This is a genomic window from Mesorhizobium sp. B2-7-1, from assembly GCF_006440735.1.
Lineage (GTDB): Bacteria > Pseudomonadota > Alphaproteobacteria > Rhizobiales > Rhizobiaceae > Mesorhizobium.
Map to the genome: position 1 here is coordinate 1 of NZ_VFUA01000033.1, position 56,117 is coordinate 56,117.

The following is a 56,117-nucleotide window of genomic DNA, read 5'->3' on the forward strand; positions in this document are numbered from 1 at the left end:
GGCTGGCTCCTGCCGCCTCCGAGTCGGCGTCCGGCCAGAAGGTCTCCATCGCCTGCTCGCGGTGCATGCGATGCGCTGGCTTCAGCGCCAGCAGCTTGACCAGCGCGGCGGCGCGGTCGCGTCGCCAGTCGGCCCCGGGTATCGCCCGGCCGTCGACACTGACGGCGAAGCGGCCGAGCAGATGGATCGAAACGCGCATTGAAGCACCATCAGCAAGATCCGTCTCCAGGCAGGGAACGCCGGGGAACGCTGGCGGAACATAGATTTCCTAATATGCCCTCGCAATCGAATTCCAACCGGAAAGGAACCTAACCATGTCACTCCGTATCGCAGACATCGCCCCCGATTTCACCGCCGACACGACCCAAGGTCCGATCTCCTTCCACGAATGGCTGGGCAAGGACTGGGGCATCCTCTTCTCGCATCCCAAGGACTACACGCCGGTCTGCACGACCGAGCTCGGCTATATGGCGCGTCTCAAGCCCGAGTTCGACAAGCGTGGCGTCAAGGTCATCGGCCTCTCCGTCGACCCGGTCGAGAAGCATGCGGGCTGGGCCAAGGACATCGCCGAGACCCAAGGCATGGCGCCGAACTTCCCGATGATCGGCGACCCGACGCTCGCCGTCTCGCAGCTCTACGACATGCTGCCGGCCTCGGCCGGCAACAGCGCCGACGGCCGCACCGCCGCCGACAACCAGACGGTGCGCAATGTCTACGTCATAGGTCCGGACAAGAAGATCAAGCTCGTCATTTCCTACCCGATGACGACGGGCCGCAACTTCGACGAGGTGCTGCGCGTGGTGGACTCCCTGCAGCTGATGGCCAAGCACCGTCTGGCGACACCGGTCAACTGGAAGCCCGGTGACGACGTCATCATCGCGGGTTCGGTGTCGAACGATGAAGCCACGCAGCTGTATCCGCAGGGCTGGAAGGAACCGAAGCCATACATCCGCATCGTGCCGCAGCCTGTCCTGACCTGATAGGCCGGACGACCTGCCTGGGGCGGGGCATCGGCGGCGAGGACGTGGGAGATAGGCGTTCTCGCCGCCACCGGAAGGCAACGAACGAGTTCAATCAGGCGCCACGGCATGGCGCCAAAATCTGGGGAACCGAGATGAGCACTGCAGGAAAACCACGCATCGTCGTTCTGGGAGCGGGCTTTGGCGGCCTGGAACTGACGACGCTGCTGTCCGAGGCAATGGGCGACGGCATCGAGGTCACGCTCATCGACAAGAGCGACGCCTTCATATTCGGTTTTTCGAAGCTCGACGTGATGTTCGGCCTGAAGGCGCCGGAGGCGGTGCGCTTGCCCTACAAGAGCTACGCCAAGCCCAGCGTGCGCCTGCTGAAGCGCACCGTCACCGCGATCGATCCGGAAAGGCGGCGTGTCACCACCGATGACGGCGTCTCCGATGCCGACTACCTGATCGTGGCGCTTGGCGCGGAATATGATTTCGATGCCACGCCAGGGCTGTCGGGGACCAACGAGTTCTATTCGGTTGCCGGCGCGGAGCGGCTGCGCGACGTGCTGCCCACCTTCAAGAAGGGCAGGGCGATGGTCGGCGTCTGCGGCGCGCCCTATAAATGCCCGCCGGCGCCGAGCGAATGCGTGCTGATGCTGCATGACTATCTGACGCGACAGGGCGTGCGCGAGGCTTGCGAGATATCGCTGGTGCTGCCGCTTGGCAGCCCGGTACCGCCGTCACCCGACACGTCGAGGGCGCTGCTTGCCGCCTTCGCCGAGCGCGGCATCGGGTTCATCCCCAGCCGTCGCGTCGCATCGGTCGACAACGCCCGCAACGTGGCTGTGCTCGACGACGGCACGGAAATGCCGTTCGATCTTTTTCTAGGCGTTCCCAAGCACCGCGTGCCGCCGGTCGTGCTGGAAAGCGGCATGTCGGAGAACGGCTGGATTCCGGTCAACCCGCGCACGCTCGAAACCAAATATGAGAATGTCTACGCGGTCGGTGACGGCGCCAACACCGGCACGCCCAAGGCCGGGGTGTTCGCCGAGGGCGCTTCGCGCGCTGTCGCCAGCGCACTCATCGCCAAGCTTCGCAGCAGCGGCAGCGGCGCCCTCTATGACGGCTTCGGCACCTGCTACATCGAATTCGGCGGCGGCCGCATCGGCAAGGTCGAGGTCGATTTCTTTTCAGGCCCGGCGCCGACCGGCAACTACTATGAGCCTTCGGTGGCGCTGCGTGCGGAAAAGGAAAAGTTCGGCTCGAGTCGTCGGTTGCGTTGGTTCGGCTCGTGAGCCGCCGACAAGCGGAACGACGGGCGTGACCGGGGCACGGCCGTCGGGAAGAGACCGCTCACCGACAATCCGAAGGCGGCCATGCGCCGCCTTCAGCCGTTGGCGGTCGGCGGCAGCTCGAACAAGGTGGCGCCGTTCTCTCGGCCCAAGTCGACATAGCCGATCACCTGGAACCATTTCGCGACATCGGGCCTGTCCAGCCAGCTGCGCGAATGGACAGGAAGGTTGCCGGCAAGTGCCTGAACGTGGCGGATGTGGCGCTTGCAGAAGCGGACCGTCGCGGCGTTGAAGAAATCCTCATGCGCGGCAAACAGCGTATCGGCGGCGTCCGCATGCTCATGCCAGGCGATGATCGCCACCGTCCTGTCGTCCTGCACGAGCGCATGCGCCCGACCTTCCTTCAAATTCATCATCAGATTGTCATAGGCGCTTTTGCTGTCCTTGCCGGCCGCCACATATTCGTCCGACATTCGCTTGGACAGGCCGCGGAAAACATCTTCCAGATCTCCGACCGTCGCAGCGCGTGCTCTCATTTCTCCTCCTGACAGCCCGTTAGCAGTTTGCCCCACCGAATGCGGTTCACCAAGAAAAGCAGATCCCCAATCGGGCCAATGCGCAAAATCTCATTCCGCGTTGGCCGATCCGCTCCCTGAGCGCGCTCGCATATGAGCATTGGCTTGAGATCGCATTTGCGCTGTCGGATACTGGTGGCCTCCTGGGCCTGCCCGGCCCGCATCCTTCCTAAAGGCCGCCATGATCGACCTGATTGAAACCATATACGAGGCGGCCTTCGTTCCGGAGCGGTGGAATTCGGTGCTTCGGAAGGCGAGCGACTTGTCGAATTCGGCCAGCGCCCAGGTCTTCTTCTTCAGCGACGACGGCCCGCCGCGCGGAACGACGCTCGACAATCTGCGGCCGCTGTTCGACGAGTTCGTCAAGGGCGATTTCTGGAAGTTCTGCGACAGTGTGCAGAAGATGTGCGGCCTGCAGCCGGCGAGCTTCGTGCGCGTCGACGACTTCATGAGCCCCGATGAGATCGAGCGCGATCCGGCCCGCATCATGCTGCGGCAATTCGGCATCGGCGCGCATCTGTGCACGGCGATCCCGATGCCGACCGGAGAGCTGGCGACCTTCGTCTTCCAGAAATGGATCCGGGATGGCGGCTTCGTGCAAGGCGAGGTCGACGGGCTCGATGTGCTGCGGCCGCATCTTGCCCGCGCCAGCCTTGTCGCCGGACGGCTGCGGGTGGAGCGCGCGGCCGCAGCCACCTCGGCCCTCGATCTGCTGGGGTTGCCGGCCGCCGTGCTGTCGGCCAACGGACGCGTCATGGCGACCAACACGCATCTGGACAGGCTCGACACGGCCTTCCTACCCGTGGCCTATGGCGGACTGGCGATCGCCGACCGCGACGCCAACCGGCTGTTCCAGCTGGCCGTGACCGGCATGAGCCGCGCCGACAATGCGGTCGGATCGATCCCCGTGCCTGGCATTGGCGGCGAGGCGCCGTTCGTCGTCCACCTGTTGCCGCTGCGGCGCTCGGCGCATGACATCTTCGGCAACGCCGATATCCTGGTGATGGCCACGCCCGTCAAGCCGAGCGCGCTTGTGCCTTCGGCGAGCCTGCTCAACGCCTTGTTCGATCTGACGCCGGCGGAGGCGCGGCTGGCAGCCGATCTTGCCGCAGGCCTCACTTTGGCGGAAACGGCCGCACGGGGCGGCATCACCGTCAAATCCGCCCGCACCTATCTCGAACGCGTCTTCCAGAAAACCGGCGCCCATCAGCAGAGCCAACTGGTCGCCATGTTGAAGACTCTGCAGCCTTTGGCCCCTCAGCCGCCCCGATGACCGGGCCCGCGTTGGAACGACGGAAGAAAGCATATCGTTGAATTCGTCGCCGGCCTGCCATAAAAGGCGCAAGTTTTCGAACGGCCTGAGGCTGCAGCGTTAGGGGTATGCATTGACGTCGAGCAGGCCGATCCTGATCACCGGCGCCGCCGGCTTCATAGGTTTTCACCTTTGCCACAGGCTGCTTGCCGAAGGCTGGCAGGTTGTCGGCCTCGATTCCATGAATGAGTATTACGACGTCGCGCTGAAGCAGGCGCGGCTCGAGCGGCTGAAGGCGTTCCCGAATTTTCGCTTCGAGCATGTCGATCTCGCCGACCGCGACCGCATCTCGGCGCTCTTTGCGTCGGTCGCGCCGGAGATCGTCGTCAACCTCGCCGCCCAGGCGGGCGTCCGCTATTCGCTGGTCAATCCGCACGTCTATGCGCAAAGCAATCTCAACGGCTTCCTTAACATCCTGGAAGGGTGCCGGCAGGCCTCGGTCGGCCATCTCGTCTATGCGTCGTCGAGCTCGATCTATGGCGGCAGCACGCGCATGCCGTTCTCGGTGCATGATTCCGCCGACCATCCCCTCAGCCTCTATGCCGCCAGCAAGAAGGCAAACGAGTTGATGGCCCACACCTACAGCCATCTGTTCGGGCTGCCGACGACGGGCTTGCGTTTCTTCACCGTCTACGGTCCGTGGGGACGGCCCGACATGGCTTTGTTCATCTTCACCAAGGCCATCCTCGCCGGCCAGCCGATCGACGTTTTCAACCACGGCAACATGCAGCGGGATTTCACCTATATCGACGACATCGTCGAGGGAGTGGTCCGCGTCATGCGGCACCCCGCGACGCCCAACCCCGATTGGACAAGCGCCGCGCCCGATCCCGCCACAAGCAATGCGCCGTTCAGGATCCACAACATCGGCGACAGCTCGCCCATCGAGTTGAACAGGCTGATCGACGTGCTGGAAGACGCGCTTGGGCGCAAGGCAATCCGCAACCTGATGCCGCTCCAGCCGGGCGACGTCCTGGCGACTTTCGCCGACGTGACCTCGCTCGAGGAGGTGATCGGCTTCAAGCCCAGGATTCCGATCGAGGTCGGCGTCCCGCGCTTCGTGGAATGGTATCGGGATTTCTACCAGGTCTGACGTCTGCGACAATCTGCTAGCGGTCGGTCGTGGACGCCTGCCTGTCTATCCAGAGCGCGATGAGCGTGCAGGCGGCGCCCGAGAGCAGATACGCGCCGGCGGCGATGAGGCCGAAATTACCGGCCAGAAGCAGCGCGGCAAGTGGCGCGAAGCCGGCGCCGAACATCCAGGCGAGATCCGACGTCACCGCCGATCCGGTATAGCGGTGCTGGCGCGAGAAGCTGGACGCCACGACGCCCGAGGATTGTCCGAAGCTTAATCCCAGCAGGATGAAGCCCAGCACCATGAACACCGTCTCGCCGAGGGTGCCGCCATTGAGAAGCTGCGGGGCAAAGCCGCTGAAGGCGGCGATGGCGACCGCGCCGCCGCCGAGCAGGGCGCGGCGTCCGACCCGGTCGGCGAGCGGGCCCGATGCGACGATCGCCGCGATGCCGAACAGCGCGCTCACCGCCTCGATCACCAGGAAACGCTCAGGACCTTCATTGGTGAACAGGAACACCCAGGACAGCGGAAACACCGTCACCATATGGAACAGGGCAAAGCTCGCCAGCGGCGCGAAGGCGCCGACCACGACGTTGCGGCCTTCCGTCCTGACCATGTCCCTGATGCGGGTCGGCTGCAGATCGCCGCTCTCGTAGAGTTTCGAGAATTCGGGCGTGACGACGATGCGCAGCCTGGCAAACAGCGCCACGACATTGATGGCGAAGGCGACGAAGAAGGGATAGCGCCAGCCCCAGCTGAAAAAGTCGTCCGCCGAGAGGTTCGCGACGAAGAAGGCAAACAGCGAGCTTGCCACGATGAGGCCGATCGGCGCGCCGAGCTGCGGGATCATCGCATAGATGCCGCGCCGGTTCTGCGGCGCATTCAGCGCCAGCAGGGAGGGCAGTCCGTCCCATGTCCCGCCGAGCGCAAGGCCCTGCAGGAACCGGGTAAGGCCCAGCAGCCAGGCGGCGACCGCGCCGACATCCTCATAGGAGGGCAGGAACGCCATGGCGACGGTCGAGGTGCCGAGCAAAAACAGTGCGATCGTCAGCTTGGCGCCGCGGCCATAGGCGCGGTCGAGCGCCATGAACAGCACGGTGCCGAACGGGCGAGCGACGAAGGCAAGCGCGAAGATGGCGAAGGAATAGAGCGTTCCGACCAGCGGGTCGTGCGTCGGAAACACAAGCTTTGGGAACACGATCACGGAGGCGATCGCATAGACGAAGAAATCGAAGAATTCCGACGTCCTGCCGATGATCACGCCGACCGCGATATCGCCGGCGCTGACCTGGCCGTGATGTGAGCCGATCAGCCTGCTGTCAGTTCCGGCAGTCGAAGTTTCAGCCATCTTGTCCGTCGCCACCGAGCTCGGTCCGGGACGCGCCCGGTCCGAGATGCGCTTGTCATCCATTATGCGTGCGCAGTTTCGCCAAAGCCACCCCGGCTGGGCATTGGACAAATTGTCCAATGTCGTTGCGCTGCCGGCGGCGGTAGCCGTTGATCATATCGCACCGCAACCTGCAGTGACTGCTGCAGGGCCATCGAGGGCAGCGTTTGATGAAACGATCCGGAGCCTTGCTTCTTTTTCCGCTGGCCTTGCTGCTCAGCGGCTGCGATCTGGTCGTGCTGGCGCCCGCGGGCGATGTGGCGGCGCAGCAGCGCGACCTGCTCGTCGTCTCGACACTGTTGATGCTGCTCATCATCGTGCCGGTCATGGCGCTGACCGTGCTGTTCGCCTGGCGCTACCGGCAATCCAGCACCACGGCGACCTATACGCCCGACTGGGACCACTCGACCAAGCTGGAGCTGGTGATTTGGGCCGCTCCCCTGCTCGTCATCATATGCCTTGGCGCGCTCACCTGGCTCGGCACCCATCTTCTCGATCCCTACCGGCGCATCGACCGGATCGAGCCGGGACAGCCTGTCACGCAGGCCCACAAGCCGCTCAGGATCGACGTCGTTGCGCTCGACTGGAAATGGCTCTTCATCTACCCGGATTACGGCATCGCCTCCGTCAACGAGCTGGCGGCGCCGGTCAACCAGCCGATCGACTTCCGCATCACCTCGTCCACGGTGATGAATTCCTTCTATATTCCGGCCCTTGCCGGGCAGATCTACGCCATGCCCGGCATGGAGACGAAGCTGCACGCCGTCATCAACCGTCCGGGCACCTATACCGGCTTCTCGGCCAACTACAGCGGCGCCGGCTTCTCCGGCATGCGCTTTGCGTTCCATGGCCTCTCGGACCAGGCGTTCGGCGAATGGGTGACGCAGACCAAGAGCGCGCAGGCCCCGCTCAACCGAGACAGCTATCTCGAACTCGAACGTCCGAGCGAGAACGAGCCGGTCCGCCACTATGCCTCCGTCGATCCGGACCTCTTCGGCGCCATCCTCAATTTGTGCGTCGAGCGCGGCAAGATGTGCATGAACGAGATGATGTCGATCGACGCCAAGGGCGGCCTGGGGCTGGCCGGCGTGCGCAACACCTTGCCGCTGCAATATGACAAGCTTGCCCGGCGCGGCGCGGTGTTCGGCAACGACCCGTCCTACGTCGCCAGCATCTGCACGGCGGAAGAGGCGGCCGCCGCCTCGCGCGCGGCCCGCGATGCCGATCAGAAATACTGGCCGGTCCGCGATCTTTCCCCGCTGCGCGGGGCGGGGTTGCTCAGTCCAGGCGCAGGCAGCCGTCGCGCCGACGCCAAGACGCCGTCGCTCGGTCTGCTGCGCTTCGAGTTGTGAGGAATGGCGGATGCCTGAGACGCTGACCAAATTCATCTTCGGCCGCCTCACTCTGGAGTCGCTGCCGCTGCACGAGCCGATCGTCGTCGTCACCTTCATCGTGGTGGCGCTCGGCGGTCTCGCGGTGCTCGGCGCCATCACTTACTTCAAGCTTTGGGGTTATCTGTGGCGCGAGTGGTTCACCAGCGTCGACCACAAGAAGATCGGCATCATGTACATGGCGCTCGGTCTCGTCATGCTGCTGCGCGGCTTCTCCGACGCCATCATGATGCGCCTGCAGCAGGCCATCGCCTTCAACGGTTCCGAGGGTTATCTCAACTCCCATCACTACGACCAGATCTTCACCGCCCATGGCGTGATCATGATCTTCTTCGTGGCGATGCCTTTCGTCACCGGTCTGATGAACTTCGTCGTGCCGCTGCAGATCGGCGCACGCGACGTTTCCTTTCCATTCCTCAACAATTTCAGCTTCTGGATGACGGTCGGCGGCGCCATACTGGTCATGGCCTCGCTGTTCGTCGGCGAATTCGCCCGCACCGGCTGGCTGGCTTATCCGCCGCTCTCGGGCATCAACTACAGTCCCGACGTCGGCGTCGATTATTACATATGGGCGCTGCAGGTTGCCGGCGTCGGCACGACCTTGTCCGGCATCAACCTGATCTGCACCATCATCAAGATGCGCGCGCCCGGCATGACGATGATGCGCATGCCCGTCTTCACCTGGACCTCGCTTTGCACCAACGTGCTGATCGTGGCGTCCTTCCCGGTGCTGACGGCGGTGCTGACGCTTCTGGCGCTCGACCGCTATGTCGGCACCAACTTCTTCACCAACGACTTCGGCGGCAACCCGATGATGTATGTGAACCTCATCTGGATATGGGGTCACCCGGAGGTCTACATCCTCATCCTGCCACTGTTCGGCGTCTTCTCCGAGGTCACCTCGACCTTCTCCGGCAAGCGCCTGTTCGGCTACACCTCGATGGTCTACGCCACGGTGGTCATCACCATCCTGTCCTATCTCGTCTGGCTGCACCACTTCTTCACCATGGGCTCCGGCGCCAGCGTCAATTCCTTCTTCGGCATCACCACGATGATCATCTCGATCCCGACGGGTGCGAAGATATTCAACTGGCTTTTCACCATGTATCGCGGTCGCATTCGCTTCGAACTGCCGATGATGTGGACGGTGGCCTTCATGCTCACCTTCACCGTCGGCGGCATGACCGGCGTGCTGCTTGCCGTGCCGCCGGCCGATTTCGTGCTGCACAACAGCCTGTTCCTGATCGCCCATTTCCATAACGTCATCATCGGCGGCGTGCTGTTCGGCCTGTTCGCCGGCATCGCCTACTGGTGGCCCAAGGCCTTCGGCTTCAAGCTCGATCCGTTCTGGGGCAAGGTCTCGTTCTGGTGCTGGGTGCTCGGCTTCTGGTTCGCCTTCATGCCGCTCTACATCCTCGGCCTGATGGGCGTGACGCGCCGCATGCGCGTCTTCGACGATCCTTCGCTGCAGATATGGTTCGTCATCGCCGCCTTCGGCGCGGTGCTGATCGCCTGCGGCATCGCCGCCTTCCTGGTCCAGATCTTCGTCTCCATCCGCAAGCGCGCGGAACTGGTCGATGTCACCGGAGATCCCTGGGACGGGCGCACGCTCGAATGGTCGACCTCCTCGCCGCCGCCGGCCTACAACTTCGCCTTCACGCCCATCATCCGCGACAACGACGCCTGGTGGGACATGAAGAAGGCCGGCTATCGGCGTCCCCTCTCCGGCTTCAAGCCGATCCATATGCCTGAAAACACAGGCACCGGCGTCATCCTGGCCGCCTTCAGCGTCGCGCTTGGCTTCGGCCTGATCTGGTACATGTGGTGGCTGGCGGCGCTGAGCTTCGTCTGCCTCATCGCCACCGCGATCGGCCACACCTTCAACTACCACCGCGACTTCGACATCCCGGCTGCCGAGGTCGAGCAAACGGAAGAGGCGAGGACGGTGCTCCTCACCGCTCGGGGGGCTAGGGCTTGAGCATGGCATCGACGGCGATCACGGCCGGCACCGAACCGGTCTTCCATCTGGAAGAAGAGCATGCGCATGCCGAAGGCGGCAGCACCATGCTCGGCTTCTGGCTCTATCTGATGAGCGACTGCCTGATCTTCGCCATGCTGTTTGCTGCCTATGGCGTGCTCGGCGGCAATTACGCGGCGGGTCCGGCGCCGAAGGACCTGTTCGATCTCGGCCTGGTGGCGGTCAACACCACAATGCTGCTGCTGTCCTCGATCACCTATGGCTTCGCCATGCTGACCATGGACAAGGGTCGCGTCGGCGCGACGCAAGCCTGGCTCGCCGTGACCATGCTGTTCGGCCTGGCGTTCCTCTCCATCGAGCTCTACGAGTTCGCGCATATGATCCATGAGGGCGCGACGCCGCAGCGCAGTGCCTTCCTGTCGTCCTTCTTCACGCTGGTCGGCACGCACGGCCTGCACGTCACCTTCGGCATCGTCTGGATGCTGACGCTGATGGTGCAGGTCGCGAGGCACGGCCTTATCGAGGCCAACCGCCGCCGGCTGATGTGCCTCTCGATGTTCTGGCACTTCCTCGACGTCGTCTGGATCGGCGTCTTCACCTTCGTCTATCTGATGGGGATGCTCAGATGAGCGCTCATGATCATGCCGGTCACGACCACACGCATGGCGGCGCCGCGCACGGGTCGCTGAAGGGTTACCTGATCGGCTTCGTCCTGTCGGTCATCCTGACCGCCATCCCGTTCTGGATGGTCATGACCGGCGCCATCGACAACAAGCAGGCGACGGCCATCATCATCATGGCCTTTGCGGTGGTGCAGATCGTGGTGCATATGGTTTTCTTCCTCCATATGAACCCCGCCTCGGAAGGCGGATGGTCGATGCTGGCTCTCATCTTCACGGTGATCCTCGTCGTCATCGTGCTGAGCGGCTCACTCTGGGTGATGTACCACCTCAACGCCAACATGATGCCCGGGCTCCACGAGATGCGGGAGATGCCATGAGCCCTGTTTTGGGCGCGGATGCGTCGGGCGTGGGGAGGGCCAAAGTCGAGGCGAAAGACATGATCGGCCGGGCAGCTATCGACACTGACGCCGCGCCCTCGAAGGGCTCCGCCTCGCGCTTCTTGCTCGCTTTGGCTGGGCTTCTCGGCGTCCTGGTGTTTCTCGGGCTCGGCATTTGGCAATTGGAAAGACGGGTCTGGAAGCTCGACCTGATCGTCCGCGTCGACCAGCGCATCCATGCTCCCGTCGTCGCTGCGCCTGGCCCTCAGAGCTGGAGCGGGTTCAAAGCGCCCGACTACGAATATCGCCATGTGCAGTTGAGCGGGCGCTTTCAGGGTGGCGCCAACACGCTGGTGCAGGCAGTGACCGAGCTTGGCGGCGGCTATTGGGTGCTGACGCCGATGCGCGACGATCGCGGTTTCACGGTCCTCGTCAACCGCGGCTTCGTTCCGCAGGAACGCAATGCGGAATTTCAACAACAGAGCGGCGGCCTGACATCGCCAACGGTGGTCGACGGATTGCTGCGCATCAGCGAGCCCGGCGGCGGGTTCCTGCGCAGCAACGATCTGGCGGCCAATCGCTGGTATTCGCGCGACGTCGCGGCAATCGCCAGGGCGCGCGGGCTGACCGATGTCGCGCCTTATTTCATCGATGCCGGGGCGTCCGGCGCGGACAGCTGGCCGCGCGGCGGGCTCACCGTCGTCACCTTCCGCAACAGCCATCTGGTCTATGCTTTGACCTGGTTTGCCCTGGCGGCGATGTTGGCGATCGCCCTCGCCAGGCCGATCCTCGCCGGACGTCGGAAGCGGGACGCGGCAAGATGAACATCTCGATCGCGCGGTTTCATCACGACAAGCCCATCCTGACGGTTCCGCCTGCCGGCCAGGGAGGCGCCGCCTCCAATTCCGATGTGACGAACAGGAAGAACCTGCTGCTCCTCATCCAGTTGCGCTGGCTGGCTGTGGCGGGGCAGGTGCTGACCATCCTGGTGACGCAATACTGGTTCGCCATTCCGCTGCCGCTGGCCGAGATGGCCGGCGTTGTGCTTTTCCTCGTCGGGCTCAACATCTTCAGCCTGCTGGCCCTGCGCGGCAATCGCCGCATCTCCAACGCGCAGCTCTTCGTCGCGCTGATCTTCGACATGGCGGCGCTGACGACGCAGCTCTACCTGAGCGGCGGCGCCTCCAACCCGTTCGTGTCGCTCTATCTGCTGCAGATCACGCTTGGCGCCGCGCTGCTGGCGCCATGGTCGACCTGGATCCTGGTGGCGGCTGCCTCGGCCTGCTTCGTCTTCCTCATCTTCGTCTTTCAGCCGATCGCGCTACCGCATCACGGCGGCAGGGATCTCCTGGCGCTGCATCTGCGCGGCATGTTCATCTGCTTCGTGTTGGCCGCCGGCCTGATCGTGATCTTCATGACGCGCATCAACCGCAACCTACGCGAGCGCGACGCCTATCTCGCCGACCTGCGCCAGCGCTCGGCCGAGGAAGACCACATCGTGCGCATGGGCCTGCTGGCCTCGGGTGCCGCGCATGAACTGGGCACGCCGCTTTCGACCATATCGGTCATCCTGTCCGACTGGCGCCAGATGCGCGGCGTCAAACGCAACCGCGAGCTTTCCGAGGACGTGGCCGAGATGCAGGCGCAGGTCGAGCGCTGCAAAAGCATCGTCACCGGCATCCTGATGTCATCCGGCCAGGCGCGAGGCGAGGGCACCATCCGCACCACGATCCGCCAATTCCTCGACGATCTCGTCCAGGAGTGGCGCGTCAGCCGCCAGCCTTTCAAACTCGACTACGGCAACGGTTTCGAGCCGGACGAGCAGATCGTGTCCGACACCGCGCTGAAACAAGTGATCTTCAATGTGCTCGACAATGCGCAGGAAGCATCGCACGATTGGGTCGGCATCACTGTCGAGCGGCAGGATGAGAAGCTGGTGCTCTCCGTCGAGGATCGCGGACCGGGTTTCGACAAGGATATTCTGGCCGCGCTCGGCCAGCCCTATATGTCGAGCAAGGGGCGGCCAGGCGGCGGCCTGGGCCTCTTCCTGGTGTTCAATGTGGTGCGCAAGCTCGGTGGCGACGTTTCGGCGCACAACCTGGCCGAGGGCGCCCGCGTTACCCTTTCGCTGCCGCTGGCGGCGCTGACCGATGGAGGCGATCGTGACATCTGATCGATCCTTGTTTGTCGTCGAGGACGACGCGACTTTCGCGCGGACGCTCAAACGTTCCTTCGAGAAGCGCGACTACGACGTCGTGGTCTCCCACGACCGCGACGCGCTGCTTGTCGCGCTGGAAAAGGCCGTTCCGGCTTACGCCGTCGTCGATCTGAAGCTCGGAGCCGGATCGGGTCTCGAATGCGTCAAACTGCTCAGCGCCCGCAATCCGTCGATGCGGATCGTGGTCCTGACCGGATTTGCCAGCATCGCCACGGCGGTCGAGGCGATCAAGCTCGGCGCGTGCCATTATCTGGCCAAGCCCGCCAACACCGACGACATCGAAGCAGCCTTCGGTCGCGCCGAGGGCGACGTTTCGGTGCCGCTCACCAGCCGCCCCACCTCGATCAAGAACCTCGAATGGGAGCGCATCCACGAAACGCTGGTCGAGACCGGCTTCAACATCTCCGAAACCGCGCGCCGGCTCGGCCTGCACCGGCGCACCCTTGCCCGCAAGCTCGAGAAGCGCGTGGTGCAGTAGCGCAATTTTTCTTGGAATTGCTCAGTAGGTGGTGCGTCCGCCCGACAGGTCGAATGTCGAGGCGGTGGTGAAGCTGTTCTCCTTCGAGACCAACCACGCGACCATGGCGGCGGCTTCGTCGACTTCGAGCAGTCGGCCGCGCGGAATGCGCGAGCGCATATATTCGATATGCTCCGGCGTCAGCTGGTCGAGGATGCGTGTCTGGGCGGTCGCCGGCGAGATGCAGTTCACGGCGATGTCGTATTGCGCCAGTTCCTTGCCGAGCGACTTCGTCAGGCCGATGACGGCTGCCTTCGAGGCCGAATAGGCGGCCGCATTCGGGTTGCCTTCCTTGCCGGCCACCGAAGCGATGTTGACGATGCGGCCGTAATTGCGCTCCTTCATGCCGGGCACGACGGCGCGGTTGACGTAGAAGGTGCCGTTGATGTTGATGTCGATGATCTTCTTCCAGACGTCGACGTCATAGACATCGAGCGGCGCCGCCGGACCGGCGATGCCGGCGGAGTTCACCACGATGGAGATCTTGTCGGCGATCTCCTCGGTCCTGGCGCGGGCCGCGTCGACCGCGTCCCAGTCGGCGATGTCGACCACCAGCGTCGTGGCGGCCTTGCCGAGTTCTTGCCTGGCGGCGTCGAGGCGCGCCTCGTCGAGGTCCCAAAGCGTGACCGTGGCGCCCGAGGCGACAAAGCGCTTGGCCATGGCGAAGCCGAGGCCTTGCGCGCCGCCGGTCACCACCGCGTGCTGACCGTCCAGATCGATCCTGTTCATAGCGGGCGTTTCCTCCAGTGTGATTTCGTTGCGGATGTTTCGGATATCGGCCGCACTGCGCCGGAATGCTTGAGCTTCCGATCCGTCATCGCGGCGCTACATGGTGGCGCCGAGGCTCCACGGCACAAACTCGTTGTCGCCATAGCCCAGCGCCTCGGACCTGGTGCGCCCGCCGGAGGCCACCCGCAGGATCTCCGCGAAGATTTCCTCGCCCTTCTGCGCCAGCGTCACACCGTCCAGTATGTCGCCGCAGTTGATATCCATGTCGTCGCGCATCTGCTCGAAGATGAACGAGTTGGAGGCGAGCTTGATCGAAGGCGTCGGCTTGCAGCCGAAGGCCGAGCCGCGCCCGGTGGTGAAGCACAAAATGTTGGCGCCGCCGGCGACCTGTCCGGTCGCGGAAACCGGGTCGTAGCCTGGCGTGTCCATGAAGACGAGGCCGCGCTCGCTGATCGGCTCGGCATATTCCAGCACCGCGCGCAAATTGGTGGTGCCGCCCTTGGCCGATGCGCCGAGCGATTTTTCCAGGATGGTCGTCAATCCTCCCAGCTTGTTGCCGGGCGAGGGATTGTTGTTCATCTCCATGTCGTGCCGGGCGGTGTAGTCCTCCCACCAGCGGATGCGCTCGATCAGCTTTTCGCCGACCGCCCGGCTTTCGGCGCGGCGGGTCAGAAGATGTTCCGCGCCGTAGATCTCGGGCGTCTCCGAAAGGACGGCGGTCCCGCCCTGCGCGACGAGCAGGTCCACCGCCGCGCCGAGCGCCGGATTGGCGCTGATGCCGGAATAGCCGTCCGAGCCGCCGCATTGCAGCGCCAGCACCAGCTCGGAGGCCGGTTGCGGCGTGCGTCGCGCGGCGTTGACGATCGGCAGCATCTCGACGATCGCCTTCACCCCGGCATCGACCGTCTTGCGCGTGCCGCCGGTTTCCTGGATCGTCATCGTGCGGAAGGTGGTGCTCTCCTCGATGTCGTAGGACTGCATCCAGCGCGGAATCTGGAAGGCTTCGCAGCCCAACCCGACCATCAGCACGCCGCCGACATTGGGATTGGTGGCGAACCCCCATTGTGTGCGCTTCAGGAGATCGTAGGCCGGGCCCTTGGTATCGATGCCGCAGCCGGTGCCGTGGACGAGCGAGATGATGCCGTCGACATTGGGATAGTCGCGCAAGATGCCGGAGCGATTGACCTCCTCGGCGATGAAGCGCGCGACGCTGGCCGAGCAGTTCACCGAAGTCAGCGTGGCGATGTAGTTGCGCGTGCCGACTTTGCCGTTCGGTCTGCGGTACCCCATGAAGCTCGCCCGTTCGCCCTCGGGAAGCATCGCCGTTTGCCTGGCGTCCGCGCCATAGCCGTAGTCCCGCTCGAAATCGCGCAGGTAGACGTTGTGCTCGTGCACCCAGTCCCCGGCCGCGATCGTTTCGCGCGCGAAGCCGATGGTCTGGCCGTACTTCACGATCGGCTCGTCCGCCGCGATGTCGCACATGGCCATCTTGTGGCCGCGCGGGATTCTGGCCCGCGCCGCGACGTCGCCGGCCTTCTCGCCGGTCGCCAGCGGATCGACCGCGAGCAGGATGTTATCCGCGTGCGAAAGCTTGATGAAGCGTGCCATGGCCCAAGACTCTGAAGAAGGTTTCTCGCCGGCGTCCGCCACGAGATTTGATAGATGGGAATACTAATATAATAGAATGTCAGTGGTCAAGCAGCGCTTGATCGCGTTTCGTTGGAACCGCTGTTGTGGACACTGTTCGCATGGGCCCGGCAGAGCGGGATTGCCGCCTGCGCGCGCAAATCCTTGCCCCATCCATCGACGTCGCGAGCGGCTCAGTCCAGGTGGAAGACTTCCTCCATCGCCGCCCACCACTCGCCTGAAGCGCGGGTGGTCAAGGGCTGCTGCATCGGGTCGCATAGCTCCCACCATTTGCGCATCGCCGGCGCTTCGCCCATCCGCGCGGCGTCCGCTGCGAAATCGTCGCCGTGATATTCCCAATAGGCGAATAGCAGGTTCTCCGGCTCGCGCAGGAAGATGGAGTAGTTCCTTATGTTGGCGCGGCTGATGACCTCGAGCACGTCGGGCCACACCGCGGCATGCACGCGCTTGTATTCCTCCATCGCCTCGGCTTTCAGGCCGATGCAAAGCCCCATTCTCTTCATAAGCTGGTCTCGCTTGGTTTTGGCGTGCCGGATCGTTCAGCCGAGGAGCTCGGCGGCGACTTCGAGCGTGTTGCGGAAGGACGTCTCCAGATGACTCTCCATCGCCTGCGCGGCGCCCTCGGCGTCCTGGCGCTTCAGTGCGTCGAGGATGGCCTCGTGCTGCTCGATCGTCTGCTCGCCATAGCCGGGCTTGGGGATCGCGAGATAGCGGCCGCGATCCATCTGCGCCTTGGAGATGTCGACCACCCGCCAGATCGCCGGCAGGCCGCAGATCTCGGCTATGGTGCGGTGGAAGACGTCGTCGAGCTGGATCGCGACGGCATAGCGTCCACGCGAGATGGCGAGCTTGTGAGCGGCCATGTTGTCTTCCAGGAGTTCGGCTGCCTGCGGCGTCATCTTGGCCGCGGCGCGCCTTGCGCTTTCCATTTCCAGCGCCCGGCGGATGACATAGGCTTCCTCGAGATCGGCGCGGCTGATCGGCGCGACATAGGTGCCGCTCTGCGCCAGGATCTTGACCAGCCCTTCGTCGCTGATGCGCTTGACCGCCTCCCGCACCGGCGTGCGCGATACGCCGAGCGCCTCGGCAATCGCCACCTCGTTGATGATCTCGCCGGGCTTCAGCCGTCCGACGACGATCAGGTTGCGGACCTTGTTGTAGATCTGGTCGCGCAGCGGCAGAGCCCGATTGAGGGTCGAAGGGTCCAGATCCATGAAAAATCCCATCGCTCGTCCACGCCAATGGATAAATTATATTAGAATGCCAACCGGAATGCACGCACCCGCGAAGCCGATTGCCTCCCTGTCGAAAGCGGCTGAAAACCAGCTTGCCAGAACTGTTATATTAGTGCAATAGTGCCGGCCGTCGCGATGATCGGCGTCGCGGCGGGAGCGTTTCAGGGTGCCTAAGCGTGGTTTTCGCGAAGGCCTTCGGGGTCGGCTTGAGGGGCCGGTCACTGCGCTCGACATGACCGATGATCCCGCGCTGGCCGCGCCGGGCCGTCTTGCCAGGGAGGACCAAGCCAGAAATGACTGCCGTGGCGGATTGTGCCCTGGACATGCGAGGCATCAGCAAGACGTTTCCGGGCGTGAAGGCGCTGTCGAACGTCAATTTCGCCGTGAAATTCGGCACCGTCCACGCGGTCGTCGGCGAGAATGGCGCCGGCAAGTCGACCCTCATGAAAGTGCTCAACGGCTCATACGCGCCGACCAGCGGCACCATCTGGGTCGGCGGCAATGAGGTGCGCATGCGCAAGCCGGCGGACGCGCAGGCGCTCGGCATCCGCATGGTCCACCAGGAGATCAATCTTGTCCCCGACCTGACCGTCGCCGAGAACGTCTATCTCGGCCGCATGCCCGGCAGATGGAGCTGGCTGCGCAAGGGCGAGATGATCGGGAAGGCCGCGGCGATCCTCAAGGAACTGGGCGCCGCGATCAATCCGCGCGAACGGCTGGGCAATCTCTCGATCAGCCAGCAGCAGCTGGTCGAGATCGCCAAGGCCTATGCGGCCCAGCCCCGCATCATCGTGCTCGACGAGCCGACATCGTCGCTCAGCGAACACGAGACGGCGGCGCTCTTCCGCATCCTGCGCAAGATGCGCGGCGAAGGCATCGCCATCGTCTACATCAGCCACAGGCTGAAAGAGGTTCTGGAGATCGCCGACGAGGTCACCGTGCTGCGCGACGGCTCGATGATCGAGACGCGGCCGATCGAAGGGATCACCGCGGCCGAGATGATCAGGCTGATGGTCGGCCGCGAGGTGAGCAACGTCTTTCCCAAGAGCCCCGCCGAGATCGGCGCATCGGTGCTGCGCGTCGAGCGCATCGGCGACGGCGCGAGTTTCCGCGATGTCAGCTTCGACGTGCGGGCCGGCGAGATCCTTGGGTTGACCGGCCTCGTCGGCGCCGGCCGCAGCGAAGTCGCGCGCGCCATTTTCGGCCTGTCGCGTCTGGTCGAGGGAAGCGTCAGCGTCGACGGCCGCAAGGTCGTCATCAGCTCGCCGTCCGAAGCGGTGCGCGCCGGCATCGCCTACGTCCCGGAAGACCGCAAGGGCGACGGCATCGTGCCCGGCATGTCGGTGCGCGAGAACATCAGCCTGCCGATCCTGCGCCGCCTGACCAGCTTCGGCCGCATCAGGGGCAGCGCCGACCGTTCCTTGTCGGCCCTTTACGTCAAGCAGTTCTCGATCTCACCGCCTGACGGCGAGCGGCGCATCAATCTCCTGTCGGGCGGCAATCAGCAGAAAGCGGTCATCGCCAAATGGCTGGCGGCAAAGCCCGCCGTGCTGATCCTCGACGAGCCGACGCGCGGCGTCGATGTCGGCGCCAAGGCGGAGATCCATCACATCATCGGCCAGCTGGTCGCCGACGGCATGGCGGTGGTGATGATCTCGTCGGAACTGCCTGAAATCCTCGGCGTATGCGACCGCGTCGTGGTGATGCGCGACGGCCGCGCCTCGATGCCGCTGACGCGTGCCGAGCTCAGCGAGGAGCGCATCATGGCGCTTGCGACCGGCGAGGAAGCGGCGTGACGGACGCAGCCATGGAGATCAGCGGCGTGAACCGCAACGACCGTTTTACGCGCGGCAGCAGGCTCGTCGATGCGCTGTCGAAGGCCGGCCTTGTGCTGGCCATCCTAGCTGTCATCCTCTACGGCTCATTCGCCAGCCCGGCCTTCTTCACCGCCGGCAATCTGCTCAACGTGCTGACCTCGATGTCGATCGTCGGCATCGTCGTGGTCGGTATGACCTTCGTGCTGGTGGTCGGCGGCCTGGCGGACCTGTCGGTGCCCGCCACCATCGCTTGCGGCGCGATCCTTTCGCTGGGGCTGCAGCCGCTGGTCGGCCCCGTGCCCGCCTTCGTCCTGGCGGTCGCGCTGGCCGGGCTGATCGGTCTGCTCAACGGCGTTCTCGTCGGCTATGCCGGCATCAATCCGATCATCGCCACGCTTGGCGTCGGAACCATCGGCCTCGGCATCGTCCAGGCCGCGGTCGGCGGCGTCACGATCATCGGCGGCTTCGGCTCGGTGCCGAGGGCCATCGCCGGGCTCGTCTTCGTGCAGCTCCTAACCAATGTCATGGTGCTGCAAGGGGTGCGCACTCCGGTCCAGGGCTTTGTGCTGGGCATCCTCATCGTCTGCGCAGTCGGCATGGACGCCGCGCTGCGCAAGCGGGGAGCGGCATGATGCGCTTCCTGGTCTTGGCCTCGCAATATCGCGTCCTCATCATCCTCGGTCTGACGCTTGTCGTCTCGGCGCTGGTCGTGCCGGGCTATCTGGCACCGTCCACGCTCGGCCTCGGCCTCGACCGGGCCGCCACCATCGGCCTGATCGCCATCGGCCTGACCGTGCTTCTGATCGCCGGACAGATCGATCTCTCTGGCGGCGCGGTGTTCGCGCTGGCCGGCATCGTCTCGGTCATCCTGCAGCGCGAGATCGGCATCCTGCCGGCGGCGATCGTCGGCATCCTCGTCGGCGCCGTCGCCGGCGCGATCAACGGCGCCCTGGTCGTCGGGCTGAAGATCAACTCGCTGGTGCTGACGCTGGCCACGATGCTGATCTTCCGCTCGCTCGCGCATTGGGTCACCAACAGCCAGCCGGTGACCGGCACCGACATCATGCTGTCGCTGGCGCTGGCCAAGACCTATCTCGAGATATTCACCATCCGCAGCGCGCTGTTCATCGTCCTGATCGTGCTCTTGCATGTCTGGCTGACGCGCACCATCCCGGGTCGCAACGTCTTTGCCGTCGGCTCCAATCCGGCCGCCGCCAAGGAAAGCGGCATCGCCTCGGACCGCATCGTCTTTCTGGGCTTCGTCTTCGCCGGCACGCTGGCCGGCCTCGCGGGCGTCCTCCAGAGCCTCGTCACCAACACCGGTTCGCCCGTCTTCGGCTCGGAACTGACGGTCGCCGTCATCGCCGCCGTCGTCGTCGGCGGAACCCGCCTCGAAGGCGGCAGGGGATCCGCGCTCGGCACGCTAGGCGGCGTGCTGACGATCGGCTCGCTGACCATCGCGATGGAGTTCCAGTCCATACCCGCATACGTCCAGCAGGTCGTGTCCGGGCTGATCCTGATCCTGCTCGTCGTGCTCGATCGGGCCGTTACTGCCAAGCGGAGGGCTCCGGGCACGCGCCCAGCGCTCGTTCGCGACAAACCAATCACTCAAGGAGGAAATCTATGATCGGGAGGAAACATATGACTGGCAAGAAAGGCATGCTCAAGATCGCGGCCGTGGCGCTTCTGGCCTCGACCGGATGGGCGAGCGCCAAAACAGTCTGCTACGTCACGGCGGCGGATTCGCACGCCTATGCGACGCCGGCCAACAAGGCGCTCGAGGCCCGCGCCAAGGAACTCGGCGTCGAGATACTCAGCCTCAGCCAGGACTTCGACGTGCAGAAGGGCACCGAGCAGCTCAACACCTGCGTGGCGCGCAAGGTCGACGGCATCATCCTGTGGCCGCTCGACCCGCAGGCCTACATTCCGGGTCTTGCCCGCGCGCAGCAGGCGAACATTCCGGCGATCCTCATCAACTCGCCGATGAGCGACGATGCCAAGCCGTTCATCAAGTCCTTCACCGGACCGGACGTCTATGAGGAAGGCAAGCTGGCGGCGGATTCGCTGAGCAAGGCGCTGGGCGGCAAGGGCTCGGTGGTCATCATCGCCGGCCAGGCCGGCAACGGCACCACCATCGGGCGCGTCAACGGCTTCACCGATCACCTCAAGGAAACCAACGCCGACATCAAGGTGCTCGACACGGTCAATGCCGACTTCGACCAGCAGAAGGCGCTCGTCGTCAGCCGCGACCTGATCACCCGCTTCGGCGACCAAATCACCGGCGTCTACGCCAATGACGACACCATGGCGCGTGGCTTCATCGACGCCTGGAAGGAAGCCAATCCGTCCAAGCCGACGCCGCCGATCGTCGGCATCAACGGCCAGAAGGACGCTTTCGAATCGATCAAGAGCGGCGAGATGTACTCGACCATCGTGCAGTCGCCGGTCGAGGACGGCCGCCTGGCGATCAACACCATGGCCGAGATCATGGACGGCAAGGAGGTCAAGGACCGGCTGCCGATCCCGCTGACCGTCGTCACCAAGGACAATGTCGGCTCGGTCGAGCCGGCATTCTAAGCACGCGGCCGGCCCGGTTGCCCCGGGCCGGCCTGCTCCGTCCATGCCGACGCCGCCGCGCCGGGATTATCCCTGAACGGCCACGCCCAGCACCGAGACGCAATCTCCCGCCTTGACCAAGCCCGGGAAATGACGCGCGGCGAGCAGCCCCGACATCCTGGCCTTGATCTCCTGCGGCGCCTGGCCGGTACGGCCGACCGGATGGATGCGAGCAATCACCTGGCTATCCTTTACCGACTCGCCGAGATCGACCATCGTCTCGATCATCCCGTCCTCCTCGGCAAAGGCGAAGCAATCGCCCGACGGCATGTCCAGCCACTGAGTTCTACCCTTCTCGACCGCACCATCGACGATGTCCGCATGGCGCAGCACGTTGAGGATGCCGCGCCGGGCGATCCGCACCGTCTCGGCCCGGGAGGTTCCCCCGCCGCCGAGCTCGGTCGTGACGAAGACCTTGCCCATCTCCTCGGCGGCGGTGTCATACATCCCGACCGCGTCGATCTCGGTCATGCGCATGGAGAACGGGGCCGAGAAAGCCTCGACGGCGGCGAAGGCTTTTTTCTCCTGCGCCTTGTCGGGCAGCGTATGCGCCGCGCAGAACGGCACGAAATCCAACGTTTTGCCGCCTGAGTGGAAGTCGAACACGATGTCCGCCCGCGGCAGCAGTTCGCGCTGGAAATAGTCGGCGATCTTTTCCGTCACCGTGCCGTCCGACCGTCCGGGGAAGGCGCGGTTCATGTTGCCCTTGTCGATCGGCGAGGTGCGCGTGCCGGCGCGGAATGCCGGATAGTTCATCGCCGGCACGATGATGACCGTGCCCGAGACGTTTTTCGGATCAAGCGTGCGCGCGAGCTCGTAGAGCGCCAGTGGCCCCTCGTATTCGTCGCCGTGATTGCCACCGGTGAGCAGCGCCGTCGAACCCTTGCCGTTGCGCACGACACAGACCGGGATCATCACCGATCCCCAGGCGGAATCGTCACGGCTGTAGGGCAGGCGCAGGAAGCCGTGCTGGACGCCGTCGCGCTCGAAGTCGACGGTCGGCGCGATCGGCGACGGACGCAAAGCGGACATCGGCCTCAGTCCTTCACGAAGAGCTTGCGCGGCACATTGGCCAGGCATTCGACGCCGGTGTCGGTGATCAGGATCGACTCGGTGATCTCCAGCCCCATCGTCTCCAGCCACAGGCCGGTCATGAAATGGAAGGTCATGCCGGGCTTGAGCTCGGTGCGGTCGCCGGGGCGCAGGCTCATGGTGCGCTCGCCCCAGTCCGGCGGATAGGAAATACCGATCGGGTAACCGGTGCGGTTGTCCTTGACGATGCCGTACTTCTTCAGGACGGCGAAGAAGGCGTTGGCGATGTCCTCGCAGGTGTTGCCGGGCTTGGCCGCGGCCAACCCCGCTTCCATGCCTTCCAGCGTCGCCTTCTCGGCGTCGAGGAAAGCCTGCGTCGGCTTGCCGAGGAAGACCGTGCGCGACAACGGGCAGTGATAGCGGTTGTAGCAGCCGGCGATCTCGAAGAACGTGCCTTCGTTCACCTTCATAGGCTTGTCGTCCCAGGTGAGATGCGGCGCCGAGGCATCCGCGCCCGACGGCAGCAGCGGCACGATCGCCGGATAGTCGCCGCCGATGCCGGCGACGCCGCGCGTGCCGGCATCGTAGATCTCGGCGACCAGATCGCATTTGCGCATGCCGACTTCTATTCTGTCGACGATGCGCTGGTGCATGGCCTCGACGATGCGCGCGGCCTTGCGCATGTAGTCGATCTCGGTCGGGCTCTTCACCGCGCGCTGCCAGTTCACCAGCGCGGTCGCATCGGCGAAACGGGCGTTGGGCAGATGCTTCTGAAGTGCCGCGAACGCTGCAGCCGAGAACCAGTAATTGTCCATCTCGACGCCGATGGTGAGCTTGTCCCAGCCGCGCTCGGCCAGCACTTCGGCGAGATAATCCATCGGATGCCGCTCGGTCGACTGCACGTAATGGTCGGCGTAGCCGACGATGTTGTCATGCGCGAGATAGGCGGTGCGCTTGGCGCCGTTGGCATCCTGGCCGCGGCCGTACCAGACCGGCTCGCCCGAAGGCGGCACGACGACCGCTTGGTGCACATAGAAGGACCAGCCGTCATAACCCGTCAGCCAGGCCATGTTGGAGGGATCGCTGACGATCAGAAGATCGACGCCCTTCGCCTCCATGGCCTTGCGCGTCCTGGCGAGGCGATCGGCAAATTCGCCGCGCGAGAATTTCAAATTTGGTTGCATTGTTCTTGGTCCTCGTTTGTTGGGCCTCTCGGCCGGGTATCAGCTTTCGAAAATGGTTCCGGCCTTTGCCGCGCGCGCACGGTCGCGAGCCAAAGTGGCGATCGCCGTGTCCTGCACGCCTGTGCCGGTGAGGTCGGCGATGGTGATGTCGCTAGCCGAGCGCCGACCGGGTTTCACGCCGGCAATGATCTGGCCGAGTTCGGTGACCTCGGCGTCGGCGGCGAAGACCGCCGCCTCGATGGCGTGGTGGAGCTCGCCCAGACGCCGCGTCTGCTTGGCGCTGTCGGCGACATAGAGATCGGCCATGCGCAGGATCGCCGGCGCGATCTCGTTCTTGTGCTCGGCGTCCGAACCCATGGCGGTGATGTGCTGTCCGGCCGAGACGAAGCCCGGCTTGATCAGCGGCTCCGTCGAAGGCGTCGTGGTGACGATGATGTCGGCGCCAGCCACCGCATTTGCCGCATCCGGTTCGGCCCGAACCATGATGCCGAGCTTGTCGCGCAGGCCCGCGGCGGTCGCGTCTGCCTTGGCGGCGTCGCGCGCCCAGATGCGCGCTTCCTCGATCGGCCGCACGAGGCGCAGTGCCTCCAATTGCAGGCTGGCCTGCAAACCGGCGCCGAAGATCGCCGCGACCTTGGAGTCCTCACGCGACAGATGTTGGGCCGCGACCGCGCCGGCGGCGGCGGTGCGGATATCGGTCAGATAGCCATTGTCGAGCAGCAGCGCCTCGACCACGCCGGTCTTGGCCGAAAGCAGCACCATCATGCCACCGCCGCTCGGCAGGCCCAGCGCCGGATTGTCGAAGAAGCCGGAGCTTATCTTGACGGCAAAGCCATCGATGCCGGGCACATAGGCGGACTTCACGTCGACCTCGCCGCGATGCTCGTGAATGTCTAACCGCAGAATCGGCGGCATCGCCACCGGCAGCGTAGCCAGGGCGCGGAAGGCGTTCTCGACGCAGGCGACGGCGTCGAGATCGAGCGTCACGATCTTGCGCAGATCGGCTTCGGTGAGGATGGTCATGCGGCTCATGCGGCGCGCTCCGTGCGTGAGGACACCTCGCCACAAACGATCTTCCGATGCAGCGCCATGTCGATGTTGCGGCCCGACAGGATGGCCACCACCGGTCCTTTCGCCTTGATCTTCCCTGCGAGCAGCGCGCCGATGCCGACGGCCCCCGCGCCTTCGACGATCTCGCGCTCCTGTTCGTAGGCATGACGGATGCCAGCGGCGATCTCGTCCTCTGAAAGCAGGACCACATCGTCGAGCAGGCTACGGCACATGGCGAAGGTCAGCCGGTTGTCGAGGCCGATGCCGCCACCGAGCGAGTCTGCCAATGTCAGCAGCTCCTCGACCTGCACCGGGCGGCCGGCGTCGAGGCTGGCTTTCATCGCCGCGCCCCGCGTCATCGAGATACCGATGACTTTGGTGCCTCGACTCACCCCTTTGACGGCCGCGGCGACGCCCGCCGCCAGCCCGCCGCCGGAGAGCGGCACCAGCACCGCGGCGGTATCTGGAACCTGCTCCATGACCTCCAGGCCAAGCGTGCCTTGTCCGGCGACGATGTCGGGATGATCGAAGGGCGGCAGCATGATCAGTCCCTCTTCCGCCGCCAGCCTGTCGACTTCCTGCTGGGCGTCGTCCTGGCTGTTGCCGATGATGCGGACTTCGGCTCCGAGGCGACGGATGGCGTCGAGCTTGTTTTCCGGCACCAGCCTCGACATGCAGATCACCGCGCGGATGCCTTCGAGCTTCGCCGTATGCGCGAGTGCCCGGCCGTGATTGCCGGTCGAGGCGGCGACAACGCCGCGCGATTTTTCTTCCGCGCTCAATGCTGCGATCGCATTGGAAGCGCCGCGCAGCTTGAACGCGCCGGTGGTCTGGTGGTGCTCCAGCTTGAGATGAACAGGATGGCCCGCGCGGTCCGACAGGCTTTGCGACACAACGCAAGGTGTCCGCTCGACCTTGCCGGCAATGCGTTCGCGCGCGGCGCGAATATGCTGAAGCTCAACAGTCATTCGATCACGGGCATTTCGATCACGCGGCCAGCGGCTTGGTCCATAGCCGGCCGAACTCCGGTCGCGGCGTGTCGTCGCCGCAAAGCCGCAGGCAGTTCCAGGCGCTGGCCTGGTTGCTGGTGACGACCGGACGTCCGATCGCTTCTTCCATGCCTGGGACCGCGAGCGCGGCGCGCAGCGCGGTGCAAGAGACGAACAGCGCATCGGCCTGCGGATGCATGACCTTGCGCGCCATCTCGACGAGGGATGCCGGCGTGATCCGCGCCATCTCGCGGTCGTCCTCGAAGCCGAGGCAAGAGAAGCTCTGGATGTCGAAGCCGTGTGACGCGAAATAGGCGGCCATCGGCCGGCTGGTCTCGACGGTATAGGGGGTCAGGATGCTGATGCGCTTCACCCCAAAAGCGTTGAGCCCGCGCATGCCGGCCATCGGTGGCGTGACCACCGGGACGCCGGGCTTGGCCGCGTGGATGGCAGCTTCGATCTCGGCATCGCCGATCACCACGGAGGCCGAGGTGCAGGAGTAGCAGACCGCGTCGAGCGGCTCGTCCGGCAGGATCAGCGCCGCGCCCGCCGAGAGCGACGGCTGCATCTTGCGCAAATTCTCCGGCGTCGTGGGATTGGCATAAGGAATGCGCGCGACATAGACGCCGATGCGCTCGCTTGCCACCATACGGCGGAAATCCACCTCGCTCGTGTGATCGGTGGCCAGGGCGATCAGCCCGACGCGCTTTTGCAGCGGACGCGGGTCCAGCGTGGGGCGCGCCGTTTCGAGGCGGATGTCGGGCAATGGTTTCATGACTTTCATCTTTCGATCCTGCCGTAGCGGTGCTCCAGCCAGCGTAAGAGCACGACGGAGCAGAGGCTGATGACGAGGAAGAAGGCGCCGACCAGCGTCATCGGTTCGATATAGCGGTAATAGGTGTTGGCGACGCTCTTGGCCTGGTTCATCAACTCCAGCACTGTGATCGCCGAAAGCAGCGGCGTCTCCTTGAACATGGCGATGAAATAGTTGGCCAAGGCCGGGATCATCGGCGGGATCGCCTGCGGCAGGATAATATGCGTCCAGGTGTGGCGGCCGCTCAGATTGCAGGCCTTGGCCGCCTCCCACTGGCCGCGCGGCACATTGTCGATGCCGGCGCGGTAGACCTCGGCCGTGTAGGTGCCGTAGTGCAGGCCAAGCCCGATCACGCCCGCCACCAGCGGCGGCAAAAGGATGCCGATATCGGGCAGCACGTAGAAGATGAAATAGAGCTGCACCAGGAGCGGTGTGCCACGGATGAACTCGGCGAACCAGCCGACGCCGCGCGCGACGATCCGGTTCTCCGAGCGCCGCGCCAGCGCGATCCCAAGACCGACGATCGCCGCCAGGACGGAACCCAGAATGGTTGCCAGGATGGTGATCTTCACGCCCTGGATCAGGGTCGGCATGATCTCCCAGACGAAGTTCCAATCCCAATCCATTATCTGGCCCAATCCATCAGACGCGCACTCCGTCGAGGCCGCGCGCCATGCGGCGCTCCAGCGTGCGAACACCCCAGGAGATGATCAGCGCAAGGGCGAAATAGATGACCAGCACCGAGACGAAGGGCATCAGCGTGCTGCCGGTCTGCGAGCGCACCACCTGCGCCTGGAAGGTCAGGTCGGCGAGTGAGATCAGCGACACGACCGAGGTCGCCTTGAGCAGCTCGATCGCGTTGTTGCCGAAGGTCGGCAGCATGACCAGCAGCGCCTGCGGCAGGATCACGTGGCGCATGCCTTGCCAGCGGCCGAGATTGAGCGCCGTGCAGGCCTCGTATTGCTCGCGGCCGACCGACAGGATGGCGCCGCGCACGACTTCCGCCGCGTACGCGCCGACATTCAAGCCCAGCGCCAGCACGCCGGCCTGCAAGGGCGTCAGCGACAGGCCGGCGAAAGGCAGCACGAAATAGACCCAGAACAGCTGCACGAAGATCGAGGTGCCGCGGAAGAATTCGATGTAGACCGTAGCGATCGCGCGCAGGATGAAGAAGCGCGACACGCGCCCCATGCCGGCAAGGAAGGCCATGATCAGCGCAAGCACCGACCCCATCAGCGTCAGCTCGATGGTGACAAGCGCTCCTTGCAATATCAGGCCGAGATAGCCGGTCATTTGGGTGTAAAATTTCCTATCGTTTGCGGTCGTGCGGGGCAGCCGCGACAAGTCCGTTCTCCCCGTGCACGGGGAGAAGATGCCGATTCGCCCTTCGTAGGCAGACGAGGGGCAGCGCGAACCTTGAAATGCTGGCGCCGCCACTCATCCGGCTCTTGGAGCCACCTTCTCCCCGTGAACGGGGAGAAGGAAGAAAGCCGCGCCTTACTTCGCCGAGCAGAGCTTCTCGCGCGTCGTCGACATCGCGGCCGCGGCCGAGAAGCCGTAGGGCTCGATGATCTTGGCGAACTCGCCGGACTTCTTCATCTTGGCGAGCTCGACGTCATAGGCGTCGCGCAGGGCCTCGTCGCCCTTCTTGAAGGCGGCGCCGTCGCAATAGACAGGAGCGCCGACCACCGGGGCAATGACGTCGAGGTTAGGGTCGTTGGCCTTCTTGACCAGATCGTTGATCGAGAGCACCGGCAGCGAATAGGCGTCGATGCGGCCGTCCTGCACCATCTTCAGGCCGCTCTGGCCGTCCGGCACGACGATGACGCGGTCGCGCGGCACGCCGGCATTCAGCGCCAGCTTCTCCTCGGTGCCGCCGCCAGGCGCGCCGACAGTCGCGGAAGCGTCCTTGGCGATGTCCTCATAGCTCTTGAAGCCCTTCGGGTTGCCCTTCTTCACCAAGAGCGCCTCGGCATCGCAAAGCACAGGCTCGGAATAGGCGACCGCCGCGCAGCGCTCCGGCTTCATGAACAGGCCTGCGGTGACGACGTCGAAGCGGCCCGCCTGCAGGCCGGGGATCATGGCGCCATATTCGGAGATCGAGGCCACGACATCGGCGACGCCGAGCTTCTTGAAGATTTCGCGCGCCACGTCGGGCGCGGCGCCCGAAACCTTGCCGTCGGCGGCTACCGCCGTATAGGGCGGCTCGTTGGCGATGGCGAGGCGGGCGAACCCTTGAGCCTTCAACTGCTCGAGCTTGCTATCATCGGCCGAGCCGGCGCTCGTGGCGGCGAGCACGGCGGTCAGCGCGAGGCCGGCGACGCCAGCCAGAATGCCAAGTTTCTTCATTGTTCCCAACTCCTTGTTTCTGTTCTTGGTTTGCTTGGTTTCGCGGCGGCTCTCGTCGCCTCGGGACGGCTTGCGCCGCCCGTTTGCATTGCGGTCAGACGCGATGTCCGGCCGCGATGATCTTCTTCAGGAAGCTCTGCGTTCTTTCCTGTTTGGGATGACGGAAAATCTCATCGGGCTTGCCTTCCTCGACGATCCGTCCGCGGTCGAAGAACAGCACGCGGTCGGCGAAGTCGTGGGCGAAACCCATCTCGTGGGTGACCAGAAGCATCGTCATGTCGGTCTCGGCTGCGAGCTTGCGCATGACGTTGAGTACTTCCTCGACGAGCTCGGGATCGAGCGCCGAGGTGACCTCGTCGAACAGCATGATCTTGGGCGACAGCGCCAGCGCCCTTGCGATCGCCACGCGCTGCTTCTGCCCGCCGGAAAGCTGCGCCGGCATCGCTTTTGCCTTGTCGGCGAGGCCGACCATGTCGAGCAATTCCATCGCCCGCTTCTCGGCGGCGGCGCGCGCGACGCCCTTTGTCAGCATCGGCGCCAGGGTGACGTTGTCCATAACGCATTTGTGCGGAAACAGATTGAAGAGCTGGAAGACCATGCCGATCTTCTGGCGCATCCTGGCCAGATGTCGCTCGTCGGCCGCCAGCAGCTGGCCGTTGCGCTCCATATGGTAGAGCTGCTCGCCGTCGACCTGGATGTGGCCGCCGTCGATCTTTTCCAGCGTCATCAGGATGCGCAGGATCGTCGTCTTGCCGGATCCGGAAGGGCCGATCAGCGCCAGCTTCTCGCCCGGCATCACCTGCATCGACAGGCCGTCCAGCACCTTGAAGGCGCCGAAGCTCTTCGAAATCGCATCAACCTTGATGATGGGCGTGGGCAATCCATTTCCCCGTTCTGGAGAAGCCTATGCCCTTAACGATGCGAAACGCGCCAAATCATGTCAATTGGGAAAATAATATCATGACAATATTTCCGGAGCGGCACAATTTCAGGGCAATCTGAGCTTCATTTGTGCATCAGATGGCGAGCAGGAGATGCTCCGGGTCGCCGAGCAGCAGCTTGGCGACAACGCTCAGGCCCGCGCGCAGTTCCCCCTCGGTCGTCGATCCGAGCGAGATGCGCACGGCCGGACGCCAGGGCGTGTCGGCGATGCGGAACGAGGTGCCTGGCGCGATTGCCACCCCGCGCAGCCGCGCCTGCGAGACAAAGCTCTCCTCGGCGCGGTCGCCCGGCAGTTCGAGCCACAGATGCAGCCCGTCGCGATGGACGCGGTAGTCGACGCCCGTAAGCATTTCGGCGGCAATCTCCTGGCGCCGCTTCAACGCCTGGCGCTGCCAGTTGACCAGTTCCATCGCCGTGCCGTCATTCACCCAGCGCGTGGCGATCTCCGCCACCATCGGTGTCGCCATCCAGTTCGAGACGAGGTGGCGGTTGGCGACGGCGGCCACATAACGGTCCGGCACCGCGAGATAACCGATGCGCAGCCCGGGCACGGTGATCTTGGTGAAGGACGTGACGTAGAGCGTCCGCTCTGGCGCAAAGGCGGCAACCGCGGCCGGCCGGCCTTCCACCAGCGGGCCGAGCACGTCGTTCTCGATGATGGCGATGTCGTGCTTGCGGGCAACCGCGGCGATCTGCTCGCGACGCGTGGCGTCCATCAAGGTCGCCGTCGGATTGATCACCGAGGGCTGGACGAACACGGCGCGGATGTCCGATAGGCGGCAGGCCTCGTCGAGCGCTTCGGGAATCAGCCCGTTGCCGTCGATCGGCAGGCCCTCGAGGTTGAAGCCGAGATAGCGCGCAAGCGGGATCAGCGTGTGGTGGCCGATCGCCTCCGTGGCGACCGTCGAGCCGGGCGGCGCCACGCTCATCAGCGCCACCGTCATGCCGGCGGTGGCGCCATTGGTCAGGCTGATATTCTGCGGCGACGCTTCGAGGCCGCAGAGCTTCAGCCATTCGACCGCGACCGCGCGGTGGCGCGGGAACACCATGTTCGGCCGGAACGACAGCGCCGAGCTCGACGGCAGGTTCTCGGCCAGCCACCCCAGCGCCTGCTTCAATTTCTCCAGATGCATCGGCTCGCAGACCGGCTTCAGGATCGAGAGGTCGATGACTTCGCCCAGCCGCTCCGGGATATAGGGTGGCTCCGGTTCCCGGCGCTGCGTCTGCACGAAGCTGCCGCGGCCGACCTCGCCGGAAATCAGCCCGCGGCGGATCAGTTCCTCATAGGCGCGGCTGACGGTCTGCACCGAAAGCTTCAGATCATCCGCCAGCCGGCGATGCGTAGGCAGTCGCGTGCCGTTGGCCAGCCGACCATCATGGATGGCGCGCGCGAACTGGTCGGCCAGCGAGAGATAGGCTGGCCGGCGGATGAGAGCAGGATCTGGCTGCCACAATGTCATGACTTATTAGAGATCGAAATCAGTGCAATTGACAATCGAAATAATGCATCGTCATGGTGTCCGCGACGAAAGGCGGATCCCGCATGGCGGCAGCGAAACTCGACCCGATCGACCTCAGGATTCTCGACGCGATCCAGCGCGACGGGCGCATAACCAAGCTGGCGCTGGCCGAGAAGGTCGGCCTGTCGCCGACCCCATGCTGGATGCGGCTGCGCAAGCTGGAAAAGGCCGGCATCGTGTCCGGCTATCACGCCGCGATCGCCATGCGCGTTATCGCGCCCGTGGCGACGGTGCTGATGGAGGTGACCCTGGCCAACCACCGCCAGGCGGATTTCGACCGCTTCGAGCGGGTGGTGCGCGATGTCCCGGAAATCGTCGCCTGCTGGTCGGTCGGCGGCGGCGTCGACTATGTCCTGAAGGTGATGGCGCGCGACATCGATGCCTATCAGCGGCTGGTCGACAGCCTGCTCGAACGCGAGATCGGCATCGACCGCTACTTCACCTACATCGTCACCAAGACGGTCAAGGACGAGACCGCGCTGCCGGTGGCCGACCTTCTGCCGGAGCAACCCTGAGGTAGAGAGATTGTCTGCGACGAGCGGCCAATAGAGACAATCTCTCTCTGTCGGCTTGCCGAAATAGCCTCTTTGTCTTCATCACGAGACTAGCCTCTCCCTATCGCCTTCGGCACCGGGAGACCTGACGGATGTCCGCGCATTTTGCCCGTACTAACCACCATGAAGCGCTTGATCGCCTCGCCGATCGCCGGCTGCTGCGCGCGCTCGCCTATGTCGACGGCCATTGGACGGCGAGCGAAGCGGCGGCAAGTTTTGAGGTCACCGATCCGGCAACCGGCGCTACCGTCGCCTTCGTGGCGGCACTCGATACCGCCCAGACGACGAAAGCGATCAATGCCGCGTCCCGCGCGTTTCCCGCTTGGCGGGCGTTGTTGCCGCAGGAACGCTCGAAAACCTTGCGAAAATGGTTCGATCTGATCATCGCCGCCAAGGACGACTTGGCGCTGCTGATGACGCTGGAACAGGGCAAGCCGCTGAAGGAATCGCTGGGCGAGATCGACTACGCCGCTTCTTTCGTCGAATGGTATGCCGAGGAAGCAAAACGCCTCAACGCCGAAAGCGTCACCAGCCATTTGCCGAATGCCGAGATGTCGGTGCGCCGCGAGCCGCTCGGCGTGGTCGGCGTCGTCACGCCCTGGAACTTTCCGTCGGCTATGCTCACCCGCAAGGCCGCTGCGGCATTGGCCGCCGGCTGCACGGTGGTGGCGCATCCGTCCTCCGAAACGCCGCTCTCGGCTTTGGCGCTGGCCGAGCTTGGCGAGCGCGCCGGGCTGCCGGCCGGCGTCTTCAATGTCATCACCGGCGACGCGCGCACCATCGTTGGCGCGATGTGCGCCGACGCCAGGGTCCGCGCCATGAGCTTCACAGGCTCGACCGAAGTCGGCCGCCTGCTCGCCGCGCAGAGCGCTTCGACGATGAAGCGGCTGGTGATGGAACTCGGCGGCCACGCGCCGCTGATCGTCTTCGACGACGCAGACATCGACAAAGCGGTGGCGATCGCGCTCGACGCCAAATTCGCCACTTCCGGCCAGGATTGCCTCGCCGCCAACCGCATCTATGTGCAGCGGCCGATCTACGACCGCTTCTGCGCCGCCTTCGCGCGCCGCATCGAGCAGCTCCGCGTCGGCAACGGTCTATCCACCGACGCCGAGATCGGGCCGCTGATGCATGAGCGGGCAGTGAAGAAGGTCGAGGAGCAAGTCGCGGATGCGCTCACGCATGGCGCGCGCTGCCTCGTGGGCGGCAAGCGTCACGCAGCCGGCCCGCTGTTTTACCAGCCGACGCTGCTCGTCGATGTGCCGGACGAAGCGCTGATCATGCATGAGGAAACGTTTGGCCCGGTCGCCGCCGTGGCGCCGTTCGACGGCGAGGCGGAAGTCGTCGCCCGCGCCAACGCCACCGAATACGGCCTGGTCGCCTATGTCGTCACCGAGAACGGCGCCAGGCAGGCGCGCATGGGCCGCGCCCTTGAGTACGGCATGGTCGCGATCAACCGCGTAAAAATCACCGGCGCGCCGATTCCGTTCGGCGGCGTCAAGCAGTCCGGCATCGGCAGCGAAGGCTCGCGCCACGGACTCGAAGCCTTTACGGACCTCAAATACCTCTGCCTCGATGTAGCGTAAGCTACGCAGGCCTCATTCTCGTCAGGAGTCAAAAATGCTCGAACAGTCCAACGAACTCTCCGCCTGGGATCGCGACCACTTCTTCCATCCCTCGACGCATATGGGCACGCATGCGCGTGGCGAGTCGCCGGCCCGCATCATGGCCGGCGGCGAAGGCGTCACCGTTTGGGACAATACCGGCAAGAAGAGCATCGATGCCTTTGCCGGCCTCTATTGCGTCAATGTCGGCTATGGCCGCCAGAAGATCGCCGATGCCATCGCCGAGCAGGCTAAGAACCTCGCCTATTACCATGCCTATGTCGGGCATGGCACGGAGGCTTCGATCACGCTTGCCAAGATGATCATCGACCGCGCGCCGAAGGGCATGTCGAGGGTCTATTTCGGCCTCTCCGGCTCCGATGCCAACGAGACCAACATCAAGCTGATCTGGTATTACAACAACGTTCTCGGACGGCCGGAAAAGAAGAAGATCATCTCGCGCTGGCGCGGCTATCACGGCTCGGGCGTGATGACCGGATCGCTGACCGGGCTCGAGCTCTTCCACAACGCCTTCGACCTGCCGCGTGCGCCAATCCTGCACACCGAGGCGCCCTATTATTTCCGTCGCGCCGACCGTTCGATGAGCGAGGAGCAGTTCTCGCAATATTGCGCCGACAAGCTCGAGGAGATGATCCTCGCCGAAGGCCCGGAAACGGTCGCGGCCTTCATCGGCGAGCCGATCCTCGGCACCGGCGGCATCGTGCCGCCGCCGACCGGTTACTGGCAGAAGATCCAGGCCGTGCTCGACAAATACGACGTGCTGCTCGTCGCCGACGAGGTGGTGACCGGCTTCGGCCGTCTCGGCACCATGTTCGGCTCCGACCACTACGGCATGAAGCCGGACCTGATCACCATCGCCAAGGGCCTGACCTCGGCTTACGCGCCGCTGTCCGGCGTCATCGTCTCCGACAAGGTCTGGCAGGTGCTGGTCAAGGGGTCCGACAAGCTTGGCTCTCTCGGCCATGGCTGGACCTATTCGGCGCATCCGATCTGCGTTGCCGCAGGCGTCGCCAATCTCGAGCTGATCGACGAGATGGACCTGGTGCGGAACGCCGGCGAGACCGGCGCCTATTTCCGCGCCGAGCTCGCCAAGGCCGTCGGCGGCCACCGGAATGTCGGCGAGGTGCGCGGCGACGGCATGCTGGCCGCGATCGAATTCGTCAAGGATCGCGACGACCGCGTCTTCTTCGATCCGGCGCTGAAGGTCGGGCCGCAGATCGCCACGGCGCTGGCCGCCAGCGGCGTCATCGGCCGCGCCATGCCGCAGGGCGACATCCTCGGCTTCGCGCCGCCGCTCTGCCTGACGCGCGAGGAGGCCGACATCATCGTCGCCAGGACCGCCGACGCGGTGAACAGCGTGCTTGCCAGCATCTGAGAAAGCGACATCTGAGAAGCGACATGAATGCCATGACCAGAACCGTTCCCGCCACCATGGCCGCCGTGCAGCTTACGGGCCACGGTGAACTGGAGAAGCTCGTCTACCGCACCGATGTGAAGGTGCCCGCGCCGGCCGCCGGCGAAGTGCTGGTCAAGGTCAGCGCCTGCGGCATGAACAACACCGATGTCTGGGTGCGCCAGGGCGCCTACGGCACCGAGGAGGATGCGGCTGCCGTGTCGACTTGGCGCCGGCAGGGCAACACGCTCACCTTCCCGCGCATCCAGGGCACTGACACGGTGGGCACCATCGTCGCTGTCGGCGAGGGCGTGCCCACGGGCCGCATCGGCGAGCGCGTCATGGTCGACTTCTCGATCTACAACCGCGACGACGACTCGCTGGCCGACATCGACTATATGGGCCATGGCCGCGACGGTGGTTACGCCGAATACCAGGCGCTGCCGGCCGAGAACGCGCATGTCGTCGACACCGAGCTCAGCGATGTCGAGCTCGCCACCTTCTGTTGCGCCTATCTCACCGGAGAGCAGATGCTGGAGCGCGCGGCGCTGAAGGCCGGCGAACGCGTTCTGGTCACAGGCGCCTCGGGCGGCGTCGGTTCCGGCATCGTGCAATTGGCGAGGGCGCGCGGCGCCATTCCTTATGCTGTCGTCGGCAAAGGCAAGGAACAGGCGGTGCTCGACATCGGCGCCGAGAAGGTGATCACGCGCGGCGTGGCCGACCTGCTCACGGCCGTCAACGAGGCGACCGGCGGCGAGCCCATCGACGTGGTGGCCGATCTCGTCGGTGGCGCCATCTTCAACGACCTGTTGCGCATCCTGCGGCCCGAAGGCCGCTACACCACGGCCGGCGCCATTGCCGGGCCGATGGTTCAGCTCGACCTGCGCACCATGTATCTGAAGCAGCTCCAGCTCAACGGCTCGAGCCAGGGCACGCGCGCGGACTTCCGCCGCATCGTGCGCTACATCGAGGAAAAGAAGATCAAGCCGGTGGTCGGCGGCGTCTACAAGCTTTCCGATTTCCATCGCGCCCAGACGGACTTCATGGGCAAGGACTTCGTCGGCAAGCTGGTGGTGGTGCCGGACGCGATGTGGAGCGGCGCCTGACCTCGCAAACAGCGCCCGGCGCGGTCAGCCGTTGATCGCGCCGCCGTCGACCCGGTCGTACCCTTCGGCGGCGGGCGCTTCCCTGAGGCTGATCAGCTCGGCCACGTCGACGACCTTCAACTGACCCGCCACGCCAAGCGCATCGGTGGCGGCGGTGTACATGACCTTGTCCTTGGGACAGGCGACGACGAACATGCCGACGCCTAGCCCAAGCGCCTCCCGGATGCGGTTCTCGCTGGGGCGTTCCTTCACACCGTCGTCGCCCTGCCAGATGCGGCCGCCGCCGGCGCCGCAGCAGAAAGAATTCTCCCGGCAGCGCGGCATGTCGTGAAGAGTGTAGCCCGCCGCCCTGATGAGGTCGCGGGGCGCATCGAAGCCGCCATTGTAGCGGCCGAGATAGCAAGGATCGTGATAGGTCACCAACGCGCCGCCAGCCGGGGCGATGTCGAGCCTGCCCGCCGCGACCAGCTCGGCAAGCAGCGCCGTGTAGTGAAGCACCTCGAACTCGCCGCCAAAATGACGATAGTCGTTCTTCAGCGCGTTGAGGCTGTGTGGATCCGTAGTGACGATGCGGTTGAAGCTGCATGCGCGGATCGCGTCGATGTTGGATTGGGCAAGCGTCTCGAATAGGCCTTCCTCGCCGACGCGCCTCACGTCGTTGCCGCTGTTGCGCTCGGCATCGAACAGGATGCCGAAATCGACGCCGGCGGACGTGAATAGCTCGGCGACCTTGCGGGTCACGTCCTGGACGCGCGGATCGTAGGATGCGTAGTCGCCGACGAACCACAGCACGTCGACCGGTTCGCTGCGCGCGTCCTTGACCGGGAAGCCGAGCTCCTTCGTCCAGCGCGCCCGCATCTTGGACGGCTTGCCCATCGAGTTCCCGAGCCGCGTGAGGTTCGACAGCGCGTCCTGTAGCATGGGGCTGACATGGCCTTCATCGACGAGATGGCGCCGCATGTCGATGATCTTGGGCAAATGCTCGATCTCGACCGGACAGGCCTCCATGCAGGCGCGGCAAGTCGTGCAGGCCCACAGCGTCTCTTCGGCGATCACGCCGCCGACCAGAGGGGCCGCTGCATCGTTCGTCAGGGCGTCGCGCAGATCGGTGATCAGCATCTTCGGGCTGAGTGGCAGGCCCGAGGCGTAGGCGGGGCAGACCGCCTGGCAGCGTCCGCATTCGGTGCAGGACAACAGGTCGAGCGTCTGCTTCCAGTCGAATTGGGCAAGCGATGTGACGCCCGGGCTCCCGCGCTCCGAAGGTACGGCTGGCGCCATCCCCACCGGTTCGAGGTTGCGAAAATAGATGTTGGGCGCGGCCAGGAACATGTGCCGGTGCTTGGACCCCGGAATATAGACCAGGAAGGCGAGAATGGCGCCGATATGGATCCAGTAGGCGATCCGCTCCGTCGGATGAGTTGGAACGCTGAAGGCCCGGAGCAGGTCGGCGACCAGCGAAGCGACCGGCCGCCATGACCCGTCGGCACCGCCGACGATCCGCGCGCCCGCCTCGATCAGCAGGGACGAGACGATGAGCAGGATGAGCACATAGATGATTGCCGCGTCCGATCCACTCGATCCGCTGAACCGCGCCGGCTTCAGGACATAGCGCTGGTAGACCGCCAGGCCGAGCCCCAGCAGCATCAGCACCGCAAACAGATCCTGCAGCAGGGCGATCCAGCTGTCGCCGCCGATTGGCGCTAGCGAAAAGCCGGGGAACAGGCGTGAGCCGAAGGCCTCGATCGTGACGGTGAACAGGACGAAGAACGAAATGAAGATCAGCGCGTGCAGGATTCCGGACAGCGGCTTGCGCAGCATCTTGCGATGCAGGCCGATCGCGACGGCCACGCCTTCCAGGCGGCGCCAGGGCTGGTCGAAGCGGCTTGCGCCTGGCGCCTGCGCCAACGCCACGATGTAACGGCGGGAGCGCCAAAGCGTCAGCGCGATGGCCGCCAGCGTGACGATCCACAGTATCGGTGTTTCGCTCATATCAGCGGCCGGACGCCGCCTGCAGCCGCTCGCTCAGATTGGCGACGAGATCGAACAGGTCGCAGGTCGCGCCGAAATGCGCGACATTGAAGATCGGCGCCTTGGGATCGGTGTTCACGGCGATGATGAGATCCGACTTCGACATGCCTTCGAGATGCTCCGGAGCGCCGGAAACGCCGAGCGCCAGATAGAGCTTCGGCTTGACCTTCTGGCCGGATTTGCCGACCTGCCGCACCTTGGGCAGCCAGCCGCTGTCCACCACCGGGCGGCTGCCGGCGATCTCCGCGCCAAGGATGTCCGCCAGCCCGCGCGCTATGTCGATGCTGGCCTCGTCGCCGATGCCGCGGCCGACGCAGACGATCCGCTCGGCCGTCGTGAGGTCGACGCTGTCATAGCTGGGAACATCGACGCCGACGAGACGGACCTTGCCCTCGGCCACCACGGCCGTGGCATCGGAATGCTGCAGCTTGGACGGATCGACGGAGCGCCGTTCCGCTTCGGCGAAGGCGCCGGGGTTGACCATCAGGATGGCCGGCAGGGGCACGCTGCATTCCGCCAGGATCTTGCCGCCATAGACCTGCGCGACGACCGTCAGCCGGTCTCCGTCGCGGCGAATTTCGTTGACATAGGAGACCAGCGGCCAACCGGTGCGCGCCGCGAGATCGCCGGCGACGTCGAGCCCATTGGCGGAGTAGGGCACCAGCACAAGGTCGGGCTCCTCGGCTGCAACGGTATCCCTAAGCAGCCGCGCATAAGATTCGGCGGCGATAAGTTCGGCATTGCCGGCGCTCGCAGCGACAAGCCTGTCGGCGGCGCCGAGGTTTGCGATAGCGGGCTCCAGTTCCTGGCCGGCAAAGAAAGCGACAACCTCGTCGCCGGCTACGCCAGCGCCGCGCGCTGCCGCGATCATTTCCAGTGAAAACGGCTCGAGCTTGCCGAATGAGCCTTCCGTGCAGGCGACAATCCGCATCGCTTAAACTCCTGCAAAGCCTTTGGCCGCCAGGATGCTGGCCAGCCTCTCGGCGACATTTTCGGGGTTGTCTCCCAGGTTTTCGCCGGTACCGCGTTGGCCAGGCAGCCTTAGCGCGACGATCTCGGCCGATCTTTCGAACCCGGCAGGTTCGGACGGTGCCTTGCCTATGGCCGTCTTCGAAGCCTCTCTGAGCTTGCTGCCCGAAACATAGCGCGGTGCCTTGGAGGCGGTCTGCACGCCGATCACCGCCGGCAGCGCAATCTCGTAGGTCGCGGCAATGCCGCCGCCTCGCTCTTGCGTCACGCGAAGGGCCGAGCCTTCGATGCCGAGCCTGCTCGACCCGGAAACATGCGGCCAGCCGAGCAGGGTGCCTGCATAAGGCACGAGCTGGCCGAACAGATCCTCGGTCGACTGGACGCCGCAAAGGACGAGGTCGGCGGCCTTGGAGCGGGCGAGCGCAACGATCGAGCTGGCAATCGCGCGCGACTCGATTATACCATCCCCCTCGGCCTCGAGCGCGACCGCCTCGTCCGCGCCGCGGGCAACCGCCATCTGCAGCACACGGTTGCTTCCCTCGCCGATGGCGACGGCAACGACTGTGGCGCCGACGGCTTCCTTCAAAAGGATCGCCTCTTCCAGCGCATGGTCATCGAAATCGTTGAGCTGGAAATCCAGCCATTCGCGGTCGATGCCGCGTCCGTCGCTCGTCAGTTCGAGCTCGCCCGCGGAATCCGGAATCATTCGCAGCACAACGAGAATTTTCAAGGGTCGATCCTCCCCGGGCGTACCTCAGGCTCCCGGTACCTGTGGCCTATTAGATCGCAACCGTTGCCGTGCCCAATCGAGAAAATCGTAATAGCAGCTATTACAACTCAGGTGATTGACCTTCGCGGCGATGCGGCTGCTAATCCGAAGCGTTGGGAGACTTGGGCAATCGGTTGTCGCCGGGTGCTTTGTATTTTTCTATATAAAATACGAAATAGACTATAAATTTTCCAATTTTTACTTGGGGTAGGAGCAATCGGCATCCAAAAAAGGTGCCAAGGAGGAGGAAAGTATGACTATAAAGAGCATCTTCGATCAAAAAATATCTCGTGCGAGCTTCATCCGAAAGGCACCTGCTGCCCTGGCGGCCGCCGGCGCCGTTTCGACCCTGGGGCTCGGCGCGACTGCCCCCGCCGCGGCGGAGGAAACCAAGCCGGGTTACTACGGCGTACCACGGACCTGGATCTGGAATCCGAATGCCAACTCGATGGTCGACACCTCCAAGTGGAAGAAGGCAGGGCCTTATACGATCGGCTTCTCCAACGCTTCGATATCGAATGCCTGGCGCGTTGCGTTCCAGCATGGCGTGTTCTGGGCCGCCGGCCAGCATCGCGACGAGATCGCGCATCTTCTGGCGACCGACGCCAATGACGATCCCTCGAAGCAGATCGCCGACATCCAGGACCTGATCAGCCAGGGCGTCGACGTGCTGCTGATCGCCGCCGCCACGGAAGACGCATTGGACTCCGTCGTCGGGCGCGCCATGGAGCAGGGCATTCCCGTCATCATGGTCGACCGCAAGGTGAAGACGGCGAGCAACTACATCACCTACATCACCGCCTCGGACTGGGCGCTCGGCCGCCTGGAGGCCCTGTGGATGTGCGAGACGCTCGGCGGAAAGGGCAACATCGTCATGCTGCCCGGCATCGCCGGCTCAAGCGTCGCCGAAATCCGCATCAAGGCGAATGAAGAGGTGTTCGGCAAGTTCCCCGGCATCAAGGTGCTGGAGAAGCAGTATTGCGACTGGAACCCCGCGACCGGCAAATCGGTGATGGCCGCGCTCATCCAGAAGCACGGCAAGGAGATCAACGGCGTGCTGGCCGACAGCGCTCTGCAGGGCTCGGGCGCCATCCAGGCCTTCCTCGCGGCCGGCTACAAGGATGGTGAAATTCCGCCGATGACCGGTGGCGACATCGCCTTGATGTATCAGCTCGCCTCCCAGCACAACATCAAGATGGTCGGCATCGACTATCCGACCTCGATGGGCATCACCGGCATCGAGACCGTGCTTGACGTCATGAAGGGCATCCCGGTTCCTGAAAAGGTCGAGGTCAGCTTCAACGTTGTGACCTCGCCTGGAGCCGATACGGTTTCGGTCAAGGGCGACCGGCACCTTCTCGATCATGTCAGCATGAGCGACCCGGGCGATCTTTCACCGAGCAACGGCTTGCCGGCCGGATACAATCCGAGCACGTTCAAGCCCGATTATCCGAAGTAGCCTCCCAGCCTGACAGGGTGTGCGTTCCTTCGGACGCACACCCTGTCGTAACCGGAATTTCGAGCATCGGATAAATGGTCACTCCCGTCATCGAGCTCAGTCGCATCGAGAAGGAGTATCCGGGCGTAAAACCCCTGGACCGGGTGGATTTTGCCGTTCGTCCTGGCGAAATCCACGCTCTTCTCGGCGAGAACGGTGCGGGAAAATCAACCCTCATCCGCGTCATGGGCGGCGCCATCAGGCCGAATGGCGGCAGCATGACCTATCTGGGCAAGCCGGTTTCCTGGCAGTCGCCCAAGCAGGCGCGCGCGGCGGGCATCCACGTCATCCATCAGGAGCTCGCTCTGTTTCCCGAACTTTCGGTCGCCGAGAACATCCTGGTCGACGCGCAGCCGCGCAACGGTCTCGGCCTGATCTCCGGCCGCACCCGCCATGCGCGGGCAGCCGAGATATTGTCGCAACTCGGCGTCAAGATCTCGACCCATGCCAAGATCGACGAATTGCCGCTGGCCGACCAGCAGATGGTCGAGATCGCCAAGGCGCTGGTCGGCGAGGTGAGGCTGCTCGTGCTCGACGAGCCGACAGCCGTGATCTCCGGCCATGAGGTCGATCTCCTGTTCGACAATATGCGGCGGCTGAAGCGCGAAGGCGTCGGCATCGTCTATGTCTCGCACCGGTTGGAAGAGATCTTCGAGATCGCCGATCGCGTGACGATCCTGAAGGACGGGCAGGTGGCGGGCACTGGCCCGGTCGGCGATCTGACGCGCGACGAGATGATCACCAAGATGGTCGGGCGGCGCCTCGAGCAGATCTATCCTGCACGTCGCAAGGCGCCGGCCAGCGGGCCGGATATCCTGAAGGTGAGCAACCTTCGCGCCGGCCACCGCGTGCGCGATGTCAGCATCGCGGTCAAGCCGGGCGAGGTCGTCGGTATTGCCGGCATGGTCGGCTCGGGCCGCACCGAAGTGGCGGAGGTCATCTTCGGCACGCGCGACCTCGACGGCGGCACGATCGAGTTCGAGGGCAGGCGGCTCGATCGGCGCATGCCGCGCGAGGCGATCCGCAACGGCGTCGGATTCCTGACCGAGAACCGCAAGGACGAGGGGCTCTTCCTCGGTCTGCCCATCTCGGCCAATGTCATGGCGCCCGATCTGGCCGGCGTCACCAGACGAGGCTTGATCGACCGGCGCGGCGAGCGCGAAATCGCGCTCGAGCAGATACGCAACTTCGCGGTGGCAGCACCCTCGCCGGAGGTCAAGGTCGGCAATCTTTCCGGCGGCAACCAGCAGAAGGTGCTGTTCGGCCGCTGGTCGCGTATTGCCAGCAAGCTGCTCATCCTCGACGAGCCGACGCGCGGCGTCGACATCGGCGCCAAGGTCGAGATCTACCGTATCGTGCGCAACCTGGCGGAGCAGGGGGTCGGCATTCTCATGATCAGCTCCGAGCTCCCGGAGATCATCGGCCTGTCGGACCGCATCTTCGTGATGTCGCAGGGCCATGTCGCGGGCGAGATCGACGGCGCGTCCGCCACCGAAGAGGCGATCATGGATCTCGCCGTGCGTTCGATCGAGCGGCGCGACGGCAAGGCGGCCCGGCTGGAGCAGGTCGCATGAGTGCCGTCGTCGCCGAATTCCGCCGCAACCGGCTTTCGCTGTCCTATGTGATCGTGGTGGCGTTGCTCTTCCTGCTCGTCGTGGCGGGCGGCTTCCTGTCCGACCGGTTCCTCACCTGGCGCAACTTCGGCAACCTGTTCCAGCAGCTCGTCGTGCTGGGCATGGTCAGCCTCGGCCAGACATTCGTGGTGCTCCTCGGCGGCATCGACCTTGCCGTCGGCTCGCTGGTCAGCGCATCGACCGTCTTCATCGCGCATTTCCTCGAATGGCGGCCGGACCTGCTCTGGCTGGCCCTGCCGCTGGCTCTGGTCGCCGCGACGGCGATCGGCGCGCTCAACGGCCTGCTCACCATCGTGCTGCGCGTCCATCCGCTGATCGTCACGCTCGGCATGTCGTCGATCATCTTCGGCGGCACGCTGATGTACAACAAGGAGCCGGGCGGATCGGTCCCGCGCGGGCTGGCCGACTTTTCCTACGCGAAGCTGTGGGGCATCCCGGCGACGGCGATCGTCCTCGTCGCGATCTTCGCCCTTGCCGGCCTTTGGCTCCAGCGCTCGCGCTCGGGCCGCAGCATCTATTTCGTCGGCGGCGACCGCGAGGCGGCGCGGCTGAATGGCCTGCCGGTGAACCGCATCGTGGTCATGGCCTACGCGCTGTCGGGCCTGTGCGCCGGGCTCGCGGCAATCTTCCTGACCGCCCGCACCGGCGTCGGCGATCCGCGCATCGGCGCCGCCTTGACGCTGCAATCGATCACGCCGGTGGTTGTCGGCGGCACGGTTCTCGCCGGCGGGCGCGGTGGCGTCCTCGGCACGCTGCTCGGCGTGCTCCTGGTGACGATGCTCAACAATTTGCTGAACTTCCTCAACGTGTCTTCCTACTACCAGTGGGTGATCCAGGGCCTGATCATCATCATCGCCGTCAGCATCCACACCACGAGGCGGAGGCAGTGATGGCACCGCTGGAGACACCGCTGCCCCGGCCCAGAAGCGTGTCCGCCGCGTCGGTTTTCGAGCGCTATGGATTGATCGTCTTCTTCGTCGCACTGTTGCTGGTCGCGGCCGCGCTCTCGCCCACCTTCCTGCGGCCGGCCAATCTGGTCAACGTGCTCACCATCGCGGCGCCGCTCGGCATGGTGGTCGTCGGTCAGACCTTCGTCATCCTGGTGCGGGGGCTCGACCTGTCGGTCGCCTCGCTGATGGCGACGGTGGCCGTGCTTGCAACCGCGTTCAAGGCGACGACCAACGATGCCATCCCGCTGATCTTCGTGGCAGCGATCGCCTTCTCCGCCGTCGTCGGCCTCGTCAACGGCTGGCTGGTCGCCAAGCGCAACGTCAGTCCGTTCCTTGCCACGCTGGCTATGATGATCATCCTGCAGGGCGTCCGCTTTGCCTATACGGGCGGCGCGCCGATCAGCACGCTGCCGCCGGGCATGGGCTTTCTCGCGTCGGGCCGCATCCTCGGCATCCCGGTCAACCTGATCACCCTGGCGCTGCTGGCCATCGTTTTCGGCGTCGTGCTGCACCGGTCGCGCCTCGGGCGCGAGATATTCATGGTGGGCAGCAATCCCAAGGCGGCTTTTCTTAACGGTGTCGCGCCCGATCGCGTCATCATCCTCTGCTATGTCATCTGCTCGGTCTGCGCCGGCATAGGCGGGCTGTTCCTGCTCGGTTATGTCGGGACGGTCTCCAACTGGGTCGGCCAGGGCTACGAGCTCGACTCGATCGTCGCGGCGGTCATGGGCGGCGTGGCGCTGACTGGCGGACGCGGCAACATCTTTGCCGCGCTGCTTGGCGTCGCGGTGCTGGTCGTCATCAACAATCTGGTGCTTTTGCTGGGCTTTCCGATCGAGATGCAGCTCATCATCAAGGGCATCATCATCATAGGCGCGGCTGCGTTCTACCGCACGCGGCTCGCATGAGCCGGTCGCCAGCCATCGAGGGAGGTATCAAATGAATGTCGAGAGCCTGAGCGAACGTGGCGCCCGCGCGCGGCGCGACGAGGAAGTGGATGTCGCCATCGTCGGCGCCGGGCCTTCGGGCTCGGTCGCAGCGCTCCATCTCGCGCGTGCCGGCCTCTCGGTGGTCGTGCTGGAGCAGGGCGAATGGCCTGAATACAACGACTACACGGGCGCCCGGCCGGAGCATGAGCTGGTCAGCACCAAGCTGTGGCACCCCAACCCGAACGTGCGCGACAACCCGAACGACTATCCGGTCGATACCTCGACCACGGATATCAACCCGCTGATGTTTGCCGGCGTCGGCGGCAGCGCCACGCTTTACGGTGCGCAGTGGATGCATTTCCTGCCCTCCGATTTCCGCGTCCGGTCGCTCGACGGCGTGGCCGAAGACTGGCCTTTCACCTATGAGGATCTGCTCCCCTACCAGCTCGAGATCGAGCGCGAGGTCGGCGTGTCCGGCCTTGCCGGCGACCCGGCGTTTCCGCCGCGGGGACCATATCCCTTCCCGGCGCTGCCGATGGGCTCCGTCGGTCTGCGCGGCGCGCTCGGCATGGAGCGCATGGGCTGGCACTGGTGGCCGGGCAGCAACGCGATACCGTCCGAAAAATTCGGCGAGTTGAACGCCTGCGTGCGGCGAGGCACCTGCCTCACCGGCTGCCCCGAAGGCGCGAAGTCGACCACCGACCGCTCGCACTGGCCGCTTGCGCTCAAGGCCGGAGCCCGGCTCGTCACGCGCGCCCGCGTCAAGGAGGTCGAGACCAACGAGCAGGGGCTCGCCACCGGCGTCGTCTATGTCGACGCCAACGGCCGCGACCGACGCCAGCGCGCCAAGGTCGTCATCCTGTGCGCCAACGGCGTCGGCACGCCGCGGCTGCTGCTGATGTCGGGCGGAGCGAAGAACCCGGACGGGCTTGCCAACTCTTCCGGCATGGTCGGCAAGCGGCTGATGATGCATCCCTTCGCCAGCATCCTTGCCTCCTATGAGGATCCGCTGGACTCATGGCGCGGCCCGTTCGGGCAGCAGGTCTACTCGCTCGAATTCTACGAGAGTGACGAGCGGCGCGGCTTCGTGCGCGGATCGAAATGGAACTGCATGCCGTCCGGCGGCCCGGTCGGCATGTCGGGCGCCATCGGCTCCAAGGTCTATGTCGCCGAAGAGGGACGCTTCCAGGATTTCTGGGGCGCCAACCTGCACGAGAACGTCGCCCGCCGCTTCGGTCATTCGCTGATCTGGGGCATCGTCGGTGAGGATCTGCCGGAAGAGGACAACCAGGTGGTGCTGTCCAAGGACCTTGTCGATTCCGACGGCCTGCCGGCGCCGCAGATCGTCTACAAGGTCAACGAGAACTCGAACCGCCTGCTTCAGTTCAACATCGACCGCTGCCTGGAATCGGTCCATGCCGCCGGCGCCATCGAGACGCTTGTTTCAACACCGGTGCGCGAATCCGGCTGGCACCTGATCGGCACGACCGTCATGGGTGACGATCCGAAGCGCTCCGTCGTCGATCAGTGGGGCGCCTGCCATGATGTGCCCAACCTCTATATCATGGACGCCTCGACCTTCCCGACCTCGGGAGCGACGAACCCGACCGCGACGATCATGGCTGTGGCGCTGCGCAACACGCGCCGCATGATCGCCGAACGGCGCAACCAGAAGGTCGCCTGAGATGAGCAAAGACAAGACTTTCCTCGCCCTGGCGGATTTCCTCATTCCGGCGCATGGCGACATGCCGGCATTCGGCTCGGTCTGCAGCTTCGCCGACGCTCAGAAGGCGCTCGATTTCCGCGTCGACCTCAAGGAGGGGTTCGATCGCGGGCTCGACGCCGATCCGGCGTTGAGCGCGGAAGCGCATCTCGAGAAGCTCAACAAGGAAGACGGCGCCGCCTTCTCGGCCGTCACGACGGTCGCCATCTGCACCTACTACATGAACCCGCGCGTGCGCGAATTGCTCGGCTATCCCGGCCAGGAAAGCGTGCAGTACGATTCCAAGGCCACCCAGATCTACCTAACCGACGGCTCGCTCGGCCATGTGCTGGCGCGCGGTCGCAAATACCGGCCGACACCCGGCCTCTGATCCCTCCCAAGCAGACCAGAAAGGAATAACCCCATGGGTAAGGACATGTTCGACAAGGGCTTCGAAATCCGCAAGGCGGTGCTCGGCGCCGAGTTCGTGGAGAAATCCTTCGCCAGCGCCGACGATTTCAATCGTCCCATGCAGGAGCTGGTGACCGAATATTGCTGGGGCGCCGTATGGGGCCGCGAGACGCTCGACCGCAAGACGCGCAGCATGCTGAACCTCGCCATGCTGGCTTCCCTCAACCGGCCGCATGAATTGAAGATGCACGTCAAGGGCGCGATCCGCAACGGCGTCACCAAGGACGAGATCCGCGAGGTGCTGCTGCAGGTCGCGATCTATGCCGGCGTGCCGGCTGGCGTCGACGCCTTCCGCAATGCCCGCGAGGCCCTGCAGGAAATCGGCGCATGATCCAGCGTCCGCCGCTCGCCGAGGACAAGCTTGCCATGCTAATCGGCGGCCGTTGGGCCGCCGCGGCGTCGGGCGAGTATTTCGAGTCCTTCGATCCCTTCACCGGCAAGGCCTGGGCGCTCGTTCCGCGCGCCGGCGTCGCCGATGTCGATGCGGCCGTCGAGGCCGCTTCACAGGCCTTCCGGGGCGAATGGCGGTCGATGACGGCCAGCGCGCGCGGCCAGATCATGGCGCGTTTTGCCGACCTCGTCGCCGAGGAGGCGGAAAACCTCGCCGTCCTCGAGACGCGGGACAACGGCAAGCTCATCAACGAAATGCGGATGCAGTGCAAATACATCCCGCAATGGTTCCGCTTCTTCGGCGGGCTGGCCGACAAGATCGAGGGACGCGTCATCCCGATCGATAAGCCCGGCGTCTTCAACTACACCAAGCTCGAGCCTCTGGGCGTCGTGGCGGCGATCACGCCATGGAACTCGCCGCTGATGCTCGCGACTTGGAAGCTGGCGCCGGCGCTGGCCGCTGGCAACACCGTCGTATGGAAGCCTTCGGAATTCTCGTCGGTCTCGGCGCTCTTCTTCGGAAGACTGTTCGAGAAGGCGGGCTTCCCGAAAGGTGTCGTCAACATCATAACCGGCTTCGGCCACGAGATCGGCGACCGCATGGTCACGCATCCGAGGGTGGCGAAAGTCGCCTTCACCGGCGGCGACGCCACCGGCCGGCGCGTCTACCAGGCCGCTGCCAGTGGACTGAAGAAGGTGACACTGGAGCTTGGCGGCAAATCGGCGAACATCGTCTTCGCCGACGCCAAGCTGGAGGCCGCGATCCCCGGGCTGGTCTCGGGCATCTTCGCGGCGACCGGCCAGACCTGCATCGCCGGCTCGCGCGCGCTGGTGCAGCGCTCCGTCTACGATCAGGTGGTCGAAAAGCTGGTGGCGTTCGCGAAAACCGCCAGGATCGGCGACCCGCTCGACCCCGACACGCAGGTCGGGCCGATCACGACGCAGCCGCAACGCAAGAAGGTCCTCGACTATATCGGCATCGCCCGGGACGAGGGCGCCCAGCAGCTTCTCGGCGGCAAGGTGCCCGAGGATAAGGCGATCGCCGATGGCTGGTTCGTCGAGCCGACCATCTTCGGCAATGTCAGCCAGTCGATGCGCATCGCCCAGGAAGAGGTCTTCGGCCCGGTTCTGTCGATCATTCCGTTCGAGGACGAGGATGAAGCCGTCGCCATCGCCAATGACAGCATCTACGGCCTCGCCGCCGGATTGTGGACGCAGGATATCGGGCGTGGAATCCGGCTGCCGGACCGGCTGGAAGCCGGCATCGTCTGGGTCAACATGTACCGCGCGACGAGCTATCTCTCGCCCTTTGGCGGCTACAAGCAGTCGGGCTTCGGCCGGGAAAACGGCCGCACCGCCATCTACGAATATCTCCAGGAAAAGAGCGTCTGGATCGACGCCGGAAACTCCATTCCGGCCCCGTTCGTCCAGCGCTGAATATTGGCGGGTCGGAGGGTCCACCGTCCGGTTCGCCAATTCAGATCATTGCCATCCGCCTATAAGCGAGACCGCCGATGTCCTGCTATGAGATCATCGATCCGCGCTTCGGCGACCTTATCGATCCGGTCGCCTTTCTCGAAACGCTGCACACCGGCAACCGCTGGGCGGAGGGGCCGGTTTATTTCGCCGACCTGCGCACGCTGGTCTGGAGCGATATCCCCAACGACCGCATGCTGCGCTGGGACGAGGAGACCGGCGCGGTTTCGCTGTTCCGCGGCAACGTGGCCAATCCGAACGGCAGCACCCGCGACCGCGAAGGCAGGCTCGTCACCTGCATGCAGGGCGAACGCCGCGTCGTGCGCACCGAATGGGACGGCTCGATCACCGTGCTCGCGGACTCCTTCGAGGGAAAGCGGCTCAATTCGCCGAACGACGTGGTGGTCAAGTCGGACGGCAGCATCTGGTTCACCGATCCCAATTACGGCATCATCTCCGACTATGTCGGACGCCGGGCCGATCAGGAGCAGCCCGGCTGCCGCGTCTACCATATCGATCCGCAATCCGGCCGCGTCACCGTCGTCGCCGATGATTTCTCGATGCCCAACGGCCTTGCCTTCTCGCCGGACGAGAAGACGCTCTACATCGCCGATTCCGGTTATCTGACCGATCGCAGCGCGCCGCATCACGTCAGGTCGTTTGACGTTGCCGGCGACAGGCTGGTAAATTCGCGCGTGTTCGCCGAAATATCGCCGGGCATTCCGGACGGGTTCCGGGTCGATATCGCCGGCAACCTGTGGATCAGCGCCTGGGACGGCGTCCAGTGCCACACGCCGGCCGGTGAATTGATCGGCAAGATCCTGGTGCCGGAAATGGTGGCGAACGTCGTATTTGGCGGTGCGCGGCACAATCGGCTGTTCATCACGGCGACGACGTCGGTCTATGCCGTGTTCCTGAACGTGCGCGGCCTGAAATATCCGTTCCGCACGTAGGTCGAAAGCTTCGGGCAAAGCACCGCCCGGCGGCGGGTTGGATGGTTTGAGTTGGACACGAAGCAGTTACAGGTCTTCATCGCGGTCGGCTCGGCGGGCAGCTTCTCGAAGGCAGCCCTCGATCTCAACGTCACCCAGCCGATGATCACGCGCCATATCCGCGGGCTCGAGGAGGAACTGGGCGTCGAATTGTTCCACCGCAACGGCCGCGGCGTGGTGATGACCGAAGCCGGGGCGCTCCTGAAATCGCATGCCGACGAAATCGTCGAGCGCATGCGGCTTGCGCAGAATGCGGTGTCCAACTTGCGGGCTTCGCCGCGCGGCAGGCTGGTGCTCGGCGTTCCGCCTTCCGTCGGCACGGTGCTGACGGTGCCGCTGGTCAAGAAGATCAAGAACGAGTTCCCGAACGTCGCCCTGCAGGTCATCGAAGGGTTCAGCGGCCACATCCTCGAATGGCTGATAGCCGGCCGCATCGACGCGGCGGTGCTCTACAACTCGCCCAACCACCCTTCGGTGCTGACCGAGCCGCTCGCCGATGACGAGCTTTTCCTGATCGGCCCGGCGCTGGCCGAACCTCTGCTGCCGCGCGGCCCGGTGAGCCTCGGCGTGCTTGCGGAACTGCCGATGATCCTGCCGAGCCGGCCGCATGGCCTGCGGCGGCTGATCGACAACATCGTCGCCGAGCATGGCATCTATCCGCGCATCGAGATGGAATTGGAGGCGATGCCGTCGACGCTGCTGCTTGTCGAGGAGGGCGGCGGCTATACGGTTCTGCCCTATGCTTCCGTGCATCTGCTTGCCGAAGCCGGCCGCATCGAGGTCTGGCCGTTCGAGCCGCAGATCACGCGCAAGCTGATCCTTGCGACGTCGTCGCAGAAGCCGATGTCCTCGACGTTCCGTCCGCTGTTCCGCGCCGTGCGCACGGAGCTGCGAGACATCATCTCCACCCATGTCTGGAAGCCGCCGCAGCACAATCGCTAAGGTCGGGCAAAGCGGCTGCCGTAGCTATGCGGCCGGCCGGGCCAGCGCCATGATCGAACCGACGTCGCCGGCATCGCGCAGCGCCCACAGCCTCTCGGCCAGCACGCCGGCATCGATCGCCGGGCAGCCATAGCGGGCGAGGGCGGAGAATTTGTCGCTAAGAGCGGCATCCGTCATCGGCCGCGCCGGACTTCCGGTCGCGGCCAACTCGTTCGTCTCGAAACGCGACCCGTCGCTGCAGTGGACGGAAATGTATGCCGCCTCGACCGGAATGGCCTCGTCTATCTCGATCGGGCGCACCTTGGCGCGCAATGCTTTCACATCAGGATCGTTCACTGCCGCGTCGCTGAAATCGGCCGCGCCCGCCGTGCCGCGCAGCAGGGCGACGGCGACCGCATGCTGCGCGCTGACCTGCGCCTCCCGGCCCGTGGTGACGTCTGGCCTGTCCGCGCGCGCCTTGAGCAGCGGGCAGCCGCGCACCGTGATGTCGCTGACAAGGGCGGCGGAGAAATCAGGCGTTCGGCGCAGCTTGAGGCAAGCGTCGATGACGGGGTTGAGCACCACGCCGCAAGGATACGGCTTGAACATGTTGCGCAGGTTTTCCCAGTCGCTGCCCAGTCCCCGCTCGATCAGCTCAGGCTTAGGCGCGTCGCATAACACCTTGAGGAAGCCGCGCGGACCTTCGAGGGGCATTGGAGGTCCTTCGACCCCGCCCTGCGCCATCAGCGCCGCTAGCAGGCCTCCGCGCGCGGCGGTGCCGACGCCGACGCTCTTCGCCATGAAGCCCAGTGTCTCGACGAGGCCCGATGCCTGGGCGGACGCATTGCCGAAGGCCCACAGGATTTCCTCCTCGCTGAGATCGAGAAGCTTCGCCGCGGCGGCGGCGGCGCCGAAGATCCCGCAGGTCGAGGTGATGTGCCAGCCGCGATTGTAGTGACCCGGCGAGATCGCGTTGCCGATCCGGCAGGTTACTTCCACGCCGAGAACGAAGGCATGCAGAAGCTCGGTCCCGCTGACCGGCCGGGCTTCGACCAGGGCCAGCACGACGGGCGCCACGGGCGCGGTCGGGTGGATGATCGTGCCCTGATGGGTGTCGTCGAAATCGAACACGTTCATCGACGCCGCGTTGAGGAACGCCGCGGTCGGCGCGTCCTGCCGCGCACCCTGACCGATCACGGTCGCGGCTGCCCCGGCGGAGAAGGGCGCGAGGCTCGCTGCAAGGCGCAGGATCGCCTGGTCGGAGGAACCTCCAAGCGCGGTCCCGAAGCCGTTGAAGAGGGCGCGCAGCGCATGCTCGCGTACCGGTTCGGGCACGTCGCTCCATTGCGAATTGCGCACGAACGCCGCAAGCCGGCGCGACAGGCCCGGAGCAATCGCCTGGGGGGAATTGGCGCTCATCGTGTGTGTTCCGGTTGCTATCAGGCCTGGGTTTTCTTGCCGGCGACCGTCACGCCGGCCCAACCTTCGATCGGCTTGATGATTTCGGTGAGGTCCGCATCGGCGCCGAGGTCGCTCTTTGCCACGGTCAGCAACTGCCGCACCGCGCCGCCGACGATCATCGGCACGCCCAGCGCGTCGCTCTCTTCGAGACAGAGGCGGATGTCCTTGGCGGACAGCCCGATGGCGAAGCCAAAATCGAAGCCGCGGGTAAGGACGAATTTCGGGATCTTCGTCAGCGTCGCATTGGAACTGCCGCTGCCTGAATTGATGACCTCGAGCATGACGTCCGGATCGAGCCCGGCCTTGGTGCCGAGCACGAGCGCTTCGGAAGCGATCGACAAAGCCGTCACCGACATCAGGTTGTTGATCACCTTGATCATCTGGCCCATGCCCGGCTCCAGGCCGACATGGACCGGTTTGCCGAGCGTTTCGAGCACGGGACGGATCGTTTCCATCGTCGCCTCGTCGCAGGCGGCCATCATCGCCAGCGTTCCTTTTTCAGCGCCGCCCACGCCGCCGCTCACCGGGCAGTCGGCCATAGCGATACCGGCAGCCTTGAGGCCGCTCGCGACGAGACGCTCCGTTCGCGGACCGGTGGTCGATAGGTCGATGACGATGCTTGCGCCCTTGACGGAGGTGAGCCCGTCAGGACCGAGGCAAACGGCCTGCACGATCTCCGGCGTCGGCAGCGAAAGCAACACCACGTCGCAGCTCTTAGCCAGCTCGGCGGGGGTCGCTGCCTTGCCGGCGCCCAGAGCGGCCAACGCCTCGACGGCGGCGGCATTCGTGTCATAAACGCTGACGCCGTAGCCGGCCGCCATCAGGCGCTTCGCCATCGGCGTTCCCATCCTGCCGGCGCCAGCCAGGCCGAGCTTGAGATTGTTCATTGTCGTCTCCATGCGATTGTGACGAACGCCCCGAAATTTCGACCATCAGGGCGTTGATCATAAGGCGCTCACGGCGCCCCGGGGATCGGGTCGAGATCGAGGCGCACGATGTCGTCCACGCCCGCCAGCGCGGCGGGATAGCGGGCGAGCACCAGCGGATCGTGGCCCGGGATGATGTGGTTAGGCGTGCTGGCGAGCTTCTTCATGGTGGCGTAGCCGTCCAGCATGTCGGTCGCGCTCTCCAGCACCGGGAAAGGCCGGTTCTGCTCGAAATTGGCGTAGAAATGCGATGCGTCGGAGCCGAGCACCACAAAGCCGCGTTGCGTCTTCACCCGTATCACCTGCAGGCCTTTCGAGTGACCGCCGACGCGATGAACGGTGAGGTTCGGGGCGACTTCGGAGACGCCATCGTGGAAAGTCACGCGCCCGGCATAGAGCTTGCCGATCATGCTGGCCACGTCCTCATAGTCGAACGGATGCCTGAGATAGTTGTGGCACATGCAGCGTCCCGTGCAGTAGGCCATCTCCACGTCCTGGACATGGTAGCGGGCCTTCGGGAACAGCTCGTGATTGCCGGCATGGTCGAAATGCATGTGCGAGATGATGACATCCTCGACCTTGTCCGGATCGATGCCGATCATCTTCAGCCCTTCGCCGACGGGTCGCAGCAGATTGCGCTGGCGCCGGTCCGCGACTTTCGCGTCGAAGCCAGTGTCGAACACGAAGGTGCGCGATTTGCCTACGATCGCCCAGACGAAGTAGTCGAGCGGCATCGGGCTGTCATGCGGGTCGCCGCCGATGAAATTCGCGGCCGCGTTGCGGTCGTGGTGGCCGTAGCGGATGGCGTAGACTTCGTACAGATCGTCCATGGGTGGCTCCGTCTAGAGCAATTCCTGGAAAAGTGTGTAACGGCTTTCCGTATGGAATTGCGTAAAACAAATAGTTAGAGCAGGTCGGCGTTTCCTTGGAACGATGAACTGCTACGGGCATCGCCGGCTGGCGATGCCGGTCTGCTTCAGCGCCGGCTCAACTTGCCAGCCAGCCCGCTTCGACCGGCAGCACGGATCCGGTCATGTCGCGGGCGATCGGGCCGCACAGGAAGACGAGCAGGTCCGAAATGCTCCCGGCGGAGACGAAGTTGCCGCCCGGCTGCTTGCCTTCGAGGAAGAGCCGCTCGGCCGCGGTCCGGTCGATGCGACGCTCCGCCATCAGCCTCTCCACCCGTTCCTCCGTGCCCGGCGTCAGCACCGACCCTGGGCAGAGGCTGTGACAGGTCACGTCGCGATCCAGGTTCTCCAACGCCACGGCGCGGGTCAAGCCGAGGATAGCAGACTTCGTCGTCACATAGCCGACGCGGTCGGTCGTTCCGCGCATGCCGTAGACCGAGGTGATGTTGAAGATCCGGCCGAAATTCCGGTTGCGCATGTTGGGAAGCAGAAGCCGGATGGCATGGAAAGCGGCGGAGAGGTTGACCGCCAGCGCAAGGTCCCACTGCTCGGCCGGGAAATCCATGACCGGCGCGAAGTGCCGGACGACCGCATTGTTGACGAGGATATCGATCGGACCAAGCACCGACATCGCGGTGCTGATCAGCCCTTCGACCCCCGACCGCGTCGACAGATCGGCCTTGTGGTAGGCAATGCGGGCGCCCGTCTTGCGGGCAAGGTCGTCACGTTGCGCCTCGATCTGCTCGGCGTCTTCCAGCCCGTGCAGCATGACGCTGCATCCGGACTCGGCAAGCCTTGCCGCCATCGCCTGTCCAAGACCGGCGGTAGAACCCGTGATCAAGGCGGTGCATTCGTTGAGCGCCTTCGCCCGGGTGGAGGGCGCTGCCCCCTCGGCTTCTTTCGACAAGCTCAAATCCTGTTCCGCCACTTTGTGAGCATTGCCAAGACCCCTCGTTCCTACCGACAGCCCGCCAGGCACGCGACTGCCGTGCAGGTCTCGACTTTATATTGGTACCGGTAACAAAATGCAATCATGGAAAAGCGGAAAGCGGTGTCATGCCCCGGTCCCGGGGACAGGTCAGGTGCTCTCGCGCTGGATGACCTCGAACTTGAGGTCGACGACGCTGCCGCGCAAATGGTCGGCGCCGTCGATGATGCGGCTCAAAAGGATTCGCGCTGTACGCTCGCCGATGTCGTAGCGTGGCAGCCGCAAGGTGGTGACGGAAGGGCTGACATGCCGCAACAGGTCGACGTCATCGAAGCTGGCGAGCGCGATGCGGCCGGGGACTGCCCAGTTGCGCCGCTGGCACTCGAACAGCGCGCCGGCGGCCAGAACTTCGCCGGCGCAGAAAAGCGCGTCGACCTCCGGCACGCTCTGCATCACCCGCGCCACGACTTCCGCACCGGCGGCAAGGCCGCGTCCCGTCTCCAGCACCATGCGCGGGTCGGGTTCGTGCCCCAATTGCTTGAGCGCCGCCAGGTATCCTTTCAAGCGGTCCTGGGAGCGGTCATTGTGTACGGAATAGAGACTGGCGAAGGCGATCTTGCGGTAGCCGAGCCTGCCGAGATGCATGGTCATCGCGTAAGAAGCGTCGCGATTTGAATAACTTACGACCATGTCGAGCGGTTCTTTGGGGATGTTTCCGTTCTCGACAACCGGGATGCCCGACTTGCGGATCTTCTCGATGGCCTGGGGTGTATGCTCCGTGCTGTGCAGGACGAGCCCGCCGACCCGGTGGCTGAGGAAAACGGTGATGAGCTCCTCTTCCTCATTGGGATCATAT

General features: G+C 64.7%; 53 protein-coding genes and 1 pseudogene. 29 read left to right on the forward strand and 25 right to left on the reverse strand.

Annotated elements, in window-relative coordinates:
• Positions 1–199 (reverse strand): annotated as a pseudogene (locus tag FJ471_RS14815) (hypothetical protein); the annotation flags it as partial.
• Positions 200–314: 115 nt separating this feature from the next.
• Here FJ471_RS14815 and FJ471_RS14820 point away from each other — a divergent pair.
• Together FJ471_RS14820 and FJ471_RS14825 are read left to right on the forward strand one after the other, a co-directional pair.
• Positions 315–980, forward strand: coding sequence for a peroxiredoxin (locus FJ471_RS14820; protein ID WP_140804182.1), 666 nt, complete (start codon positions 315–317; stop codon positions 978–980).
• A 134-nt stretch (positions 981–1,114) separates the two neighbouring features.
• Positions 1,115–2,257, forward strand: coding sequence for an FAD/NAD(P)-binding oxidoreductase (locus FJ471_RS14825; protein ID WP_140804183.1), 1,143 nt, complete (start codon positions 1,115–1,117; stop codon positions 2,255–2,257).
• 92 nt (positions 2,258–2,349) lie between these two features.
• Here FJ471_RS14825 and FJ471_RS14830 read toward each other — a convergent pair whose 3' ends face one another.
• Positions 2,350–2,790, reverse strand: coding sequence for a hypothetical protein (locus tag FJ471_RS14830; protein ID WP_140804185.1), 441 nt, complete (start codon positions 2,788–2,790; stop codon positions 2,350–2,352).
• 220 nt (positions 2,791–3,010) lie between these two features.
• Between FJ471_RS14830 and FJ471_RS14835 the strand changes: the two genes are divergently transcribed.
• Together FJ471_RS14835 and FJ471_RS14840 are read left to right on the forward strand one after the other, a co-directional pair.
• Complete coding sequence (locus FJ471_RS14835) at positions 3,011–4,102, forward strand: helix-turn-helix transcriptional regulator (RefSeq protein ID WP_140804187.1); 1,092 nt, start codon at positions 3,011–3,013, stop codon at positions 4,100–4,102.
• A 112-nt stretch (positions 4,103–4,214) separates the two neighbouring features.
• On the forward strand, positions 4,215–5,234 hold the full coding sequence (locus tag FJ471_RS14840) for an NAD-dependent epimerase (protein WP_140804188.1): 1,020 nt from the start codon (positions 4,215–4,217) through the stop codon (positions 5,232–5,234).
• Between the two features lie 16 nt (positions 5,235–5,250).
• On the opposite strand, the gene FJ471_RS14845 is transcribed toward FJ471_RS14840, so the two are convergent.
• The gene (locus tag FJ471_RS14845) at positions 5,251–6,564 is read right to left on the reverse strand and encodes an MFS transporter (protein WP_140804190.1); all 1,314 of its coding nucleotides are present in this window, start codon (positions 6,562–6,564) and stop codon (positions 5,251–5,253) included.
• A 209-nt stretch (positions 6,565–6,773) separates the two neighbouring features.
• Here FJ471_RS14845 and cyoA point away from each other — a divergent pair, with 209 nt between their 5' ends.
• The 7 genes from cyoA to FJ471_RS14880 are packed head-to-tail and all read left to right on the forward strand — an operon-like array spanning position 6,774 to position 13,668.
• Complete coding sequence (gene cyoA, locus FJ471_RS14850; RefSeq protein ID WP_140804191.1) at positions 6,774–7,955, forward strand: ubiquinol oxidase subunit II; 1,182 nt, start codon at positions 6,774–6,776, stop codon at positions 7,953–7,955.
• Between the two features lie 10 nt (positions 7,956–7,965).
• Positions 7,966–9,972, forward strand: a complete 2,007-nt coding sequence (gene cyoB / locus FJ471_RS14855; RefSeq protein ID WP_140804193.1) for a cytochrome o ubiquinol oxidase subunit I — start codon at positions 7,966–7,968, stop codon at positions 9,970–9,972.
• A gap of 2 nt (positions 9,973–9,974) precedes the next feature.
• The gene (gene cyoC, locus FJ471_RS14860; protein WP_140804267.1) at positions 9,975–10,601 is read left to right on the forward strand and encodes a cytochrome o ubiquinol oxidase subunit III; all 627 of its coding nucleotides are present in this window, start codon (positions 9,975–9,977) and stop codon (positions 10,599–10,601) included.
• On the forward strand, positions 10,598–10,972 hold the full coding sequence (gene cyoD / locus FJ471_RS14865) for a cytochrome o ubiquinol oxidase subunit IV (protein ID WP_140804194.1): 375 nt from the start codon (positions 10,598–10,600) through the stop codon (positions 10,970–10,972). Before cyoC ends, cyoD begins: the two co-directional genes overlap by 4 nt.
• Positions 10,969–11,796, forward strand: coding sequence for an SURF1 family protein (locus FJ471_RS14870; protein WP_281408536.1), 828 nt, complete (start codon positions 10,969–10,971; stop codon positions 11,794–11,796). The genes cyoD and FJ471_RS14870 overlap by 4 nt, the downstream gene beginning before the upstream one ends.
• A complete protein-coding gene (locus FJ471_RS14875; protein ID WP_140804196.1) occupies positions 11,793–13,145 on the forward strand; it encodes an ATP-binding protein in 1,353 nt (450 codons plus the stop codon). Before FJ471_RS14870 ends, FJ471_RS14875 begins: the two co-directional genes overlap by 4 nt.
• Entirely contained in the window at positions 13,135–13,668 is a 534-nt protein-coding gene (locus FJ471_RS14880) for a response regulator transcription factor (protein WP_181179412.1), read from the forward strand. The genes FJ471_RS14875 and FJ471_RS14880 overlap by 11 nt, the downstream gene beginning before the upstream one ends.
• A 21-nt stretch (positions 13,669–13,689) precedes the next feature.
• On the opposite strand, the gene FJ471_RS14885 is transcribed toward FJ471_RS14880, so the two are convergent.
• From FJ471_RS14885 to FJ471_RS14900, 4 genes are all read right to left on the reverse strand, one after another.
• Entirely contained in the window at positions 13,690–14,436 is a 747-nt protein-coding gene (locus tag FJ471_RS14885) for an SDR family NAD(P)-dependent oxidoreductase (protein ID WP_140804200.1), read from the reverse strand.
• A gap of 96 nt (positions 14,437–14,532) precedes the next feature.
• Positions 14,533–16,044 (reverse strand): altronate dehydratase family protein, encoded by a 1,512-nt coding sequence (locus FJ471_RS14890; protein ID WP_140804202.1) that lies wholly within the window; start codon positions 16,042–16,044, stop codon positions 14,533–14,535.
• 212 nt (positions 16,045–16,256) lie between these two features.
• Entirely contained in the window at positions 16,257–16,586 is a 330-nt protein-coding gene (locus FJ471_RS14895) for an L-rhamnose mutarotase (RefSeq protein ID WP_140804204.1), read from the reverse strand.
• A gap of 36 nt (positions 16,587–16,622) precedes the next feature.
• Positions 16,623–17,297, reverse strand: a complete 675-nt coding sequence (locus FJ471_RS14900) for a GntR family transcriptional regulator (protein WP_140804206.1) — start codon at positions 17,295–17,297, stop codon at positions 16,623–16,625.
• Between the two features lie 344 nt (positions 17,298–17,641).
• Between FJ471_RS14900 and FJ471_RS14905 the strand changes: the two genes are divergently transcribed.
• Genes FJ471_RS14905 through FJ471_RS14920 form a run of 4 tightly spaced genes read left to right on the forward strand, consistent with a single transcriptional unit; the run spans position 17,642 to position 21,712 of the window.
• A complete protein-coding gene (locus FJ471_RS14905; protein WP_246684729.1) occupies positions 17,642–19,114 on the forward strand; it encodes a sugar ABC transporter ATP-binding protein in 1,473 nt (490 codons plus the stop codon).
• Positions 19,111–19,767: a hypothetical protein gene (locus FJ471_RS14910; RefSeq protein WP_246684730.1), complete on the forward strand. Its 657-nt coding sequence runs from the start codon at positions 19,111–19,113 to the stop codon at positions 19,765–19,767. Before FJ471_RS14905 ends, FJ471_RS14910 begins: the two co-directional genes overlap by 4 nt.
• Positions 19,764–20,762 carry an ABC transporter permease gene (locus FJ471_RS14915; protein WP_246684731.1) on the forward strand — a complete coding sequence of 333 codons (999 nt, stop codon included), beginning with the start codon at positions 19,764–19,766 and terminating at the stop codon, positions 20,760–20,762. The genes FJ471_RS14910 and FJ471_RS14915 overlap by 4 nt, the downstream gene beginning before the upstream one ends.
• Positions 20,763–20,776: 14 nt before the next feature.
• Entirely contained in the window at positions 20,777–21,712 is a 936-nt protein-coding gene (locus tag FJ471_RS14920; protein WP_140804210.1) for a sugar ABC transporter substrate-binding protein, read from the forward strand.
• A 66-nt stretch (positions 21,713–21,778) separates the two neighbouring features.
• On the opposite strand, the gene doeB is transcribed toward FJ471_RS14920, so the two are convergent.
• The 10 genes from doeB to FJ471_RS14970 all read right to left on the reverse strand — a co-directional run bounded on the left by doeB (position 21,779) and on the right by FJ471_RS14970 (position 31,571).
• Positions 21,779–22,783, reverse strand: a complete 1,005-nt coding sequence (doeB, locus tag FJ471_RS14925) for a N(2)-acetyl-L-2,4-diaminobutanoate deacetylase DoeB (RefSeq protein WP_140804211.1) — start codon at positions 22,781–22,783, stop codon at positions 21,779–21,781.
• 5 nt (positions 22,784–22,788) lie between these two features.
• Positions 22,789–23,967, reverse strand: a complete 1,179-nt coding sequence (doeA, locus tag FJ471_RS14930) for an ectoine hydrolase DoeA (RefSeq protein WP_140804213.1) — start codon at positions 23,965–23,967, stop codon at positions 22,789–22,791.
• Positions 23,968–24,006: 39 nt separating this feature from the next.
• A complete protein-coding gene (locus tag FJ471_RS14935) occupies positions 24,007–24,999 on the reverse strand; it encodes a cyclodeaminase (protein ID WP_140804215.1) in 993 nt (330 codons plus the stop codon).
• Positions 24,996–25,985, reverse strand: a complete 990-nt coding sequence (gene eutB, locus FJ471_RS14940) for a hydroxyectoine utilization dehydratase EutB (RefSeq protein ID WP_140804217.1) — start codon at positions 25,983–25,985, stop codon at positions 24,996–24,998. Before eutB ends, FJ471_RS14935 begins: the two co-directional genes overlap by 4 nt.
• A 19-nt stretch (positions 25,986–26,004) precedes the next feature.
• Complete coding sequence (gene eutA, locus FJ471_RS14945) at positions 26,005–26,781, reverse strand: ectoine utilization protein EutA (protein WP_140804275.1); 777 nt, start codon at positions 26,779–26,781, stop codon at positions 26,005–26,007.
• A 5-nt stretch (positions 26,782–26,786) separates the two neighbouring features.
• Complete coding sequence (gene ehuD / locus FJ471_RS14950) at positions 26,787–27,446, reverse strand: ectoine/hydroxyectoine ABC transporter permease subunit EhuD (protein WP_140804219.1); 660 nt, start codon at positions 27,444–27,446, stop codon at positions 26,787–26,789.
• Positions 27,447–27,462: 16 nt separating this feature from the next.
• Entirely contained in the window at positions 27,463–28,113 is a 651-nt protein-coding gene (gene ehuC / locus FJ471_RS14955; RefSeq protein ID WP_140804221.1) for an ectoine/hydroxyectoine ABC transporter permease subunit EhuC, read from the reverse strand.
• Between the two features lie 204 nt (positions 28,114–28,317).
• The gene (gene ehuB / locus FJ471_RS14960) at positions 28,318–29,169 is read right to left on the reverse strand and encodes an ectoine/hydroxyectoine ABC transporter substrate-binding protein EhuB (RefSeq protein ID WP_140804223.1); all 852 of its coding nucleotides are present in this window, start codon (positions 29,167–29,169) and stop codon (positions 28,318–28,320) included.
• Between the two features lie 94 nt (positions 29,170–29,263).
• Positions 29,264–30,049 carry an ectoine/hydroxyectoine ABC transporter ATP-binding protein EhuA gene (gene ehuA, locus FJ471_RS14965; RefSeq protein ID WP_140804225.1) on the reverse strand — a complete coding sequence of 262 codons (786 nt, stop codon included), beginning with the start codon at positions 30,047–30,049 and terminating at the stop codon, positions 29,264–29,266.
• 136 nt (positions 30,050–30,185) lie between these two features.
• Positions 30,186–31,571 (reverse strand): PLP-dependent aminotransferase family protein, encoded by a 1,386-nt coding sequence (locus tag FJ471_RS14970; RefSeq protein WP_140804227.1) that lies wholly within the window; start codon positions 31,569–31,571, stop codon positions 30,186–30,188.
• An 83-nt stretch (positions 31,572–31,654) separates the two neighbouring features.
• On the opposite strand from FJ471_RS14970, the gene FJ471_RS14975 reads away from it, so the two are divergent.
• The 4 genes from FJ471_RS14975 (at position 31,655) to FJ471_RS14990 (ending at position 36,309) form a co-directional block, all read left to right on the forward strand.
• On the forward strand, positions 31,655–32,146 hold the full coding sequence (locus FJ471_RS14975; protein WP_140804229.1) for an Lrp/AsnC family transcriptional regulator: 492 nt from the start codon (positions 31,655–31,657) through the stop codon (positions 32,144–32,146).
• A 131-nt stretch (positions 32,147–32,277) separates the two neighbouring features.
• Positions 32,278–33,771 carry an NAD-dependent succinate-semialdehyde dehydrogenase gene (locus FJ471_RS14980; protein WP_140804231.1) on the forward strand — a complete coding sequence of 498 codons (1,494 nt, stop codon included), beginning with the start codon at positions 32,278–32,280 and terminating at the stop codon, positions 33,769–33,771.
• A 34-nt stretch (positions 33,772–33,805) separates the two neighbouring features.
• Positions 33,806–35,185, forward strand: a complete 1,380-nt coding sequence (locus tag FJ471_RS14985) for an aspartate aminotransferase family protein (protein ID WP_140804233.1) — start codon at positions 33,806–33,808, stop codon at positions 35,183–35,185.
• Between the two features lie 23 nt (positions 35,186–35,208).
• Positions 35,209–36,309: an alcohol dehydrogenase family protein gene (locus tag FJ471_RS14990; protein WP_140804235.1), complete on the forward strand. Its 1,101-nt coding sequence runs from the start codon at positions 35,209–35,211 to the stop codon at positions 36,307–36,309.
• Positions 36,310–36,333: 24 nt separating this feature from the next.
• Here the strand turns inward: FJ471_RS14990 and FJ471_RS14995 are convergent, their stop codons facing one another.
• Genes FJ471_RS14995 through FJ471_RS15005 form a run of 3 tightly spaced genes read right to left on the reverse strand, consistent with a single transcriptional unit; the run spans position 36,334 to position 40,036 of the window.
• Complete coding sequence (locus tag FJ471_RS14995; protein WP_140804237.1) at positions 36,334–38,298, reverse strand: (Fe-S)-binding protein; 1,965 nt, start codon at positions 38,296–38,298, stop codon at positions 36,334–36,336.
• 1 nt (position 38,299) lies between these two features.
• On the reverse strand, positions 38,300–39,268 hold the full coding sequence (locus tag FJ471_RS15000) for an electron transfer flavoprotein subunit alpha/FixB family protein (protein WP_140804239.1): 969 nt from the start codon (positions 39,266–39,268) through the stop codon (positions 38,300–38,302).
• Positions 39,269–39,271: 3 nt separating this feature from the next.
• Positions 39,272–40,036 carry a hypothetical protein gene (locus FJ471_RS15005; protein ID WP_140804241.1) on the reverse strand — a complete coding sequence of 255 codons (765 nt, stop codon included), beginning with the start codon at positions 40,034–40,036 and terminating at the stop codon, positions 39,272–39,274.
• A 292-nt stretch (positions 40,037–40,328) separates the two neighbouring features.
• Between FJ471_RS15005 and FJ471_RS15010 the strand changes: the two genes are divergently transcribed.
• From FJ471_RS15010 to FJ471_RS15055, 10 genes are all read left to right on the forward strand, one after another.
• Positions 40,329–41,534 (forward strand): substrate-binding domain-containing protein, encoded by a 1,206-nt coding sequence (locus tag FJ471_RS15010; protein ID WP_140804243.1) that lies wholly within the window; start codon positions 40,329–40,331, stop codon positions 41,532–41,534.
• A gap of 74 nt (positions 41,535–41,608) precedes the next feature.
• On the forward strand, positions 41,609–43,147 hold the full coding sequence (locus FJ471_RS15015; RefSeq protein ID WP_140804245.1) for a sugar ABC transporter ATP-binding protein: 1,539 nt from the start codon (positions 41,609–41,611) through the stop codon (positions 43,145–43,147).
• The gene (locus tag FJ471_RS15020) at positions 43,144–44,097 is read left to right on the forward strand and encodes an ABC transporter permease (RefSeq protein WP_140804247.1); all 954 of its coding nucleotides are present in this window, start codon (positions 43,144–43,146) and stop codon (positions 44,095–44,097) included. The genes FJ471_RS15015 and FJ471_RS15020 overlap by 4 nt, the downstream gene beginning before the upstream one ends.
• Positions 44,097–45,065 carry an ABC transporter permease gene (locus FJ471_RS15025; protein WP_140804249.1) on the forward strand — a complete coding sequence of 323 codons (969 nt, stop codon included), beginning with the start codon at positions 44,097–44,099 and terminating at the stop codon, positions 45,063–45,065. Before FJ471_RS15020 ends, FJ471_RS15025 begins: the two co-directional genes overlap by 1 nt.
• 31 nt (positions 45,066–45,096) lie before the next feature.
• On the forward strand, positions 45,097–46,770 hold the full coding sequence (locus FJ471_RS15030; protein ID WP_140804251.1) for a GMC family oxidoreductase: 1,674 nt from the start codon (positions 45,097–45,099) through the stop codon (positions 46,768–46,770).
• Position 46,771: 1 nt separating this feature from the next.
• Positions 46,772–47,179 carry a hypothetical protein gene (locus FJ471_RS15035; RefSeq protein ID WP_140804253.1) on the forward strand — a complete coding sequence of 136 codons (408 nt, stop codon included), beginning with the start codon at positions 46,772–46,774 and terminating at the stop codon, positions 47,177–47,179.
• A gap of 33 nt (positions 47,180–47,212) precedes the next feature.
• Positions 47,213–47,590 carry a carboxymuconolactone decarboxylase family protein gene (locus tag FJ471_RS15040; RefSeq protein ID WP_040985791.1) on the forward strand — a complete coding sequence of 126 codons (378 nt, stop codon included), beginning with the start codon at positions 47,213–47,215 and terminating at the stop codon, positions 47,588–47,590.
• Positions 47,587–49,086: an aldehyde dehydrogenase gene (locus FJ471_RS15045; protein WP_246684732.1), complete on the forward strand. Its 1,500-nt coding sequence runs from the start codon at positions 47,587–47,589 to the stop codon at positions 49,084–49,086. The genes FJ471_RS15040 and FJ471_RS15045 overlap by 4 nt, the downstream gene beginning before the upstream one ends.
• A 77-nt stretch (positions 49,087–49,163) precedes the next feature.
• Positions 49,164–50,078, forward strand: a complete 915-nt coding sequence (locus tag FJ471_RS15050) for an SMP-30/gluconolactonase/LRE family protein (protein ID WP_140804255.1) — start codon at positions 49,164–49,166, stop codon at positions 50,076–50,078.
• Positions 50,079–50,129: 51 nt separating this feature from the next.
• A complete protein-coding gene (locus FJ471_RS15055) occupies positions 50,130–51,059 on the forward strand; it encodes a LysR substrate-binding domain-containing protein (protein WP_140804257.1) in 930 nt (309 codons plus the stop codon).
• 24 nt (positions 51,060–51,083) lie between these two features.
• Here the strand turns inward: FJ471_RS15055 and FJ471_RS15060 are convergent, their stop codons facing one another.
• From FJ471_RS15060 to FJ471_RS15080, 5 genes are all read right to left on the reverse strand, one after another.
• A complete protein-coding gene (locus tag FJ471_RS15060; RefSeq protein ID WP_140804259.1) occupies positions 51,084–52,457 on the reverse strand; it encodes an MmgE/PrpD family protein in 1,374 nt (457 codons plus the stop codon).
• 20 nt (positions 52,458–52,477) lie between these two features.
• Complete coding sequence (locus FJ471_RS15065; RefSeq protein ID WP_140804261.1) at positions 52,478–53,398, reverse strand: NAD(P)-dependent oxidoreductase; 921 nt, start codon at positions 53,396–53,398, stop codon at positions 52,478–52,480.
• A gap of 56 nt (positions 53,399–53,454) precedes the next feature.
• Entirely contained in the window at positions 53,455–54,255 is an 801-nt protein-coding gene (locus tag FJ471_RS15070) for an N-acyl homoserine lactonase family protein (RefSeq protein WP_140804263.1), read from the reverse strand.
• A 157-nt stretch (positions 54,256–54,412) separates the two neighbouring features.
• On the reverse strand, positions 54,413–55,240 hold the full coding sequence (locus FJ471_RS15075) for an SDR family NAD(P)-dependent oxidoreductase (RefSeq protein ID WP_210242026.1): 828 nt from the start codon (positions 55,238–55,240) through the stop codon (positions 54,413–54,415).
• A 171-nt stretch (positions 55,241–55,411) separates the two neighbouring features.
• Positions 55,412–56,117 (reverse strand): substrate-binding domain-containing protein (locus FJ471_RS15080; RefSeq protein WP_140804265.1); only part of this gene is annotated, 706 nt, incomplete at its 5' end.

Excerpts from the sequence above, each read along its gene's own strand:
- FJ471_RS14885 (WP_140804200.1), bottom strand. The coding sequence starts at position 14,436 with ATGAACAGGATCGATCTGGACGGTCAGCACGCGGTGGTGACCGGCGGC.
- cyoD (WP_140804194.1), top strand. The coding sequence starts at position 10,598 with ATGAGCGCTCATGATCATGCCGGTCACGACCACACGCATGGCGGCGCC.
- FJ471_RS14890 (WP_140804202.1), bottom strand. The coding sequence starts at position 16,044 with ATGGCACGCTTCATCAAGCTTTCGCACGCGGATAACATCCTGCTCGCG.
- eutA (WP_140804275.1), bottom strand. The coding sequence starts at position 26,781 with ATGAAACCATTGCCCGACATCCGCCTCGAAACGGCGCGCCCCACGCTG.
- FJ471_RS14975 (WP_140804229.1), top strand. The coding sequence starts at position 31,655 with ATGGCGGCAGCGAAACTCGACCCGATCGACCTCAGGATTCTCGACGCG.
- FJ471_RS14980 (WP_140804231.1), top strand. The coding sequence starts at position 32,278 with ATGTCCGCGCATTTTGCCCGTACTAACCACCATGAAGCGCTTGATCGC.
- FJ471_RS14920 (WP_140804210.1), top strand. The coding sequence starts at position 20,777 with ATGACTGGCAAGAAAGGCATGCTCAAGATCGCGGCCGTGGCGCTTCTG.
- FJ471_RS14895 (WP_140804204.1), bottom strand. The coding sequence starts at position 16,586 with ATGAAGAGAATGGGGCTTTGCATCGGCCTGAAAGCCGAGGCGATGGAG.
- FJ471_RS14970 (WP_140804227.1), bottom strand. The coding sequence starts at position 31,571 with ATGACATTGTGGCAGCCAGATCCTGCTCTCATCCGCCGGCCAGCCTAT.
- doeB (WP_140804211.1), bottom strand. The coding sequence starts at position 22,783 with ATGTCCGCTTTGCGTCCGTCGCCGATCGCGCCGACCGTCGACTTCGAG.
- FJ471_RS15030 (WP_140804251.1), top strand. The coding sequence starts at position 45,097 with ATGAATGTCGAGAGCCTGAGCGAACGTGGCGCCCGCGCGCGGCGCGAC.
- FJ471_RS14915 (WP_246684731.1), top strand. The coding sequence starts at position 19,764 with ATGATGCGCTTCCTGGTCTTGGCCTCGCAATATCGCGTCCTCATCATC.
- FJ471_RS14985 (WP_140804233.1), top strand. The coding sequence starts at position 33,806 with ATGCTCGAACAGTCCAACGAACTCTCCGCCTGGGATCGCGACCACTTC.
- FJ471_RS15050 (WP_140804255.1), top strand. The coding sequence starts at position 49,164 with ATGTCCTGCTATGAGATCATCGATCCGCGCTTCGGCGACCTTATCGAT.
- FJ471_RS15070 (WP_140804263.1), bottom strand. The coding sequence starts at position 54,255 with ATGGACGATCTGTACGAAGTCTACGCCATCCGCTACGGCCACCACGAC.
- FJ471_RS15000 (WP_140804239.1), bottom strand. The coding sequence starts at position 39,268 with ATGCGGATTGTCGCCTGCACGGAAGGCTCATTCGGCAAGCTCGAGCCG.
- cyoC (WP_140804267.1), top strand. The coding sequence starts at position 9,975 with ATGGCATCGACGGCGATCACGGCCGGCACCGAACCGGTCTTCCATCTG.
- FJ471_RS15045 (WP_246684732.1), top strand. The coding sequence starts at position 47,587 with ATGATCCAGCGTCCGCCGCTCGCCGAGGACAAGCTTGCCATGCTAATC.
- ehuD (WP_140804219.1), bottom strand. The coding sequence starts at position 27,446 with ATGGATTGGGATTGGAACTTCGTCTGGGAGATCATGCCGACCCTGATC.
- FJ471_RS14990 (WP_140804235.1), top strand. The coding sequence starts at position 35,209 with ATGAATGCCATGACCAGAACCGTTCCCGCCACCATGGCCGCCGTGCAG.
- FJ471_RS15015 (WP_140804245.1), top strand. The coding sequence starts at position 41,609 with ATGGTCACTCCCGTCATCGAGCTCAGTCGCATCGAGAAGGAGTATCCG.
- FJ471_RS15025 (WP_140804249.1), top strand. The coding sequence starts at position 44,097 with ATGGCACCGCTGGAGACACCGCTGCCCCGGCCCAGAAGCGTGTCCGCC.
- FJ471_RS15040 (WP_040985791.1), top strand. The coding sequence starts at position 47,213 with ATGGGTAAGGACATGTTCGACAAGGGCTTCGAAATCCGCAAGGCGGTG.
- FJ471_RS15060 (WP_140804259.1), bottom strand. The coding sequence starts at position 52,457 with ATGAGCGCCAATTCCCCCCAGGCGATTGCTCCGGGCCTGTCGCGCCGG.
- FJ471_RS14825 (WP_140804183.1), top strand. The coding sequence starts at position 1,115 with ATGAGCACTGCAGGAAAACCACGCATCGTCGTTCTGGGAGCGGGCTTT.
- FJ471_RS14905 (WP_246684729.1), top strand. The coding sequence starts at position 17,642 with ATGCGAGGCATCAGCAAGACGTTTCCGGGCGTGAAGGCGCTGTCGAAC.
- FJ471_RS14835 (WP_140804187.1), top strand. The coding sequence starts at position 3,011 with ATGATCGACCTGATTGAAACCATATACGAGGCGGCCTTCGTTCCGGAG.
- cyoB (WP_140804193.1), top strand. The coding sequence starts at position 7,966 with ATGCCTGAGACGCTGACCAAATTCATCTTCGGCCGCCTCACTCTGGAG.
- FJ471_RS15035 (WP_140804253.1), top strand. The coding sequence starts at position 46,772 with ATGAGCAAAGACAAGACTTTCCTCGCCCTGGCGGATTTCCTCATTCCG.
- ehuC (WP_140804221.1), bottom strand. The coding sequence starts at position 28,113 with ATGACCGGCTATCTCGGCCTGATATTGCAAGGAGCGCTTGTCACCATC.
- FJ471_RS14935 (WP_140804215.1), bottom strand. The coding sequence starts at position 24,999 with ATGAGCCGCATGACCATCCTCACCGAAGCCGATCTGCGCAAGATCGTG.
- FJ471_RS14845 (WP_140804190.1), bottom strand. The coding sequence starts at position 6,564 with ATGGCTGAAACTTCGACTGCCGGAACTGACAGCAGGCTGATCGGCTCA.
- cyoA (WP_140804191.1), top strand. The coding sequence starts at position 6,774 with ATGAAACGATCCGGAGCCTTGCTTCTTTTTCCGCTGGCCTTGCTGCTC.
- FJ471_RS14875 (WP_140804196.1), top strand. The coding sequence starts at position 11,793 with ATGAACATCTCGATCGCGCGGTTTCATCACGACAAGCCCATCCTGACG.
- FJ471_RS15020 (WP_140804247.1), top strand. The coding sequence starts at position 43,144 with ATGAGTGCCGTCGTCGCCGAATTCCGCCGCAACCGGCTTTCGCTGTCC.
- FJ471_RS14830 (WP_140804185.1), bottom strand. The coding sequence starts at position 2,790 with ATGAGAGCACGCGCTGCGACGGTCGGAGATCTGGAAGATGTTTTCCGC.
- FJ471_RS15065 (WP_140804261.1), bottom strand. The coding sequence starts at position 53,398 with ATGGAGACGACAATGAACAATCTCAAGCTCGGCCTGGCTGGCGCCGGC.
- FJ471_RS14995 (WP_140804237.1), bottom strand. The coding sequence starts at position 38,298 with ATGAGCGAAACACCGATACTGTGGATCGTCACGCTGGCGGCCATCGCG.
- ehuB (WP_140804223.1), bottom strand. The coding sequence starts at position 29,169 with ATGAAGAAACTTGGCATTCTGGCTGGCGTCGCCGGCCTCGCGCTGACC.
- eutB (WP_140804217.1), bottom strand. The coding sequence starts at position 25,985 with ATGACTGTTGAGCTTCAGCATATTCGCGCCGCGCGCGAACGCATTGCC.
- FJ471_RS15010 (WP_140804243.1), top strand. The coding sequence starts at position 40,329 with ATGACTATAAAGAGCATCTTCGATCAAAAAATATCTCGTGCGAGCTTC.
- FJ471_RS14870 (WP_281408536.1), top strand. The coding sequence starts at position 10,969 with ATGAGCCCTGTTTTGGGCGCGGATGCGTCGGGCGTGGGGAGGGCCAAA.
- FJ471_RS14900 (WP_140804206.1), bottom strand. The coding sequence starts at position 17,297 with ATGGATCTGGACCCTTCGACCCTCAATCGGGCTCTGCCGCTGCGCGAC.
- FJ471_RS14820 (WP_140804182.1), top strand. The coding sequence starts at position 315 with ATGTCACTCCGTATCGCAGACATCGCCCCCGATTTCACCGCCGACACG.
- doeA (WP_140804213.1), bottom strand. The coding sequence starts at position 23,967 with ATGCAACCAAATTTGAAATTCTCGCGCGGCGAATTTGCCGATCGCCTC.